Annotated in this window: 42 protein-coding genes and 3 pseudogenes (1 of these 45 running past the window's edge); 20 read left to right on the top strand and 25 right to left on the bottom strand. The window is 65.1% G+C overall.

The window, feature by feature from the left end; translation table 11 throughout:
* Positions 1-587 (top strand): annotated as a pseudogene (locus AB4Y42_RS32745) (urocanate hydratase); the annotation flags it as partial.
* 53 nt (positions 588-640) lie between these two features.
* Here the strand turns inward: AB4Y42_RS32745 and AB4Y42_RS32740 are convergent.
* A complete protein-coding gene (locus tag AB4Y42_RS32740) occupies positions 641-1,318 on the bottom strand; it encodes a helix-turn-helix domain-containing protein (RefSeq protein ID WP_368690032.1) in 678 nt (225 codons plus the stop codon).
* 102 nt (positions 1,319-1,420) lie between these two features.
* On the opposite strand from AB4Y42_RS32740, the gene AB4Y42_RS32735 reads away from it, so the two are divergent.
* From AB4Y42_RS32735 to AB4Y42_RS32720, 4 genes are read left to right on the top strand one after another with little or no spacing between them, the layout of a single operon-like run.
* Complete coding sequence (locus AB4Y42_RS32735; RefSeq protein WP_368696486.1) at positions 1,421-2,707, top strand: MFS transporter; 1,287 nt, start codon at positions 1,421-1,423, stop codon at positions 2,705-2,707.
* A 26-nt stretch (positions 2,708-2,733) separates the two neighbouring features.
* Positions 2,734-4,260, top strand: a complete 1,527-nt coding sequence (locus AB4Y42_RS32730) for an amidase (protein ID WP_368696485.1) — start codon at positions 2,734-2,736, stop codon at positions 4,258-4,260.
* A 2-nt stretch (positions 4,261-4,262) separates the two neighbouring features.
* On the top strand, positions 4,263-4,616 hold the full coding sequence (locus AB4Y42_RS32725) for a RidA family protein (RefSeq protein WP_368690035.1): 354 nt from the start codon (positions 4,263-4,265) through the stop codon (positions 4,614-4,616).
* A 27-nt stretch (positions 4,617-4,643) separates the two neighbouring features.
* Positions 4,644-5,876, top strand: a complete 1,233-nt coding sequence (locus AB4Y42_RS32720) for an NAD(P)/FAD-dependent oxidoreductase (RefSeq protein ID WP_368696484.1) — start codon at positions 4,644-4,646, stop codon at positions 5,874-5,876.
* A 26-nt stretch (positions 5,877-5,902) separates the two neighbouring features.
* Here AB4Y42_RS32720 and AB4Y42_RS32715 read toward each other — a convergent pair whose 3' ends face one another.
* The 5 genes from AB4Y42_RS32715 to AB4Y42_RS32695 all read right to left on the bottom strand — a co-directional run bounded on the left by AB4Y42_RS32715 (position 5,903) and on the right by AB4Y42_RS32695 (position 10,280).
* Positions 5,903-6,694 carry a MipA/OmpV family protein gene (locus AB4Y42_RS32715; protein WP_368696483.1) on the bottom strand — a complete coding sequence of 264 codons (792 nt, stop codon included), beginning with the start codon at positions 6,692-6,694 and terminating at the stop codon, positions 5,903-5,905.
* On the bottom strand, positions 6,691-7,596 hold the full coding sequence (locus AB4Y42_RS32710) for an alpha/beta fold hydrolase (RefSeq protein WP_342923163.1): 906 nt from the start codon (positions 7,594-7,596) through the stop codon (positions 6,691-6,693). Before AB4Y42_RS32710 ends, AB4Y42_RS32715 begins: the two co-directional genes overlap by 4 nt.
* 16 nt (positions 7,597-7,612) lie before the next feature.
* On the bottom strand, positions 7,613-8,389 hold the full coding sequence (locus AB4Y42_RS32705) for a DUF4118 domain-containing protein (protein ID WP_368690038.1): 777 nt from the start codon (positions 8,387-8,389) through the stop codon (positions 7,613-7,615).
* A 245-nt stretch (positions 8,390-8,634) separates the two neighbouring features.
* Entirely contained in the window at positions 8,635-9,969 is a 1,335-nt protein-coding gene (locus tag AB4Y42_RS32700; protein WP_368690039.1) for an AAA-associated domain-containing protein, read from the bottom strand.
* A gap of 170 nt (positions 9,970-10,139) precedes the next feature.
* Complete coding sequence (locus AB4Y42_RS32695; RefSeq protein WP_368690040.1) at positions 10,140-10,280, bottom strand: hypothetical protein; 141 nt, start codon at positions 10,278-10,280, stop codon at positions 10,140-10,142.
* Positions 10,281-11,185: 905 nt separating this feature from the next.
* Here AB4Y42_RS32695 and AB4Y42_RS32690 point away from each other — a divergent pair.
* The 4 genes from AB4Y42_RS32690 (at position 11,186) to AB4Y42_RS32675 (ending at position 14,212) form a co-directional block, all read left to right on the top strand.
* Positions 11,186-11,554 (top strand): hypothetical protein, encoded by a 369-nt coding sequence (locus AB4Y42_RS32690; RefSeq protein ID WP_368696482.1) that lies wholly within the window; start codon positions 11,186-11,188, stop codon positions 11,552-11,554.
* A 98-nt stretch (positions 11,555-11,652) separates the two neighbouring features.
* Positions 11,653-13,134, top strand: coding sequence for a carbohydrate porin (locus AB4Y42_RS32685; protein ID WP_368696481.1), 1,482 nt, complete (start codon positions 11,653-11,655; stop codon positions 13,132-13,134).
* A gap of 202 nt (positions 13,135-13,336) precedes the next feature.
* Positions 13,337-13,852, top strand: a complete 516-nt coding sequence (locus AB4Y42_RS32680) for a hypothetical protein (protein WP_368696480.1) — start codon at positions 13,337-13,339, stop codon at positions 13,850-13,852.
* A 162-nt stretch (positions 13,853-14,014) separates the two neighbouring features.
* On the top strand, positions 14,015-14,212 hold the full coding sequence (locus tag AB4Y42_RS32675) for a hypothetical protein (RefSeq protein WP_368690044.1): 198 nt from the start codon (positions 14,015-14,017) through the stop codon (positions 14,210-14,212).
* A 7-nt stretch (positions 14,213-14,219) separates the two neighbouring features.
* On the opposite strand, the gene AB4Y42_RS32670 is transcribed toward AB4Y42_RS32675, so the two are convergent.
* On the bottom strand, positions 14,220-15,233 hold the full coding sequence (locus AB4Y42_RS32670; protein WP_368696479.1) for a hypothetical protein: 1,014 nt from the start codon (positions 15,231-15,233) through the stop codon (positions 14,220-14,222).
* A 103-nt stretch (positions 15,234-15,336) separates the two neighbouring features.
* Positions 15,337-16,215, bottom strand: a pseudogene (locus AB4Y42_RS32665) (LysR substrate-binding domain-containing protein).
* Between the two features lie 286 nt (positions 16,216-16,501).
* Here AB4Y42_RS32665 and AB4Y42_RS32660 point away from each other — a divergent pair.
* On the top strand, positions 16,502-16,744 hold the full coding sequence (locus AB4Y42_RS32660; protein ID WP_368696478.1) for a hypothetical protein: 243 nt from the start codon (positions 16,502-16,504) through the stop codon (positions 16,742-16,744).
* A gap of 48 nt (positions 16,745-16,792) precedes the next feature.
* On the opposite strand, the gene AB4Y42_RS32655 is transcribed toward AB4Y42_RS32660, so the two are convergent.
* From AB4Y42_RS32655 to AB4Y42_RS32645, 3 genes are all read right to left on the bottom strand, one after another.
* On the bottom strand, positions 16,793-17,611 hold the full coding sequence (locus AB4Y42_RS32655; protein WP_368696477.1) for a sulfotransferase: 819 nt from the start codon (positions 17,609-17,611) through the stop codon (positions 16,793-16,795).
* Positions 17,612-17,754: 143 nt separating this feature from the next.
* The gene (locus AB4Y42_RS32650) at positions 17,755-18,738 is read right to left on the bottom strand and encodes an alpha/beta hydrolase family protein (protein WP_368696476.1); all 984 of its coding nucleotides are present in this window, start codon (positions 18,736-18,738) and stop codon (positions 17,755-17,757) included.
* 199 nt (positions 18,739-18,937) lie between these two features.
* On the bottom strand, positions 18,938-19,327 hold the full coding sequence (locus AB4Y42_RS32645; RefSeq protein WP_368696475.1) for an ester cyclase: 390 nt from the start codon (positions 19,325-19,327) through the stop codon (positions 18,938-18,940).
* 164 nt (positions 19,328-19,491) lie between these two features.
* Between AB4Y42_RS32645 and AB4Y42_RS32640 the strand changes: the two genes are divergently transcribed.
* The 3 genes from AB4Y42_RS32640 to AB4Y42_RS32630 all read left to right on the top strand — a co-directional run bounded on the left by AB4Y42_RS32640 (position 19,492) and on the right by AB4Y42_RS32630 (position 23,890).
* The gene (locus AB4Y42_RS32640; RefSeq protein WP_368696474.1) at positions 19,492-21,846 is read left to right on the top strand and encodes an FdhF/YdeP family oxidoreductase; all 2,355 of its coding nucleotides are present in this window, start codon (positions 19,492-19,494) and stop codon (positions 21,844-21,846) included.
* 98 nt (positions 21,847-21,944) lie between these two features.
* The gene (locus AB4Y42_RS32635) at positions 21,945-22,430 is read left to right on the top strand and encodes a GNAT family N-acetyltransferase (protein WP_368696473.1); all 486 of its coding nucleotides are present in this window, start codon (positions 21,945-21,947) and stop codon (positions 22,428-22,430) included.
* 110 nt (positions 22,431-22,540) lie between these two features.
* Positions 22,541-23,890, top strand: coding sequence for a cation:proton antiporter (locus AB4Y42_RS32630; protein WP_368696472.1), 1,350 nt, complete (start codon positions 22,541-22,543; stop codon positions 23,888-23,890).
* A gap of 56 nt (positions 23,891-23,946) precedes the next feature.
* Here the strand turns inward: AB4Y42_RS32630 and AB4Y42_RS32625 are convergent, their stop codons facing one another.
* The 3 genes from AB4Y42_RS32625 to AB4Y42_RS32615 are packed head-to-tail and all read right to left on the bottom strand — an operon-like array spanning position 23,947 to position 25,047.
* Positions 23,947-24,378, bottom strand: coding sequence for a CBS domain-containing protein (locus AB4Y42_RS32625; protein WP_133183161.1), 432 nt, complete (start codon positions 24,376-24,378; stop codon positions 23,947-23,949).
* 33 nt (positions 24,379-24,411) lie between these two features.
* Positions 24,412-24,594: a hypothetical protein gene (locus AB4Y42_RS32620; protein WP_368696471.1), complete on the bottom strand. Its 183-nt coding sequence runs from the start codon at positions 24,592-24,594 to the stop codon at positions 24,412-24,414.
* A gap of 51 nt (positions 24,595-24,645) precedes the next feature.
* Positions 24,646-25,047 (bottom strand): BON domain-containing protein, encoded by a 402-nt coding sequence (locus AB4Y42_RS32615; protein WP_368696470.1) that lies wholly within the window; start codon positions 25,045-25,047, stop codon positions 24,646-24,648.
* A gap of 173 nt (positions 25,048-25,220) precedes the next feature.
* Here AB4Y42_RS32615 and AB4Y42_RS32610 point away from each other — a divergent pair, with 173 nt between their 5' ends.
* The 3 genes from AB4Y42_RS32610 to AB4Y42_RS32600 all read left to right on the top strand — a co-directional run bounded on the left by AB4Y42_RS32610 (position 25,221) and on the right by AB4Y42_RS32600 (position 26,810).
* Entirely contained in the window at positions 25,221-25,382 is a 162-nt protein-coding gene (locus AB4Y42_RS32610) for a DUF1328 domain-containing protein (protein WP_042267338.1), read from the top strand.
* A 72-nt stretch (positions 25,383-25,454) separates the two neighbouring features.
* A complete protein-coding gene (locus tag AB4Y42_RS32605; protein ID WP_368696469.1) occupies positions 25,455-26,474 on the top strand; it encodes a chemotaxis protein CheB in 1,020 nt (339 codons plus the stop codon).
* A gap of 48 nt (positions 26,475-26,522) precedes the next feature.
* A complete protein-coding gene (locus tag AB4Y42_RS32600) occupies positions 26,523-26,810 on the top strand; it encodes a DUF1488 domain-containing protein (RefSeq protein ID WP_342923133.1) in 288 nt (95 codons plus the stop codon).
* On the opposite strand, the gene tkt is transcribed toward AB4Y42_RS32600, so the two are convergent.
* Entirely contained in the window at positions 26,811-28,928 is a 2,118-nt protein-coding gene (gene tkt, locus AB4Y42_RS32595; RefSeq protein ID WP_368696468.1) for a transketolase, read from the bottom strand. It abuts the gene before it with no gap.
* Positions 28,929-29,089: 161 nt separating this feature from the next.
* On the opposite strand from tkt, the gene AB4Y42_RS32590 reads away from it, so the two are divergent.
* From AB4Y42_RS32590 to treA, 3 genes are all read left to right on the top strand, one after another.
* Entirely contained in the window at positions 29,090-30,118 is a 1,029-nt protein-coding gene (locus AB4Y42_RS32590; protein ID WP_368696467.1) for an SDR family oxidoreductase, read from the top strand.
* 224 nt (positions 30,119-30,342) lie between these two features.
* Positions 30,343-30,645 carry a chemotaxis protein gene (locus AB4Y42_RS32585; protein WP_368696466.1) on the top strand — a complete coding sequence of 101 codons (303 nt, stop codon included), beginning with the start codon at positions 30,343-30,345 and terminating at the stop codon, positions 30,643-30,645.
* Positions 30,646-30,951: 306 nt separating this feature from the next.
* Entirely contained in the window at positions 30,952-32,646 is a 1,695-nt protein-coding gene (gene treA, locus AB4Y42_RS32580) for an alpha,alpha-trehalase TreA (RefSeq protein WP_368696465.1), read from the top strand.
* A 72-nt stretch (positions 32,647-32,718) separates the two neighbouring features.
* Here treA and AB4Y42_RS32575 read toward each other — a convergent pair whose 3' ends face one another.
* Complete coding sequence (locus AB4Y42_RS32575; protein ID WP_368690061.1) at positions 32,719-33,210, bottom strand: methylated-DNA--[protein]-cysteine S-methyltransferase; 492 nt, start codon at positions 33,208-33,210, stop codon at positions 32,719-32,721.
* Positions 33,207-34,655, bottom strand: coding sequence for an AlkA N-terminal domain-containing protein (locus tag AB4Y42_RS32570; RefSeq protein WP_368696464.1), 1,449 nt, complete (start codon positions 34,653-34,655; stop codon positions 33,207-33,209). Before AB4Y42_RS32570 ends, AB4Y42_RS32575 begins: the two co-directional genes overlap by 4 nt.
* A 209-nt stretch (positions 34,656-34,864) precedes the next feature.
* Here AB4Y42_RS32570 and AB4Y42_RS32565 point away from each other — a divergent pair, with 209 nt between their 5' ends.
* On the top strand, positions 34,865-35,770 hold the full coding sequence (locus AB4Y42_RS32565) for a TauD/TfdA dioxygenase family protein (RefSeq protein WP_368696463.1): 906 nt from the start codon (positions 34,865-34,867) through the stop codon (positions 35,768-35,770).
* A 106-nt stretch (positions 35,771-35,876) separates the two neighbouring features.
* Here AB4Y42_RS32565 and AB4Y42_RS32560 read toward each other — a convergent pair whose 3' ends face one another.
* The 8 genes and pseudogenes from AB4Y42_RS32560 to AB4Y42_RS32525 all read right to left on the bottom strand — a co-directional run.
* Entirely contained in the window at positions 35,877-36,158 is a 282-nt protein-coding gene (locus AB4Y42_RS32560; protein ID WP_368696462.1) for an avidin/streptavidin family protein, read from the bottom strand.
* Positions 36,159-38,291, bottom strand: a complete 2,133-nt coding sequence (locus tag AB4Y42_RS32555; protein ID WP_368696461.1) for a phosphocholine-specific phospholipase C — start codon at positions 38,289-38,291, stop codon at positions 36,159-36,161.
* A gap of 149 nt (positions 38,292-38,440) precedes the next feature.
* A complete protein-coding gene (locus AB4Y42_RS32550; RefSeq protein WP_368696460.1) occupies positions 38,441-38,707 on the bottom strand; it encodes a hypothetical protein in 267 nt (88 codons plus the stop codon).
* An 11-nt stretch (positions 38,708-38,718) separates the two neighbouring features.
* A complete protein-coding gene (locus AB4Y42_RS32545; protein ID WP_368690067.1) occupies positions 38,719-40,782 on the bottom strand; it encodes a LamG-like jellyroll fold domain-containing protein in 2,064 nt (687 codons plus the stop codon).
* A 101-nt stretch (positions 40,783-40,883) separates the two neighbouring features.
* Positions 40,884-41,519, bottom strand: coding sequence for a LysR substrate-binding domain-containing protein (locus tag AB4Y42_RS32540; protein WP_368696459.1), 636 nt, complete (start codon positions 41,517-41,519; stop codon positions 40,884-40,886).
* Positions 41,468-41,773, bottom strand: a complete 306-nt coding sequence (locus AB4Y42_RS32535; RefSeq protein ID WP_368696458.1) for a LysR family transcriptional regulator — start codon at positions 41,771-41,773, stop codon at positions 41,468-41,470. The genes AB4Y42_RS32540 and AB4Y42_RS32535 overlap by 52 nt, the downstream gene beginning before the upstream one ends.
* Positions 41,774-42,715: 942 nt before the next feature.
* Positions 42,716-42,967: pseudogene (locus AB4Y42_RS32530) on the bottom strand (hypothetical protein); the annotation flags it as partial.
* A 62-nt stretch (positions 42,968-43,029) separates the two neighbouring features.
* Positions 43,030-43,803 carry the 3' portion of a dihydrolipoyl dehydrogenase gene (locus AB4Y42_RS32525; protein ID WP_368696457.1) on the bottom strand. 624 nt of this gene lie beyond the right edge of the window, so only the last 774 of its 1,398 coding nucleotides appear in the window; the start codon falls outside the window, past its right edge; its stop codon occupies positions 43,030-43,032.

The raw sequence follows: 43,803 nt of genomic DNA, 5'->3' as shown, positions 1-43,803 counted from the left end.
GGGTGGCGCTCTCGGGCGACCCCGAGGACATCTACAAGACCGATGCCAAGCTCAAGGAGCTGATCCCGGACGATCCGCACCTGCACAACTGGCTCGACATGGCGCGCGAGCGCATCGCGTTCCAGGGGTTGCCGGCGCGTATCTGCTGGGTGGGCGTGAAGGATCGCTACCGTCTGGGCCAGGCGTTCAACGAAATGGTCAGGAACGGCGAGCTGAAGGCGCCCATCGTGATCGGCCGCGACCACCTCGACACCGGCTCGGTGGCGAGCCCGAACCGCGAAACGGAATCGATGAAGGACGGCTCGGACGCGGTGAGCGACTGGCCGCTGCTCAATGCGCTGCTGAACACGGCGGGCGGCGCGTCGTGGGTGTCGCTGCACCACGGCGGCGGCGTGGGCATGGGCTTCTCGCAGCACTCGGGCGTGGTGATCGTGGCGGACGGCACGCAGTCGGCGCACGAGCGTCTGGGCCGCGTGCTGCTCAACGACCCGGCCACGGGCGTGATGCGCCACGCGGACGCCGGCTACGAACTCGCGCAGCAGACGGCGCGCGAGGCGGGTCTCAAGCTGCCGATGCTCGGCCGATGAGCGGCGTGACGCCGCCGTTCAAACGCGGCGGCGTCACACTTGCGAGCGCCAGCTCAGAGCGTTTCGGGCAGCCGGTGTGAGTCGTTGTCGACGCAACAAACCAGCACCTCGGCATCCTCGGCACCCGTGCTGAGATAGACGTGCCCCACGGCGCTGTCGAAGTAGAGACTGTCGCCGGGCGACAGCTTGAAGACCGTGCCGTTTTCAAAATGCAGTTCCAGCTCGCCGCGCAGCAGGAACAGAAACTCCTCGCCGCTGTGGCGGATGTAATCGGGAAACGCGTCCATCGTGCGCGCGTGGATGCGTCCGCGCATCGGCACCATGCGCTTGCCCGTGAGATCGTTGGCGATCATGCCGTACTCGTAGTTCGGCGTATCGTAGATCATCTGTTTGCCCGCGCGCGTGAGCGACGGCTTCATCGGGCCGGCCGCCTTGCGCTTCCTGCGCCCGAAGATCGTGTCGAAGTCCACGTTGAGCGCGTGCGCGAGCGCCGCGAACTTGTCATAGGTGAGCGCAATGTCGCCGCGTTCGGCCTTCGAAATCGTCGAGACGGCGATGCCCGACAACTCCGATAGCTGCATCAACGTCAACTCGCGCGCCTTGCGCGCCTCGCGCAGACGCGCGCCAACGGCCGCGTGATCGATTTCCGTTGCCGCCTGCCCGGTTGCTTTCCCGGTTGCATGCTCAGTTGCGTGCTCAGTTGCGTGATTACGTGCTGCGCTTTTTGCCATGGAAGGGAGGGTTCCCGGTTACGGGTTTTGTCGTATACGAGAAATGATTTTTTCTCGTATATGATAACTCGCATCTCGACTCCCTTTTGAAGGAGCAGCGTCGTGGCCTCAATCGCACTGGGAAAAACGGGTCTTTCGAAGGGCCAGGTCATTGCCGCGACGACGCTGGGCACGGCGCTCGAGTACTACGACTTCACGATCTACAGCTTTTTCGCGATCCAGATCGGCAAGCTGTTCTTTCCATCTGCATCGTCGGTCAACCAGTTCCTGCTTTCCATCGGCCTGTTCGGCGTGGGCTTCGTGGTGCGTCCGCTCGGCGGCATCGTCATCGGCGCCTATGCGGACCGCGCCGGGCGCAAGCGCGCCATGGTGCTCACCATCATGCTGATGGCGCTGAGCTGCGCGCTGATCGCCTGTGCGCCGCCGTACGCGGTGGCGGGCATCGCCGCGCCGCTCATCGTGCTTGCGGCGCGCCTGATCCAGGGCTTCGCGGCGGGCGGCGAGTTCGGCCCCGGCACGACGCTGCTCGTGGAATATGCGAGCGACAACACGCGCGCGTTCTTCGCAAGCTGGAACTTCGCTGCGACGGCGCTGGGCCTCGCGCTTGGCGCGACGGTCGCCACGCTCGTGAACGTGCTGCTGCCCAAAGAGGCGGTCGACAGCTGGGGATGGCGCGTTCCGTTTCTCGTCGGCATCGTGGCGGCGCCCGTGGGCATGCTGATCCGCCGCCGCCTCGAAGAGACGCTGAGCGCCGCACCGGCGCACGGCGCACGCCGAAGCGGCGCGTTGAAGTCGGCGCTCACCACGCATCTGAAACTCACGATACTCGGCACTTTCGCCGAACTCGGCGGTTCGGTCTCCATCTACATCACAGCGTTTTTTCTGCCGAATCACGCTGTGCGCGTGTTGCATCTTTCGTCCACGGCGGCCGTCGCGTCGGGCGTGGTCAGCTCGCTGGTGCTGTTCATTGCCGCCCCGCTCGTGGGCAAGCTCGCCGACCGCTACACCCGCAAGCGCGTGCTCGTGATCTCGCGCGTCGTGCTGTTGCTGAGCGTCTACCCGGCGTTCGCCTGGCTTTCCGCTGCGCCTTCCATGGCGCTGCTCTGCGCGGTGTCCGCCTTCCTCTCCGTGTTCGTGGCGGGGCAGGTCGTGCCGGTGCTCGTGATGATCCCCGAGCTGTTCCCGCGCGAAGTGCGGGCCACCGGCATTGCGCTGACCTATGTCGTGAGCGCCTCGATCTTCGGCGGATTTTCGCCACTTGTGGCAAGCTGGATCGTCGCGCGCACCGGCAATCCGCTCGCGCCCGCCTGGTATGTGGCGGCTGCCAGCGCCATTTCGCTGATCCCGCTCGTCTGGCTGCGCGACCGTACCGGCGAGGCCATCGGCTGAACACCTTTTCATCAGGAAACCGAACGATGCTCGACAAGACCGAACTGGTCAGCCTGTCCGCCGTCGAACTGCGCCGCCTGATCGGCGCCAAAGCCATTTCGCCCGTCGAACTGCTCGACGCGTGCATCGAACGCATCGAAGCCGTGAATCCGGCCGTCAACGCGATTACGGCGACCTGTTTCGACGCTGCGCGCGAAGCGGCCAAAGCGGCCGAGCAGGCCGTCATGGACGGCAAGCCGCTCGGCCTGCTGCACGGCCTGCCGCTCGGCGTGAAAGATCTCGAAGACACGGCGGGCCTGCTCACGACCTACGGCTCGCCGATGTCCCGCGGCCACGTGCCTTCGCGCGACGTGGTGCTCGTGGAGCGCCTGCGCGCGGCGGGCGCGATTCTCGTGGCGAAGACCAACGTGCCGGAGCTAGGCGCGGGCGCGAATACGCGCAACCCCGTATGGGGTGCAACGGGCAATCCGTTCAACCCAGCGCTCAATGCCGGAGGCTCGTCGGGCGGCTCGGCGGCGGCGCTCGCGTGCGACATGCTGCCGGTTTGCACGGGTTCCGACACGGGCGGTTCGCTGCGCATTCCCGCCGCGAAGTGCGGGGTGGTGGGCTTCCGTCCGTCGCCGGGGCTCGTGCCGAATTCGCGCCGCCTGCTCGGCTGGACGCCGATCTCGGTGGTCGGGCCGATGGGGCGCGACGTCGCCGAAACGGCGCTGCAACTCGCGGCAACCGCGGGCGAATCGGCTGGCGATCCGCTGAGCTATGCCGTGGATGCCAACGCGTTCGCCTTGCCTGCGCACATGGATCCGTCGACGCTGCGCATCGGCTATACCGAAGACTTCGGCTGCTGCGACGTCGACCCGCAGATTCGCGCCGTGTTCCGCGCGCGCATGGCGGAACTCGAACGCATCGTCCATACGTGCGAGCCGGTGGCGTTCGATCTGGGCGACGTGCATCGCTGCTTCGACGTGATCCGCGCGGAGAGCTTCGTCGCGGGCCTGCATGCCGCCTATACGCGCGACCCGGGCGCGCTCGGTCCGAACACGCGCGCGAACTATGAAATGGGCGCGACGATGTCGCTCTCGGACAGCGCGTGGGCGCAAGCCGAGCAAACGCGCATCTACCAGCGCTTCCAGAGCGCGTTCGCGCGCTACGACGTGATCGTTTCGCCCACCACGCCGGTGACGCCGTTCCCGTGGACCGAGCTTTATGCCGCGCAGATCGACGGCCGCGCGCAGGAGAATTACTACCGCTGGCTCGCCCTCACGTACGTCGTTACGCTCACCACGCATCCGGCGCTCGCGCTGCCGTGCGGCATCGATCACGCGGGCATGCCGTTCGGACTCCAGATCGTGGGCCCGTTTCGCGGAGACATGAAAACGCTCGCCGTCTCGCAGGCGCTGGAAACGGCGTTTTCGGCGTATCCTCATCTGCGTCGTCCGCGCCCCGATCTCGCGCGCCTGACGCAAGCCAATCCGGCGCTGACGTCCATCGTCACGGCCCCTCCCGTATACAACCCGGCCGGCAGCGACGCTGCCGGTCTTTCGGCGGTGTGAACATGAGCAACGACATCCAAAGACTGCAAACCAACGCGCGCATGAGCCAGGTGGTGATCGCCAATGGCGTGGTGTATCTCTCGGGCCAGGTGCCCGATACCGCAGGCGCGACGATCGACGTCCAGGCTACCGAAATCCTCACGCGTATCGACAAGCTGCTCGCATCGGCGGGCGTGGACAAAACGCGCGTGCTGACCGCGAACGTGTGGCTCAGCGACCCGAAGCATTTCGACGCGTTCAATGCCGTATGGGACGCCTGGGTTGCGCAAGGGCACGCGCCCACGCGCGCCTGTGTGCAGGCCTTGCTGATGCGCCCGGGCCTCGACGTCGAAGTGGCCGTCACCGCGCTCGCCTGAGTGCCTTCGAGCCAGGAACATCGCGTGATGAAATTCGATTCGGTCGTGCTTGGCGGCGGTATCGTCGGCGTCTCGGTGGCTTTGCAGTTGCAGCGGCGCGGCCTCTCGGTCGCGCTCGTGGACCGCAGGGCGCCGGGCAATGAAACATCGCACGGCAACGGGGGATTGATCCAGCGCGAGGGCGTCTACCCTTATGCGTTTCCACGCGAGCTTTCAACGCTGCTGCGCTACGCGCGCAACCGCTCGACGGACGTGCGCTATCACCCTGGGGCGATGCCGAAGCTGCTGCCTTTTCTCTATCGCTACTGGCACCATTCGCGCGCCGACCGGCACGCCGAGATCGCGCGCGCGTATTCCACGCTCATCGAGCATTGCGTGATCGAGCATCGCGCGCTGATCGAGGCGGCGGGCGCACAGGCGCTGTTACGCACCAATGGCTGGATGAAGGTGTTTCGCAGCGCCGCCGCCATGGACGCCACGGTGGCCGAGGCACAGCGCTGGCAGCGCGAGTACGGCGTGGGCCACGAGGCGCTGGATGCCGCGGCGCTGCGCGACGCCGAGCCCGCGCTCAGTCACACGCTGGTGGGCGGCGTGCGCTACACCGATTCCGATTCGGTTAGCGATCCGAATGGATTGGTAACGGCCTACTCGAAGCTCTTCGAGCAGCTAGGCGGCCGCGTGATGATCGGCGATGCCGCGACGCTCGAACCGTCGTGGCGCGTCATGACACAGGATGGCCCCGTGCTGGCGAAGTCGGCAGTCATCGCCATGGGGCCGTGGTCGGGCGATCTCACGGCGCGGCTCGGTTACGCGTTGCCGCTCGCCGTGAAACGCGGCTATCACATGCATTACGCAGTTACGAATGGCGCGAAGCTGAATCAACCGGTACTCGACGCCGAAGCGGGTTTCCTGATTACACCGATGGTGCGCGGCACGCGTCTCACGACCGGCGTCGAACTCGGCTTGCGCGATGCGCCAAAGACGCCCGTTCAGCTCGAAGCCGTGGAGCCGCTCGCGCGCGAAATCTTCGCGCTTGGCGCGCGGCTCGATGCCGAGCCGTGGCTGGGCCGTCGCCCCTGCACGCCCGACATGATGCCGATCATCGGGCCTGCGCCGAAGCACGACGACCTCTGGTTCGCTTTCGGCCACGCGCACCACGGTCTCACGCTCGGCCCGGTGACGGGGCGCCTGATCGCGGAAATGATGACGGGCGCGCCGACGGTGGTGGATCCCCGGCCATTTCGCGCCGATCGGTTTTGACGGCGCGCGCACCGGCGCACGCGTGGTCAGAACCGGTAATTGAGCCCCGCGAACGCCGTGATCTCGCGGCGGCTCTCGGTGATCGGGCTGTCGGCGGCGTAATGCTGAAGGCGCCCGAACGTCGCGTTCACCGAACCGACCCAGTGCTTCGAGAAGTCATGCGTCATGTAGAACGTCATGTGCAGGTCGCGAATGCCCGCGCCCGGCGCATAGGCCGGCAAGCCGGATGCCGCACTCTCGTCCGGCGTCACGCCAAATAGCGTGCGCGTGTAGACGCCGTTGGCCCACGTGAGCCCCGGACCCACCGAAAACAGCCACCCCGTCAGCGGCAGCGACACATAGAGGTCCGCCGTTGCCGTCGTACCTTGCCCGTGGCCGCTGATGTCCTGATACATGGCAACGGCGCCCGTGAACGCCCACGCCGTGTAATCGGCGAAAAGGCGCAGCTTGGGGCCGTCATCGACATTGCTCAGGCCGTGCAGATGCGGGTCGTCCGACACGGTACGCGACTGGAAGTCGAAGCTCAGCGAAGCGCCCACATGGTAGTTCTCCGCGGAAATCACGTTCACGCCCAGCACGTCCGGCCCTTGCGAGAAGATGCGGTCGCGGTACGAGATATCGAGCGACGGGAACGGATAGACCTTCATGTGGCGCGCGCCCGGATACTCGGGCGCGAAATAGGCGCCCGGACCGATCGAGACTTTCCACGGCGAGTCGGTTGTCGCGGTGCTGGACGTATCGGTGTCGGCCCACGCGTGCGAGGCGAGGGTCAGCGCGGCGACGCACGCCAGCCCTTTGATTGCTACGGATGGCTTCACGTATTTTTCCTTCCCACTGCCGCCAGTTGGCGCAGGCGCCGGGCGAGCGCCTTGGAGACGACCGGCGCGTCCTTCGCGCCGCGCGCGACTTCGCTCTCGCGCAGGAACAGGGCCGTTTCGCGCGCAACGATCTCGCGTTCGTTGTCCGAGGTGATCATGTGATACGAATCGTCGAGCCAGAGCGTGCGCAGGAAGTTCGAGCCGATGCGGTCGATCACGTGGCGCGGGTTGCGCGGGCTCGACGTTTCGTCGTCGATCGCGTGGATCACGAGTGTGTCGTTCTCGATCGCGGCGACATCCTTGCGGGCCGCGCGCGCGAGGCGCAGCGCCTGATGCAGCGCGGGCAGCGCAATCGTCGAGGGGCCGACCTCGCTGAAGTCGCTGCGCTGCATGGCGCGCGCGATCTTCTTGCGCAGCGCTTCGTTGCGCACGCCGAACGGTTCGGCCTCGCGATAGCGGTAGCGGTGGCGCAGCGGCGTGAAGTATGCCCAGTCGAGCAGGAAGCGATACCACGGGATCGCCCAGCCGTCGTAGGCGAGCGTGAGCGAGAGCAGCACGAGCGACTGCGCGGCGGGCCGCTCGCGAATCAGACGTAGCGCGAGTGCGCCGCCGATCGACAGCCCGCAGATCGAGACGCGCTCGTAGCGCGCCGCCAGGGCGTCGAACTCGCGCGCGGCGTTTTCGACCCATTGTTCCATCGGCAACTGGCCGGTGCCGGCGCTATAACCGTCGATGACGGGCGCGCATACCGTGAACCCTTCGCCTTGCAGATAGCGCGCGAGATAGCGCAGCTCGATCGGCGAGCTGGAGAGTCCGTGAAGCATGAGCACGGCGTGGCCGTCGCCTTCGCAGAAGAAGCGCGTGGATTGCACGGCTGGCGCTTCGGCAGCGGCCAGTTCCATGTCGAGCGTCGCCATGTCAGCTCTCCGTGCGCAGCACGAGAAAATCGCCTGCGTGAGTGGTGAAGCGTTCGCAGTTGCAATTGACGTGCCGGTACTCGCGCTTGTGCTGCTCGCTTCGCAGGCGCACGCGATGATGGCCCGGCGACAGGGCGTGCGTGAGGCGCTGCACGTCGTCGGGGTGCAGGGCGTCGAAGAGCGGGCCAGGTGCGACTTCGGCGGCGGCCGGCAGCGCTTGCGACATGCTCTGTCCCACGCTCGCGCGCTGGGCGGCATTGCGCTCGAGCCCCTTGATGAGGATGAAGCCTTCGTGATGCTGCGCGAGATGCCGCAGCAGGCGGTGCGTTTCGTCGACGGCGCGGCGCGCCAGCGCGCGTTCGTTGTCGTGACGCAGCAGCATTTCGTAGCGGGACTGGGCGACCGACGTAATCAACTGCGCGCGAAACTGCTCGCGCCGCAGACGCTCGATCAGCGTGATCACGATGATCGTGACGAGCGGGTACGACACCATCAGGATCACATCGCGGGTGTCGAGGAACGTAATGTAATTGTAGGGAGGCACGAACATATAGTCCGCAATGGCCAGACCCAGCACCATCACGGTCAGCGCAGGCGCGAGGCCGAGGAAGTATTCGACCAGCGAAGCGGCAATACAGAACGTCGTGCCCGGCATCATCGGGCCGAGCAGGGGGTGCAGTGCGAAGCGGATGGCGCTCGCGAGCACGAGCGCGCCAGCGGCAATGCACCATCGGCGCGGGCCTCTTGGCGCCCAGAGGCGGGCGTTACGGACTTTCATGGTTTCCCGGGTCGCCCGCCGCGTGACGGGCCGTCGCGCGCGTATTGCGCATGGGCAATCGCTGACGCTTTAGTTGTAAGCAGTGAAAGGAATTCGACAGGAACGGCGAGAAGCGGCCGCGGTGACCGACCCGTCACCGTCAGCGCTCTGACGAATTTTTGTGTGTGTCGAATATTACCACTGTTTACAAACGTCGGACCAGGCGAAACGAGGCCGCCGAGGGAAACCGTCGCGGGATTCAGACGTCAGGATTCGACGTCGGCGAGGCTGAATATTCCGGTCTTGTCGTTATACGAAAAGATCTCGGCGTAGCGGCCCCAGGCGATCACGGCGTCGAGCGTTTCCTGCGCGGCGTCGTCGGCCAGCAGGTCCTCCAGTTCCTGCTCGAAGCGCACGCGCGGGGCGCGATGTCCGGGGCGCTCGTTGAGCACCGTGCTGATCCGCGCGGCCAGCGGCACGTTGCGCAGCAGATGTTCGGCGAACATCAGCTTGCGCTCCTGCGTATTGAATTCGTTGAAGGTCTTGCCCGCGTGCGTGAGCACCACGTCGCCTTCGCTGACCTCCGCAAAGCCCAGGTGCTGGAGCATTTCCGCGACCGGGAAGAGCTCGTTGACTTCCAGTTGCAGCGTGCGTGCGATTTCCGGCATATCCGCGCGGCCGTGGTAGGGCGCGGCGGCCAGCGTTTCGATCAGGCCCGCCATCAGGTTGACCGACACGCCCGGCAGCGCGCTGCCCGGCTCGAGTTCGGGTTTGGCCGGCGCGCCCGCCTGGCGCGCGGTCATCTTCGCGTAGATGTCGTCGACGAGCGCGCGGAACGCCGGGTCGAGACGATTGCGCGGGTGCTTGAACGCCACCGGAATTTCGGCCACCACGCGGCCCGGGTTCGACGACAACACGAGAATGCGGTCGCACATGAATACGGCTTCCTCGATATTGTGCGTGACGATCAGCACCGACTTGATCGGCAGGCGGCCTTGCGTCCACAGGTCGAGCAGGTCGGTGCGCAGCGTTTCGGCCGTGAGCACGTCGAGCGCGGAAAAGGGCTCGTCCATCAGCATCAGCGTGGGGTCGACCACGAGCGCGCGCGCAAAGCCCACGCGCTGGCGCATGCCGCCCGAAAGCTCGCGCGGATAGGCGTTTTCGAAGCCGTCCAGACCGATCAGGTCGATGGCGGCGAGCGCGCGCTTGCGCCGCTCGTGCGGGCCGACGCCGATCGCCTCCAGGCCGGCCTCGACATTTTCCAGCACGGTGAGCCACGGGAACAGCGCGAAGGTCTGGAACACCATCGCGACGCCTTCGGCCGGACCGCGCAGCGGCTTGCCGAGATAGTTCACGTCGCCGCTGGTGGGCGGAATCAGGCCCGCGATGATGCGCAGCAGCGTGGACTTGCCGGAGCCCGAGCGGCCCAGCAAGCCGACGATCTCGCCTTCACGCAGCGTGACGTCCACGTCGTCGAGCACCAGCTGCTCGCTCGGGTTCTTGCCGAAGCCGCGGCACACGTGCTGGACGCACATCACTTCCTGGCCGGTGCGGGACCGCGTCTGCAGCACGTCGGGAGTGATCGGTTTGAGGTTTTGCATGGGATTGATACTCAATCAAGGCGAAGACGGAACTCGGCATGCGCGTGCAACAGCCGGTTCAAGGCGAAACGAAAAGCGCGCGAAAGGGAATGGTCAACTCACGGTCACGCTCAGGGAACTCATCGCTTTTCCAACGATGGCGAATCTTCGTGACCGGAGTTTGGCAGAACTTAGGAAAGCCGGGACTTGATGCGGCGCCACAAGTCTTTCCATGGGTGGCGGCGGGCAGGTTCGAGCGACAGCAGCGCTTCATAGTGCGCGCGCGCCTCGTTGACGTGAGGCAGATGCGACAAAAGCAGACCGAAAATCATGATGTTTCTCCGGACGTCTGGCGTGTTTGGGCGAGTGCAAAGCCCGCAGACGTTCGGTCGCCGCGCAGTCGGCGCGGTCGCAGGGGTCTACGTGCTTTCCTCGGACGAGTTCAAAGGCAAGCGGTAAGGGCAACTGTCACTGTCGGGCATTTCGGCTCCTGTTCATGCCGGGCGCAGGCCAGCCGGGGGCAGGCGTACGGCGGCCGCGGGCGCAAGCGCTCGCGAGGTTATGCCAGTGCGTACGCGAGCGAAGGCCGCTTCGGCGTGGCGCATGGTTTGGGGTGCACGAGGGAAGACTGCTACGGCGCGCACCGTCTGCCTGCTGGCAGGACGGCGGCTCGGGAAGGGGAGCGGATGTCCTGCCGGTCAGGCAGCGAAACTGTTCGAAGATCGACTACTGCTACTGTCCAAGGCATCGGCCCCATTGAGAAGACGGGCGAATTCTAGTCTCGGTAAAAACACCAAGTCAACCCAAATTGCTAAGCAGAGCAGAGATTCAATTCTGAAGGTTGGAGAAACGCGATTGAAAGGAATCGGAGTCTGCGGGACTGTTGCTGGCTGATCTCGTCTTTATGCTTTTTTTACTTGCATTTTTGTCTGCGTGCCCAATACAATCCGCCCCGTCATAGCAAAGGAGTCCTCCGTGGACGCATGTTCTAGTAGTGGAAGTCCGATGCCGGCCAGCGCCGGCAGCACCACCGCGAGATAGTCGCCGCAGGTTCACTCCTTCGCCGCTAACTCGCTTACGCCGGGTTAGCGCGCTTCGTTACTGACTGGTCTCAGTCGCTTTGCGACCAGTCTGCCAGCAGCACGCTCCCTCTTGTCGATTGCCATTTGCAAGCTTGCTTGCAGGAATGGCTGCGCATTCGCATTTCGTCCGCTTTTTAAGCGGTCAACGCGGAGGGATGATGTTCGTCTTTCTCTTTCCTGTCTTTCAGCTGCGCGCGTTGCGGGCTATCTGCCGTCGCGCACGAATGCTCGTGGCTGCAGCGGCGCTTGCCTGCCTGCACGGCTTCGCATTCGCGGCTGCGGTTCGCGCCACGCCTGCCGGCGTGCGCCTTCGTATGTTGCACGTTGCACGCCGTGCCGCCCACATGGCGGCGCGCGGCGCGCTGCGCACCGTTCACGCGGGACATCCGCTCACGCCCACGGGTTACGTGCTTCTCGGCGCGACCGTAGCGGCGGCCGCGCTGGTCTCGCTGCTGTGCGCATCCGCGACCGCGTGCACTTCCGAGCCGGAGCGTCCTTTATGGCCGCATTCGCGCTTCGCGTAGAAAACCTGCGCGCCGGACACAGTTTCATCAAGCTTCGCAGGCACGCTCTGCGTTGAATAGCGGACTTGTCCGCAACTTACCAAAGCCCCACAAATACTATGAAAAACATCCTCAAGAGCAGGCTGCTCGGTTCGGGCGCACCCATTACGCTGAGTGCGGTTCTCTCGCTGGGCGTCGTGCCCGCCGCCTTCGCACAGACCAGCGGCGAGAATGCACCCGCTCAACCGGCTTCGCCCGCTGCTCCTGCTTCGTCAACCGGTGCAGCGGATCAGCAACAAGCGCCCGCTGCCGATCAGAATGCAGCCGCGCCCACGGGCCTTTGGGAACGCTCGAACCTCTTTGGCGATATGGGCGGTTTGCGGCCCTGGCTCGCGCAGTACGGCTTGTCGTTCGGCCTGCAGGAAACCAGCGAGTACATGGGCAACGTGAGCGGCGGAACGAGTCGCGGCGGCGCCTATCAAGGTGTGACTGAGTTCAGCCTCGGCATGGACACGCAAAAAGCGTTCGGTTTGCCTGGCGGCATCTTCAATGTGTCCGGCTTCCAGATTCACGGCACGAGCCTGACTGCGCGCAACCTGCAAACGCTGCAGAACGCGAGCGGCATCGAGGCCGATGCCTCGACCCGCCTGTGGGAGTTGTGGTACCAGCAGACGCTGCCCGGCGGCAAGGTCGACGTGAAGGTCGGTCAGCAAAGCCTCGACCAGGAGTTCATGGTCAGCCAGTATGCGAATACGTTCATGAACGCGACGTTCGGCTGGTCGGTCCTGCCGTCCGTCGATCTGCCTGCGGGCGGCCCAGCGTATCCGCTTTCGTCGCTCGGCATGCGTGTGCGCGCCACGCCTACGGACGCGATCACGGTGCTCGGCGGCGTATTCGACGGCAACCCGGCGCCGGGCGATGGCGACCCGCAAAAGCTCAACGCGAGCGGCACGAATTTCAACCTGGGCAATGGCGCGCTGGTGATCGGCGAAATTCAGTATGCAATCAATCAGCCGCCCGCCAATAATTCGGATCCCAAACCAGGTGGGATGCCCGGCACCTACAAGCTTGGCTTCTGGTACAACAGCAACCGTTTCGCCGATCCGGCGACGGGCGTGACGGGCGTGGGTGGCCCGGTTAGCCATCGGGGCAACTACAGCATCTATGCCGTGGCGGACCAGATGGTCTGGCGTCCGAGCGCCGACAGTCCGCAGTCGGTGGGCGTGTTCGCGCGCGTGATGGGTGCGCCCGGCGACCGCAACCTGGTGGACCTAGGGGTCAACGCGGGCGTGACGCTCAAGGCGCCGTTCAAGGGACGCGACAACGACGTGGCCGGCCTGGCCGTCGGCTACGCGCACATCGGCTCGCACGCGCAGGACTATGCGAGCGCCCAGGCGGTCTCGACGCCCGGCTACCCGTCGCGCAGCGCCGAGACGGTTCTGGAAGCGACTTACCAGTATCAGATCGCGCCGTGGTGGCAATTGCAGGCGGACTTTCAGTACTTCTTCCGGCCGGCCGGCGGCATTCCAGATCCGCAGAACGCGTCGCGGCGTATTGGCGACGAGGCGGTGTTCGGCTTGCGCACGACGGTCGCATTCTGACGGGAGAATGCCGCTCCCGCCGCCGGATTGGCGGCGGCAGGAGCATGCAGGATGACGAAGCGTTGCGTGGTCTGCGTGAAGATATGAGCGAAAGGCGAGGGAAGATACCGATTGGTCGGACTTGTGATTGATCTAGACTCCAGGGGCGAGTGCTGCGCAGCTATTCGATGCGGCACCAGTTTCCAGACGCAGATTTCGTTCCATGAAGCATCCGATCCAGGGATGGCTTTTGGGTGTCGCTCTGCTGGCGCTTGCCAGCGTCTCGGCGGCCGAACCCGCCAAGTCGGCGCATACCCAGAAGCCTGTCCAGAAGCACGTTCAAAAGCACGTCCAGAAGGACGCGAGGGGCCACGCCCCGAAGCACGCCGTTGCGGCCGCATCCGCGCCGGCGGCGCCATCCGTCTCTTTGCCCGCCATCGCGAAGCGCTTCGAGTACCAGTCGCCGTTTGAAAGGCAGTACGACGCGCATCTGGCGACAACCACCGCTGCAACGCCTGGTATTCCGGACGATACCGACGCCATGCTCGATCCGGGCGCCAACGGGACGCGCACGCCGGGCGCCCAGGTCGACAGCAACGGGATCCCCAACCAGGCGCTCCACCCGCAAACGCCGCCGCTCGTGACGGTCGGCGACTGGGATCTCTCCGCCGATGCGCATCTTCCGCTATCGCGCTCGCATGACACGGGGGCGGCGATTAGCGCCCGGCATGGGTTCTAACGCGCGAGGCGAACATCCCCCGCCACCCACTTCCTTACCGCCGCGAGGGAATTGGTAAGGCATTGCGGTTGTGACACGTTGCTCCCGGGAATGCGAATGAGGCGAGTCAGTAAGCTGACAAGCTCAACTACCGCAAAAAAATCCTCCCCGGACCCACGCCCCATGTCACAACGACGCCCAACCCGTTCGCGCATCCTGGGTCAGCTCCTGCTCCCCGTGCTGCTCAGCTCGACGCTGATGCTGCAGGGCTGTGCGACGACCGCGGAAAATATTGCCCTGGGTTTTGGTATCGGCTCGGTCGGTACCATTTCGGCCCTGGGTTGCCTGCTCGCCTGCCAGATGAACGACGCGCGCTGGTAAGCGGCGCTCAGTAATACATCCAGCGCCCATACTGCGGCGACCAGTACACCCAGCGCGCCGGCGGTTGCTGGTACTGCGCGCCCCACGGTGCCGGCGGCGGGTAGTAAGCGGGACGGGGCTGAGCGTACACGGGCTGCTGCTGCGGGTATTGCTGCTGGGCGTATTGCTGCGCATACACCGGTTGCTGCTGCTGCGGATAGGCGGGTGGCTGCTGTGCGTAGGCCGGCCGCTGCTGCGCATACGCCGGCTGCTGCGCATAGCCATACGGCTGGGGCGGCGGCGCGTATTGCTGGGCCTGCGGCGGGACCTGTTGCTGGACTCGCGGCTGCGCCGGTTGGTAGTAGGGTTGGGCGTAACCCTGGCCTTGCGTCGAATAGATCTGCGCGGAGCGCGGCGGCTCCGGTTCGGCGACGGTTTCGTCGTTCGCCAGCGACTCCGGCGGCGCGACGTCGTCCTGCGCGGGCGGCGTGGCCGCCACAGCACGATGGTTCGCGCTCGCCTGCGCGTAGGCGTGCGGCTGAGGCTGCGGTTGCCGGGCGGCCGCAGCCGGCGCTGCGTTGGCGGCTTTCGCAACGGTGGCGTGCGCGTTCGCCTGCTCGGGAGCCGGCGCCGCTGCCGCGGCCGGAGCCGCGGCGGTGGCGTCCTGGACGTCTTGCGCCTCTTGAGTCTCTCCCGCGCTTTGTTCGCTTTGCGCGCCTTGCCCCTCCGCGAGCGGTTTGACCACGACCGGCACGGTCATGACCGTCGAGACCTCGCCCGCGTCGCTATACGTGTGTTTGATGTCGAGGATGGGTTTCTGCGCCGCCGCGCCGGCGGCCTTCTTCGCGGGCGCAGCGGCGGGAGCCACCGCCTGCGCCATCTCCTCCCTGGCTGCCTTGTAGCCCCGGTCATAGGCCGCCTGGACTTCGCGGTCCTGCGCCGCGGCGTCTTCTTCCTTGCTATACGCGTGTGACGCTGCCGATACTGCGCAGCCCGTTGCAAGCAATGCGATGGCCGTCGCGTGCCGTGCGGTCGTGTCCATGGAGGGACCTCTAATTCTGTTTTTCGATGACTTCATCGTACTACGCGGCTGATGACATTCAAGCGGCGGGAAACCCCCTGGGTATGCCGCCGAACGCAAACGCTCACCCCGGCGACGCTTGCGCCAGCAACCACTGCCGGAATGCCGCCAGGCGGCTCTGCTTGACGTCGGTCGTGCGGCACGAAGGGAAATGCGTCTCGCGTAAAAAGCGCGCGAAGCGGTCGGCGCCCACTTCCACCAGGTCGCCGCGCGCAAGCTCGCGCTCGGCGAGGCGCGTGCTTTCGAGCACGACGCCCAAGCCGTCGGCCGCCGCCGAAATCGCCAGCGCCGCGCGATCGAACGAGGGGCGCGGCCGGTCGGTCAACGGCAGGCCGTTCGCGGCGAACCAGTCGCGCCAGGTCACGCGGCTCAACGGGCTGTCGATCAGCGTGGCCTCCTGCATCAGCGCTTCCACAGAGCCTGCGATCGCCAGCAACGCGGGCGAGCACATCGGCACGAGCGGTTCGACGCCCAGCGCCACCGTCTCCACGCCCGGCCGCTCCAGCGCGCCGCCTTACGAAATCGCCACGTCGATTTCCTGGGCGCGCGTGAGGTCCAGCGGCTCCGGTCCGGTGGAAAGCCGCAGCGTGATGTTGGGGTGATGGCGCGCGAAGTCGGCGAGCCTGGGCCCGAGCCATTTCACGGCGAAGCTCGGCGCGCTGTACACGGCGAGCACCTGGGCCTGGGGCGCGAGCGAGACTTCGCTGCAGGCCGATTCGATGACGTCGAAGACGCGGCTCAGGCTGTCGAGCAGGCGCAGCGCCTCGGGGGTCGGATCGATTCGGCGATTGCGCCGGATGAAGAGCGGCCGCCCGAAGTACGCCTCGAGCTCCTTGACCTGATGGCTGATCGCCGACGGCGTGAGATGGAGTTCGCGTGCCGCGAGCGCGAAGCATTCGAGCGCACTTGCCAGAAAGGGCTGGGTTTTGGTGAGATATTTCATTTTGCTTTCGATCGTTGCTGCCGACGTTAGCTGCCCGAGTGGCTCGCATGGAGCATGCGGAGCGCGTCCTCCCCACCCCGACGCAACCAGTCGCCCATTTCGCAGATCGTCTTGAACGGTGAAATCAAAAAGCTGCGCCATTCTGCCGTCATTGAGTGCGCAGCTAAGCGTAGCGAGACGATGATCGAACGCGATCGTGGGCCGGATGGCGACTTCATAGGGCGCGTCTGCATCTTTTTTGGCAAACAGCCATGGAGCCGGTCGTCCGTTGTCAGGCATGCGGGTATTGGAGCAACTGGTTGTTGTGGCGACGTCGCTGGATCTCAGAAGCTCACTGAACCCCCTTCTCGCCGCTATCACCCACCACAGCGGCCCCGGCTTTCGCATCCCACTGCCACCCGCCTCCCAGATTCCTGATCAACGCCACGCTGCTCTGCATCAGCGGCGACTGCGTATCCTTCAAGCTCTGCTGCGCTATGGCATCGAGGTGGCCGATGAAAAGAACATCGAGGGCGGCGAAGGCGAGTAGGGGCATGCCACGCGAAACTGCACATGCCAGGCGCCGCTCGTGCGCAAGTTATCTGGATCCCGAAAGAGTTGCCGATGCCGAGTAGCCGAGTTGCGTCGCCGCCCTTTCTGCGAGCGCGAGGAGCGCGTTGTCCGTCGTTGGCGTAGGCGGCACGACGTAGAGATCGGCGATATCGGTCACCGGATCGCTGAACGGCGTCGGCGCACTGCGCTGGGCGTGCAGAAAATCGCGCATCGGCGCAGGGTCCGCGAGGTCCAGAAAGCGGCTGACGCTTGCTATCGTCGTGTCCGCATCCTCGATGAGATTGCGATAGCCGATCGTCAACGTCTGCTCCTTCGGGATTTCAGCGAAGAAGTCGATGATCTCGGTCACATACTGACCCCATACGCGCACGCCGTCGTTGACCGACCCAATCCAGTGCTTGCGCACCAGCGAATTGGCGACCCAGCCGGGATCGCGATGCAGATGGATGAAGCGCGCGTTGGGCAGCAACTCGTGGATGAGCCTCAGGCACGACCCGGAGCGCGGCAAGCGCTCGATTGCGCCGATGCGGCCGGAAAGAATCGTCGGATCGGCGTAAGGGGGATGCTTGTCGCCCCAGATCGGCGCCGACATGTCGAGTTCTTCACGATAGAAGCGCTCGACCCAGGCGCCGAGCGTGCGCCGGCTATAAGCGTTGAAGTGGTCGCGGCAGGCCGCGCCAAGAAGATCGGGGCGCTGGCTGCCCACCTCCAGCATGTCCTTGACCAGCGCGAAAACGCGACATTCGTTGGTCAGCTGGATGTGCGGGTGCGCATTGAGGACCGAGCAGAGAAACGTCGTTCCCGAGCGGGGTGCACCGACAATGAATAGCGGAAAAGAATGCATTCTGCCCTCGCCCCTGTTGCGTCCTGCGCCATGGCTTCGTTTGCACCGATCTTACCTGCCGACGCTGGCGCGAAACTGACGCCGCGATGGCCAGGGTGACAAACCGCTGGTGGCTCGGCTACTGCTACGGGGCAGCGTGAGAGCTAGCGCAGTTTCGCCTGAAAAAACGCGAGCACGCTTGCATCGAACTGCTTATGAAAGGCGACCCGGTCGAAGCCGTGCTCATCCACGCAGATCTCCGGCACTCTCTTTTTCATCGCTGCGGGGCAGGGCGCAAGAAAGGCGAAATGCGCCGAATCGGGCACGAAGTGATAGTCGGGTTTGCGAGGCAGCGTGTTGGCGAGCGCGGGCGCGTTGTGGGGCAATACGCCGTCGCCGCCATACTGCGAAGCCCACACCTGCATGGGCGCCGTCACGTTCTTCAGGTCGCCGGTGGCGGGGAATACGTTGAGCGGATCGGCGAGCACGAACGCCTTGATGCGCGCGTCGACTGCCAGCGGCGTAGGCACCTCGCCACGCGCGATCTCGTCGCAGACCGGCGGCCTCGGGTCCGGGCACGGCACATCGGCGTGCTTGAAGTCCGGCACACCGCCCGCTAAAACCAGACCCGTATAGCCGCCGCGCGAAAAACCAAAGAAACCGATGCGCTGCGGGTCGATTTTCGCGGCGTCAGGCGCGGCGCCCAGCATGTAATCGATCAGGCGTTTGATATCGGTCGGCCGCTCGACGAACACGGAGAGATCGCCCGAGCGGCCCGGGTCGGCGAACGAATCGCCGGGATGGTTGATTGCGGCCACAACGAAGCCAGCATCGGCCAGCACTTCGGCAAGGTCATGGTGGCCCAGAAACGAGCCCGTGTGGCCGTGCGAAATGACGATGAGCGGAAGTTTGTCGCCAACAGTCGGACAGTCGCGCCGGCCGTGCAGGATGTATGGACCGAACGGCACGTCTTCGGCGGGCTCGGCGCATGGCGTCCACACCATGGCGTTCAAGGCCGGGCCGTTGGCGTCGGGGGGAATGTCGAGGCGCTTGAAGCCCGCCGCGTGTGCGACCGCGGTGAACAGGCACAAGAGTACGGTCAATATCGAAGCTGCGGCATGCGCAAGTGTTTTGCGGGTTGTTGTCATGGCGCTGTATGGACCGACGAACTGGGCTTCGGCGGCTTGCCGTTCTGGTCGGGAAGAAAGAACTGCGGATACGAAGAGCCCGAATGCGCGGCACTTTCCGCACTGCAAGGTGACACATCCTGGCTTCCTGCTGCGTGTGCGATCGAGCAACTGGTCACGCAGCCGAAAACCGCAGCAATCGCCGCTGCAAACCGGCTTTTCATGACAGTTGCGCCTCGATCGCCGCCTTGTCGATGACCGACCAGACCTGCGCGATCTTCCCGTCTCGCCAGGCGTAGAAGACATTTTCCGCAAACGCGATGCGCCGCCCGTCGACAGGCAAGCCGAGAAAGACGTGTCGGGGCGTGCAATCAAAACGTAAGCGGCTGGCCACGAGCGGCGGCTCGGCGGCCAGCAGTTCGATGTCGAAGCGCAAGTCGGGTATGTCGCGAACGTCCTGTTCCAGCATGGCGCGATATCCCGCGAGGCCAAGCGGACGGCCGTTGTGGATCGCGTCCTGAGCGACGAAATCCCCGAGGGAGGCCCAATCGCGCCGGTTCAGGCAGTCGACGTAGCGCCGGTAAAGGGTGCTCAGTTGCTGTGCGTCCAATACGGTCTCCTGATCGGATGACGAAGCACTCGCGATGGTAGACGAAAGCGGCGTGAGGGGCCTCGAATGCGCCGCATGGGCATGCGAAGTGCGCGCACTGGGGCATTCCCAGTACGCACGCGAAAGCTTGCGGCGACCCGAAGGACTTCTAGCCGAGGCACGACATGGACAAGGCCCGACGTACCCAGAATCCCCCCCGCAGCGAGAACCCGCAAGGCGGACCCAAGGGGCAAGCCTACCCTTATGCCTCGGGCGGCTGGGGATCGCTGAAGGCGGTCACGCGCATTCTCGTTCAGGAAAAGACCGTCATGCGCGACGCGACGATCCTGCCGCATCAAAACAAGCCCGATGGTTTCATGTGCGTGAGCTGTTCGTGGGCGAAGCCTGCGCATCCGCATCCCTTCGAGTTCTGCGAAAGCGGTGCGAAAGCGACTGCGTGGGACACCACGCCCAAACGCGCCGACCGAGCGTTCTTCGAGCGGCACACCGTGAGCGAACTGCTCGAATGGCACGATCACGATCTCGAAGACGCGGGCCGTTTGACCGAGCCGATGCGCTACGACGCGCAGAGCGACCGCTACGTGCCCGTTGCCTGGGAGGAGGCGTTCGCGGCGATCGGCGCGCAGCTGCGCGGCTTCGATCCAGCCAGCGTCGTGTTCTACACCTCGGGGCGGGCGTCGCTGGAAACGTCGTACATGTTGCAGCTGTTCGCGCGCATGTACGGCACCAACAATATGCCCGATAGCTCGAACATGTGCCACGAGAGCACGAGCGTAGGCTTGAAGCAGGCTATCGGCGTGGGCGTGGGCACGATCGGCCTCGACGACTTCGAACAGGCCGACCTCATGTTCTTCTTCGGCCAGAATGTCGGCACCAACAGTCCGCGCATGCTTCACCAGCTGCAGGATGCGCGCAGGCGCGGCGTGCCCATCATCACGTTCAATCCGCTGCGCGAACCGGGTCTCGTCTCGTTCGCGAATCCGCAGTCGCCGCGCGACATGCTGCTGCCGGGCGACACGAAGATCAGCTCGCAATACCACCAGCTGCGGCCGGGCGGCGACAGCGCCGCGCTCGCGGGCATGTGCAAGGCCGTGATCGCGGCGGACGACGAAGCCAGGACGCACGGTGCGCCGCCGATGCTCGACCTGGATTTCATTCGCGAGCATACGGTGGGATTCGAGGACTTCGCCGCCTATGTGCGAGCGGTTCAATGGGAAGAAATCGAGCGCGAGAGCGGCCTGCAGCGCGCAGCGATCGAAGCGGCCGCGCGCGAGTACATGCAGGCCAACGCCGTGATCGCGCACTACGGCATGGGTCTCACGCAACATCGCCTGGGTGTGCAGAACGTCCGCATGATCTGCAACCTGCTGTTCCTGCGTGGCAATGTCGGCAAGCCGGGCGCGGGGCCTTCGCCTATCCGCGGGCATTCGAACGTGCAGGGTCAACGCACGGTAGGCATTACCGAAAAACCGGAGCTTGCGCCGCTCGATCGACTCGCGCGCCAGTTCGCCTTCGAGCCGCCGCGCGGGAAGGGTTTCAATATCGTCGAAGCGTTCGAGGCAATGCTCGAGGGCAAGGTGAACGCGGTCGTCAACCTGGGCGGCAACCTCGTGCGCTCGGTGCCCGACCGCCTGCGCACCGAGCCTGCCTGGCGCAGCCTGCCCCTCACCGTCAACATTGCGACGAAGCTCAACCGCAGCCACCTCGTGCACGGCGCGAACGCCTACGTGTTGCCGTGCCTGAGCCGCATCGAGATCGACCGGACGGGCGGCCGTGAACAGGTCGTTTCGATGGAAGACAGCACGGCGCGCTTTCACGGCTCGCGTGGCGTGGCAGAGCCGGCTTCGCCCGATATCCGCTCGGAGCCTGCGATTCTCGCGGGCCTCGCGCACGCCACGCTAGGCGCGCGCTCCACCGTGGACTGGCGCGCCTGGAGCGAGGACTATGCGCGCGTGCGTGCGGAAATGGCGAAGACGTGGCCGGAGATGTTCCATGACATCGAAACGCGCATGTGGACGCCGGGCGGCTTCGTGCGGCCGCTGCCCGCGCGTTCGCGCGAATGGAAAACGAAGAGCGGCAAGGCCGAGTTCTACCTGCCCGAGGGCCTGTGCGAAGACCCCGATATGCCCGAGAGCGAACCCGACGCGCTGCGTCTCATGACGCTGCGCGCGGACGGCCAGTTCAATACGACGCTCTACAACCACGACGACCGCTTCCGTGGCGTGCGCGGCTCGCGCATGGTGCTGCTGATGAACGGCGACGACATGGTGGCGCGCGGCATCGACGAAGGCGACCGCGTGACCTTGCGCACGCTCGCGAACGACGGGGTGGTGCGCGAAGTGTCCGGCCTCGCCGCGAAACCCTACGACGTGCCGCGCGGCTGTCTCGCGGGCTACTACCCGGAGTGCAATCCGCTGCTGCCGCTCTGGCACTATGCGAAGGAAAGCATGGTCCCGGGGGCGAAATCGATACCGGTTCGCGTGGTGGATATCGACAAGACTGCGCGCACAGGCGGCTGAGGGAGCCGGCACGCGCCCATGTCGGCCGTGGAAGGTCACCGCGCCCTGGCACCCTCCTTGCGCATCCAGGATGCGACGAGATGGGGAGGGCATGAGCAATGAAAGACTTATCGACACTCGCAGTGGTGCGAAGAGAGAACGCGTGCACGCTCGATGCGCGCATTCTGCTCGACGAGATGAGCGCCATGCTGGCGCTCTACCGTGGGGACAGCATGCAGTCGCAGTTCTACCTGGGCGACCTGGGTTCGGCGCGCAGCGCCTTTGTGATGGCGCGCACCATGGATGGTCTCGCGATCGGCTGCGGCGCGCTGTGCCGCTTCTCGTTCGAGGTGGCCGAATTCCAGTGCCTCTACCGGCGGCCCGAATGGCCGGGAACCGGCACGGCGATTCTTCGTTTTCTCGAGACGGTCGCGGCCGGGGCGGGCTATCGGCGCGTCATTCTTCAGGCGCGCGACACCAACCGGCGCGCGATCGCGTTCTATCAACGGCACGGTTACGAGCGGGCGAAGCCGTTCGCGGACTGTGCCGGTTTGAGCGACGTGCGGTGCTTCGCGAAGGCGCTGCCGCTCCTCGCGGACGAATGATGCTGCCGCGCCGCCCGAGGGGAGGCACAGAGGTTGCTTGAATGCGGGGTTGGTGCGCGGGCAGCGGCCCGCGCGACGCCGCAACCATCGACGAGAAGGGAAGTCTTCCGATGCCGGAGGAAGCACTGTGGTTTTTGCTGATCGGCGTGCTGCTGATGTTCGTGGCGCTCGCGCGGGGCCCGATCGCGCGTCTGCCGTTGACGGGCGCGATGATTTATCTGGCCGTGGGCGTGATCGTCGGGCCGGGTGTGCTCGGTCTCGTGCACGCCGACCTTGCGCAGAACGTGCGTACGCTCACTGTGGTGGCGGAGGCCGGGCTCGTGATTTCGTTGTTTTCCGTGGGCATGCACCTGCGCGTGCGGCTGCGCGACCGGCTCTGGCGCTTGCCGCTGCGCCTGGGGGTGCTGGCCATGGCGCTCAGCGTCGCGCTGATGTACGCGTTCGGGTTGGCGCTGGGCGTGGCCAGCGGCGTTGCCTTGTTTCTTGCCGCGGCGCTCGCGCCGACCGACCCGGTGCTCGCCAACGAGTTGCGCGTTCATGAAGCCGGCGACGCCGAGCCCGTGCGATTCGCGCTCTCGGGCGAGGGCGGCCTCAACGACGGCGCGGCGATGCCGTTCGCGCTGCTCGGTCTCGCGCTGTGCGGCGTGCCCGGCGCCGGCACGCAGAACGCGGCGGCATTCGCCGCGTGGGTGGCCTGGGGCATCGTCGGCGCGCTCCTCGTGGGCGCCGTGCTCGCCACGCTGTGCGTGCGGATCGTGTTCCATCTGCGTACGCGCTATGGCGAAGCGGTGGGTCTCGACGGCTTCATCGCGATCGGCCTGATGTCCGTGACCTACGGCGTGGCGCTGCTGCTGCACGCGTACGCGTTCGTTGCCGTATTCGCCGCGGGCGTGGCGCTGCGCCACGAGGAACTGCGCGCGACGGGCGAGCGCCGCCCGGCCGAGGCGCTTGAAAGCGTGCAGCTCGGCGAGCGCACCGAAGTCGCGAAAGACCCGCAGCGCGCCCACGCCTGGCTTGCCGAAGGCATGACGGGTTTCACGCTGGAAATCGAGCGGCTGGCCGAGTTCTCGGTACTGCTGATCATCGGCTGTGTGATTTCCGCGCATTGGCGCGAGATGCTCGATCTGCGCCCCGTGCTGAGCGCACTCGTGCTGGTGCTCGTTGCGCGTCCCCTGGCCGTGTTCGCGGCAATGACGGGTTCGCACGCGGACGCGCCGCAGCGCGTGCTGATGGCGTGGATGGGCATCCGCGGCGTGGGCGCGTTTTATTACGCGGTGTGGGGTATCGACGAGGCCGGCGATGTGCTGCGGCCCGTGCTGCCCGCGGCACTCGACGCGATCGTGCTGTCCGTCGTGCTGCACGGCGCGACGGCGGGCTACGTGCTCGAACGCTATTACCGGCGCCAGGAAGCGCACGCGGCAGCGGAGCGCCGCGTGCGCGCGAGGCAAGCATTCGACTAGCCGGCGGGTGGAGCGGGAGGCATCGATGCGGACCCGAGCCGCATCCACGCCGATCGTCACGGCACGCGCCGCTGCGAAATGTCTTCGAGCGTATTGGCGATGCGCTCGCGCTGCGCGCCGTCGCAGCGCGTGGCGATGTCGCCGAGCGAGAGCGTGCCCACCAGCTCGCGTTCGTGGTTCACCACCGGCAGCCTGCGCACCTGCGCCTCCGCCATGCGGCGCTGGACGACGTTCACGTCTTCGTCCTCATAGCACCACTGCACGCCCGAGGTCGCCACATGCGAGACCGTTTCCTCGCCCGTGCAACCCTGGGCGAGCCCGCGCATGGCGAGGTCGCGGTCGGTCACCATGCCGACGATCTGCTCGCCGTCGCACACGGGCAGCGCGCCGATGTCGTGGTCGCGCATGAGTTCGGCGGCGTGCCGGATCGTCGTATCGGGCGCGATATGCACGACCTCGCGTGACATCACTTCGCGAACCTGGGTCATTGTCTTCTCCTTTCGTGGTTGTCGTGTCTTTTCTCATGCAAAGCGTGCCGCGTGCAAAACGCGCACCGGCGGCACGTGCGGCGGGGGATCGCCTTCGGGCAGCGGGGGCGGCGGGCGGTCGTCCGGTTGCGGCGGCAGCGGCGGGCGTTGCGGGTCGTCCAGTGGATCGGGCGGCGGCAAATGAAACGACGTCGTGAAGGCGTACAGCATCGGCATGAAGAACTCCTGTGGAGAGGTCATGGCGGTTAGCGGTGAGACTTTGCGGCGTTACTGCGGTTTGGACACTTTCAGGTCGTTCGTCACGTAGACCACGCCGTCGAGGTCGTGGACCACGCTTTCGGCCTTGTCGCGCTGCGCCTCGTCGGGCACCGTGCCCGTGAGCGTGACGGCGCCGCGCTGGGTGGTGACGTGCACGTCGCTGGAGTTCACGCCGTCTGTGGCCATCAGCGCGGCCTTCGCGTGGGCGGTGATGAACGTGTCGCTCGCCTCGCCGCCGTAACCCGGATTGCCTGCCGCGAGATTGTGCGGCGGCAACTGGTTGGGCCGCGCAATGGGAGGTGATTCGGCGCTGGCGGCCCGCGGGCCACTCTGGGAAAGCGCTACCTGCGCGCCGAGCACGACACAGAGGCCGGCGAGGCCCGCGCGCAAGGCGCATTGCAACGGGTACATGACTGCCTCCTTCGCTTTGGGAGCCACAGCCTGCTTCTCCCGCAACAGGCGTGCCGCGGGACTCCATGCTTCCTGGCACCCGGTGCTGCCCGGGACCCGCGTCGCCCTCGCTAAAACCGGCTCGGGCACAGCCGGTGCGCATACGCCGTGAGACCTTTTCAAAGGAGCCGGCAATGCTTTACTACGCGATCGTTTTCTTCGTGATAGCCATCATCGCGGCTGTCTTCGGGTTTGGTGGGATTGCGGCGGGCGCCGCGAGCATCGCCAAGATTCTGTTCGTCATCTTCGTGATTCTCTTTCTGGCGAGCCTGCTGTTTGGCATCACGAGGCGGTAATCCGTCCCCGGCGTCGGTCAAGGCGCCACTTCGCCTGGGCATGTACGATGCACGCGCCGGGGAGAGAGCGGCATGGAACCGTTGAAAATTGTGGTCATCGCCGCTTCGCGCGACGGTTTTTCCGCGCTGCGCACACTCGCGGCCGGGTTCCCGGGCGATTTGCCGGCTGCCGTGTGCGTGGTTTTGCATATTGGCCGCCACAAAAGCACGCTGCCCGAACTGATGTCGCGCAGCGGCCCGCTGCCCGCCGCCCACGCCGCCGACGGCGAAGTGCTGCAGGCGGGCCGGATTTACGTGGCGCCCCCCGACCGGCATCTGATCGTCGAGAAAGGGCGCCTTCGGCTCTCCGATGGCGCACCGGAGAACTTCTCGCGGCCCGCCGCCGATCCCTTGTTTCGCAGCGCCGCCATGGCGTATGGCAGCGAGGTGGTCGGCGTCGTGCTTAGCGGCGATCTCGACGATGGCGCGGCGGGCCTCGCAGCGATCCGTGCGTGCGGTGGTGCGTGTCTCGTGCAGGATCCGCAGGAATGCGAAGCGTCGTCCATGCCTGCCGCGGCCCTGCGCGCGGTAGACGGCGCGGCGACGGTGGCCGGCATTCAGGACATGGCTGCCGCGATCGGCGACGCCTTGCGTGCGGCGCCATTGGCTACCCTGGCTAAGGAGCGTGCCATGAAAGCGGGCTCGCAAACTGAAGAAGAGGCGCGTGTGGCCGCGCGCGGGTTCGTTTCGCCCGAAGAGCTCGACACCGTCGGCGAACGCACGGCCCTCACGTGCCCCGAGTGCGGCGGTACGCTCTGGCAGATCAAGGACGCGCGTCCGCACCGTTACCGTTGCCACACGGGTCACGCGTTTTCGGCGATGTCGCTCGAGGAGGGCATCGTGAGTCAGGTGGAACGCGCACTGTGGACCGCGGCGCGGTCCGTCAGGGAGCACCTGGTGTACGCCCGCGAGCGCAAAGACTGGGCTCAGCGTTCCGGCGACGGCGACAGCCTCGTGATCGAAAGCGCGCGCGTGGCGAGGGCCCAGGAACTCGAAGCCATCATGCTCGAAGCGCTACGCGCGGTGGCGCGTACTTCCGGCGCGAGCGGGTGAGACGCGAGGGGCAGGTTGGTCGGCAAGTATTTCAGGAGTCCATCGGTCATGAAAATCACCTTTCCCGAAGGCCCGGTCGAGTACGACACGGAGGAACTCGCGCTAACGTTTGTTGCGGTGGCGGATTCCGTGCCGGTGGACTGTGCCATTACGGCTGAAGCGCTGGAAGACCGCTTCGGCGCGCGATCGCTGCGCGAACCCGACCTGCGCCAGGCGTTCCACCGCAACCGCGACGCGATCGAAGCGGCAGCCGCCCGCCTCATCGAAGAGACGGACGGCAAGCCCGTGATGCTGCATAGCGGCTATTTGCGCATGTACGGCGCCGGCAGACACTGACTACTCACCCGCGCCTGCCTTGCAGCGCGCAATCTGCTGCTTCGCCTCTTCGACCACGCGTTCCGGCGTGAAGCCGAATTTGGTCTTCAGCGCCTTGAGCGGCGCGGAGGCGCCGAACGTGTGCATCACGATCTGTGAGCCGAAGCGGCCGACGTAGCGGTCCCAGCCGAGCGTCGCCGCCTGCTCCACGGCCACGCGCGCATGGATGTGCGGCGGCAGCACCGACTCGCGGTACGCCTCGTCCTCCAGTTCGAACACGTCCCACGACGGCATCGAGACGACGCGTGCCGCGATGCCCTCCTGTTTCAGCGTCTCATAGGCGGTAATGCATAGCGAAACTTCGCTGCCCGTGGCGAGCAGCAGGACTTCGGGCTCTTTGCCGTCGGGCGCGTCGGCGAGTACGTATGCGCCGCGCCGCACGCCTTCTGCGCTCGCGTATTTTTTGCGGTCGACGGTGGGCAGCGGCTGGCGCGACAACACCAGGCAGGCCGGTTCGCGCGAACGTGCGAGCGCAACGCGCCAGGACTCGGCGACTTCGTTGGCGTCGGCGGGGCGCAGCGTGAGCAGGCCCGGCACAGCGCGAAGCGAGGCGAGCTGTTCGATCGGCTGGTGCGTGGGCCCGTCTTCGCCGAGGCCAATCGAATCGTGCGTGAACACGAAAACTACGGGCAACTCCATGATTGCGGCGAGCCGGATGGGCGGCTTCATGTAGTCGCTGAAAATCAGGAACGTCGATGCGAACGGCCGCAGGCCCGAAAGCGCGAGGCCGTTGGAGACCGCGCCCATGCCGTGCTCGCGAATGCCGAAGTGCAGGTTGCGGCCGTCGTAGTGGTCGCGCTCGAAACTTCCCGCGCCCTCGAACTTGAGATTGGTTTTGGTGGAGGGGGAGAGATCGGCCGCGCCGCCGATCATCCACGGCACGCGTTGCGCAATGGCGTTGAGCACCTTGCCCGACGACTCGCGCGTGGCCATGCCCTTGTCGTCGGCCTCAAAGGTGGGAATATCGGTGTCCCAGCCCTCGGGCAGCTTGCCGTCGAGCATCAGGCCCAGTTCCTTCGCTAGCTCGGGATAGCGCTTCGCGTAGTCGTCGTAGCGTTGCTTCCATGCCTCGTGCGCCGCCTTGCCGCGTGCGCCCATGCCTTGCGCGAAACGTTCGTACACGCCATCGGGTACGAGGAAATGCGCGTCCTCCGGCCAGCCGTACGCGCGCTTGGCAAGGCGCACCTCGTCCTCGCCCAGCGCCTCGCCGTGCGCCGCCGCCGTGTCCTGCCGGTTCGGCGCGCCCCAGCCGATGATGCTCTTCACCACGATGAGCGTCGGCTTGTCGGTCACGGCCTGCGCTTTTTCGATGGCGGCCTCGATGGCTTTGGTGTCGTTGGCGTCGTCCACGTGCAGCGTGTTCCAGTGGTAGCCGCGAAAGCGCGCTTCGACATCGTCGCTATAAGCGAGGTCGGTATGGCCCTCGATCGTGATGCGGTTGCTGTCATAGAACCAGATCAGATTCGACAGGCCCAGATGGCCCGCGAGCGACGCCGCTTCGTGCGAGACGCCTTCCATCATGTCGCCGTCGCCGCACACCGCATAGACGCGGTAGTCGAAGATTCCGGCATCGGCGCGATTGAAGTGCTGCTCCAACCAGCGCCCGGCCATGGCCATGCCCACGCTGTTGCCGAGCCCTTGGCCGAGCGGCCCCGTGGTCGTCTCGACGCCCGTCGTCATGCGGAATTCCGGGTGCCCCGGCGTCACGCTGTCGATCTGGCGAAAGTGTTTGATATCGTCGAGCGAGACCGCGGGCTTGCCCGTGAGCTTGCCTTTCTCGTCGATGGCTTGCACGCCCGTGAGGTGCAGCAACGAATAGAGCAGCATGGAAGCGTGGCCGTTCGAGAGCACGAAGCGGTCGCGATTGGGCCATAGCGGCGCGGCAGGGTCGTAATGCAGATGATGCTGCCAGATCTGGTACGCAAGCGGCGCGAGCGCCATGGGCGTGCCGGGGTGGCCGGAATTGGCCTTTTGCACGGCGTCCATCGACAAGGTGCGGATCGTGTCGATGGCGAGACGGTCGAGATCGGACGGGTCGGCCCGGGTGGGCTTGGCGTTCGGCGTGGCATTCGATGGCATGAGGGGACTCCTCGGCAGGGGCGCGCTGCAAGCGGGCGGCAGTTCGCAAACAGGTCGATGCGCAAATGCGGTGCCGGCCTGGGCACCGCATTTCGATGCCAGACAGGCATAGCCATTGCGGTTCGACACTATCACGTCTGTCCTTTTCGGATACCGAGCCGATGCATCGAAAATCGCACCACAAAATCGTTGTCGTGACCGGCGCGGGCGCCGGCGTGGGCCGCGCCGTTGCCGAAGCCTTCGCGCGCGCGGGCTACGACGTCGCGCTGCTTTCGCGCGAACCCGAACGGCTCGTGCGCGCCGCCGCGCAATTACAGGCCGCTTACCGTGGCGTGCGCGCGCTCGCGGTGCCCACCGACGTGGCCGACGCCCAGGCCGTCGAAGCGGCGGCAGCGCGCGTCGAGCGCGAACTGGGCGACATCGACGTGTGGGTGAACGTGGCCATGGCGACGATCTTCGCGCCGCTCTCGTCGATCTCGCCGCGCGACTTCGAGCGTGCGACCCAGGTCACGTACCTCGGCCAGGTGCACGGCACGATGGCGGCGCTCGCGCGCATGCGCAAGCGCAATCGCGGCGCGATCGTCAATGTGGGATCGGCGCTTGCCTCGCGCGCGATCCCGCTGCAATCCGCATATTGCGGCGCGAAGTTCGCGGTGCGCGGCTTTACCGACGCCGTGCGATCGGAGCTGATTCACGATGGCCTCGACGTGCACATCTCGCTGGTCGATCTCCCCGCCATCAACACGCCGCAGTTCGACTGGGCCGCCAACCGTACCGGGCAGGACGCGCGGCCCGTTGCGCCTGTCTATGAACCCGAAGTCGCCGCGCGCGCCATTCTGTTTGCCGCGCAACATCGGCGGCGCACGCTTTGGCTCGGCTGGTCCACGGTGCGCGCCATCATCGCCGATCTGATCGCGCCGGGGCTGCTCGACCGCTATCTCGCGCGAGCCGGGTATCGCGGGCAATTGACAGGCCACCCGCGCGCGCCCGACGCGCCCGAGAACCTGCATGCGCCCGTGCCGGGCGAGATCGGCGCACATGGCCGCTTCGACCGTGAAGCGCACAATGGCGGCGCGCCGCTCTTCACCGAGCGCCATGTGCATGCGTTGATGGGCGGCGTGGCGATTGGCGTCCTTGGCGTGGCGATGGCGTTTGCACGTCTGCGCAGGCAGGCGCGGTCACGCCCGTGATCGCTTCCCCTTTTGTGCACGCTCGCCGCTTACCGCCGCTTGCGTTCGGCACGTATGGTGCGCATGAATTCCTGTGTGAACCGTCGATTGAACGAACGTGGTGGACAGACCCGAGTCGTTCGCCATGGAACGATTCAGCGACGCGGCGCTCGTCGAAGGGCGCGGTTTGCGGGGCACGCGTTCTGCGCGCTTCGTGAACGCATCGACAATACAAGGAGCCTGCCATGAACAGCACGCTGGACCCCGACAACGACCTTCCCGAATCCTTGCCGCCGGGGCACGACACCGGCTCGCTGGGCCCGGGCGATTCATCCGATTCCGGCAGCGACACCCAGGGCGCGAAGCGCCACGAATTCGACCGCGACACCGAACTCGACAATCACGCGCTCGAAGCGGGCGAGGACGAAACGCAGAGCGACACCGATAGCGCAGGCACGGGTGAACGCGCCGCGGCAGACGGCGACGAATCGCTGGAGCCCGACGGCGACGTGCGTCCGGATCGTATCGACGATCTGGGCGATGTTTAAACGAGTGGGCGCCGACGACAGGGCTGTTGTGACTGGCGCCCGCATTTCTGCCGCATGTGCTGCCCCAGCACGGCCACTGTTACCGATGCGCCGTGTCTTTCCCGCCAGGCCGGCGGCATAAATTTCCGCACAGTCATTCATTGTCACGCCGCAGTTGCTTCGGTGTGCGAAGTCATGCGATGCTCTCGTTGCCCGGGATCCGGCGATGCCATTGCGCATCCAGCCGGACCCGCACGCCGCAAACAAACGGCGTGAACGGGCCGGTGCGAGGAGACCAGCGAAGTGCCCCAACACCACGGAGGCAACATGAGCACGCAGCTGCAATCTCGCATCCACGCCGCATCGCCAAACGATGCGCATCGCATTCAAACAAGCTTACAGTCACTCCCGCCCCGAAAGTCACCGCAGCGTTCGCGCACCGCTATCAGTGCGGCCAGTGTCGCCACGCTTTTGCTCGCCTGTGCAAGCTGTTTCGCCGACACCCAGGTGGGCGCGCCGCTGCCGCCCGCGCCCGATATTCTGTACGGCGATCTTTTCGTGGCGGTGCAGACCGCGCAGATCTTCCCCGACCAGAAGACCTTCGTCGATTCGACGCCGAACACGGACCCCGCAACCATCGTTCAGCTCTACGAAGCGCAGAAGAACCAACCCGGCTTCTCATTGCCGAATTTCGTAAACCAGTACTTCACGCCGCCGCCGGACCAGAGCATCACGCCGCCGGCGGGGCAGACCCTGCGCCAGCATATCGACTGGCTCTGGACCGGGCTCACGCGCACGACCACGTCGGCGCCCGACAACAGCTCGCTCGTGCCGCTGCCGAAGCCCTATGTCGTGCCGGGCGGCCGCTTCAGAGAGGGCTATTACTGGGACACGTACTTCACGATGCTCGGGCTCCAGGAGTCGGGCCATGAAGATCTCGTCGACGACATGCTCGACAACTTCGCCTACATGATCAACACCTTCGGCCATATTCCGAACGGCAATCGGACCTATTATCTGAGCCGCTCGCAACCGCCGTTCTATTCGTACATGGTGGAGCTCGCGGCGCAGAAGGAAGGCAACAGCGTGTATCAGAAGTACCTGCCCGCGCTGCGCAAGGAGTACGCGTACTGGATGCAGGGCGCGAGCAGCACGCCGCGCGGGCAGGCCACGCGCAACGTGGTCGTGCTGCGCGACGGCACCGTGCTCAACCGGTACTGGGACGAACTCGACACGCCGCGCGACGAGTCGTATATCGAAGACGTCCAGACCGCGCAGCAGGCGACGGGCCGCCCCGCCAACGAGGTCTACCGCGACCTGCGCGCCACCGCCGAAAGCGGCTGGGACTTCAGCTCGCGCTGGTTCGGCGACAACCAGAACCTCTGGACCGTGCGCACCACGTCGATCATTCCGGTCGATCTGAACAGCCTGCTGTTCCATTTGGAGACGACGATCGTGCGCGCCTGCACGGTCGCACGCGATTTCGGCTGCGTGGGGCAGTTCGCCGGCTACGCCGCGCGCCGCGCCGAAGGTATCAACCATTACCTCTGGAACAACAAGGGCTACTACGGCGACTACGACTGGCAACTCGGCAAGTCGCGCGACAACCAGACGCCCGCGATGATGTATCCGTTGATGGCGGGCGTGGCGTGGCCCGAGCGCGCGAAGAAGACGGCGCAGACGATGCAAAGCGTACTGCTCCAGCAAGGCGGCCTCGCCACGTCGACCTACAACACCGGCCAGCAATGGGATGCGCCGAACGGCTGGGCGCCGCTGCACTGGATCGCCATCCAGGGCCTCAAGCAATACGGACGCAGCGATCTCGCGCAGCCGGTTGGCACGCGTTTTCTCGCCGACGTCGAGAACGTCTATAACACGCAGCAAAAGCTCGTCGAGAAATATATCGTAGAGGGCGCGGGTGAAGGCGGCGGCGGGGGCGGCGAATACCCGTTGCAGGACGGCTTTGGCTGGACCAACGGCGTGACGCTGATGCTGCTCGATATGTACGGGGGCGGGCAGTAGCGGTGAGAGCGGACCGCTTTCGGACCGGCGGCTAAGGCCTGAACCAGCGTTGCGAAGCGGTCCACTCGAGTTTCATTCCAACGGGGCGGCGTGTTCGAGTTCGAGCAGCGCCGCCTTGCGATCGACGCCGCCTGCGTAGCCGGTCAGCGCGCCGTTCGTCGCGACGACACGGTGGCACGGAACGATCACGGAAACGGGGTTGCGGCCCACCGCGCTTCCCACCGCGCGTGCGTGCCCCGAGTCCAGACGCAAGCGCCTCGCGACCTCCGCATAGGAGATCACCCGCCCATACGGAATCGCTTCTAGCTCTTTCCAGACCCGCCGCTGAAACGGTGTGCCCCGCAATGCAACGGGAAGCCCGAAGTCCCGTCTCTCGCCGGCAAAGAACTGCGTGATTTGGCGCTGTGCGTAAAGCGCGAGTGGCGGCGCTCCGGTGCCGATGCGCATCAGCGACATCTGCGGAAAGTACTTCTGGCCCACGAAAAAGAGGCCGGTCAGGAAATCGTCTTCAACGCGCAGCGCGATATCCCCCAATGGACTCGGAATCAGGTAGCCGGGTGTCATCTGAGTTGTCCCTCGAGTTGGCTCCACATGTGAAGGGTCGCGTAGGCGCGCCACGGTTCCCATTGTTCGGCGTGGCGGCCGAGTGCGGATGCGCGCGCGTAGCCCAGTCGCTTTTTCAGCTTCAGGTCACACGGCGGAAAGGCATTGGGCCACGCCAGGGCGCGCATGGCGATGTATTGCACGGCCCATTCGCCGATGCCATGAATGTTCCGCAGCGCATGGAGCGTTTCCTCCAGCGGCGCGGCGGGCTCGAGCCTGATGCGCCCCGACGACACTTCGCTTGCGAGCGCAACGATCGTCTCTGCGCGCTTGCGCGTCATGCCCGTATCTTCGATTGCGGAAACGGGCTCACATGCGAGCTTTGCAGCGGACGGAAAGACACGGGTCAACGCCTGCGGCGCGCTGACCTGCGCGCCAAAGCGCTCGGCAATGCGTGAGAGGATGCGTTGCGTGCTCGTTGAATGCGGTGATTGCCCGGCCAGGGCGCACACCGCGATCTCGAAGCCGTCCACGGCGCCCGGAACGCGCATACCCGGTTGTCCGTCGGCGAGGTCGCCGAGATGCGGATCGATCAGATCGGGGCGCGAGTCCAGATCGAACAGACGCCTGACGCGCGGCAGAAGCTGCCCCACGACCGGCATCAGCGACATCGGCAAGGTCACTTCGAGCGCGTAGCGTTGTGGCGTGTGCCGTACGCTGAACCACCCGTGGATGTCGCGGCCTTTGTGGCTCAATGCGAGGGTCCGCGTATAGATCTCGTCGCCGATATGCTCGACGCCAGCTATGTGCCGGCGTGCGAGGAACGCGAGAATGCCGGACCAGCAGAACGGCGGCCGATAGCCCAGCGGAAAGGTCACGCTTTCCGCATTCGAAGCATGGGGGGCATCGGTTTCTTTGCGGAACCGCAGTGGGTTCAGGCCGTATTGCTTCAGGAACAGGTCGTTGAACCGCCGTACGCTGCCGAATCCCGCCGTGAGCGCAACGGCGTTCACCGGCAAGCGGGTATCGGTCAGCAGCCGCTTGGCCATCAGCAATCGTTGGGTTTGAGCGAACTCCATCAGCGTCACGCCGAATTGCGCGTCGAAGATCCTGCGCAGATGCCGGTCGGTCACGCCCACGCGTGCGGCCAGGTCAGCCAGGCTGCCGGTATTGAGGAAACCCTCTTCGATCAGCGTCGCGGCGGCGCGCGCGAGCCTGCTCGATACGTCCAGCAGGCCGTTGCCCGGGGCCAGTTCAGGGCGGCACCGCAGACAGGGGCGGAAGCCCGCGCGTTCGGCCGCTGCGGCGTTGGAGAAAAAGTGGCAGTTCTGGCGCTGGGGCGTACGCACCGGGCAGACCGGGCGGCAGTAAATCCCCGTAGACGAAACGCCGACGAAAAACCAGCCGTCGAAACGGCGGTCCCTCGAGAGCATGGTCTGGTAGCAGGTGTCGGGATCGAGGCGCATGTCGAGACTTTAAAACAGATTCAGTGAGGATTCTGGCCAGATTCGGACATGAGTATTCGGACCCGGAGCGCCGATCAGCCACATATGCGGCGTATGCCTCAACAGCGCCTTTATGACTCGAACGGATAAACGTATTGGATTTGCTTCGTTGTCAGCGGGCGGTCAGATCACGTAGATTGAAGCCATTGCTTACTTGAAAGGCTTGCTGCGTGACTACCCCTGCCCCATTCACCGTCTCCGCCTTATCGAGCGCGCAGGCGTCCCAACGCTTCGACATTCTTCTCCTGGATGCGCCGCTCGGCGCGGAAGTGGTCGGCCTCGATCTCACGCAGCCGCTGTCGAGCGAAGACTTCGCGCGCATTCATCGCGCGCACCTCGATCACCATGTGCTGGTGTTTCGCGACCAGCGCATCACGCCGGAGCAGCAGGTCGAATTCAGCCGCCGCTTCGGGCCGTTGCAGATCCACGTGCTGCATCAGTTCGCGCTGGCAGGCCACCCGGAAGTGCTGATCGTCTCGAACATCGTGGAGAACGGCAAGCCCATTGGTCTTGGCGACGCGGGACACTTCTGGCATTCCGATCTTTCATACAAGGAGAAGCCGAGTCTGGGCTCGCTGCTGCATGCGCAGGAGTTGCCCGCGGAGGGCGGCGACACGCTGTTCGCCAACATGCATCTCGCGTGGGAGACGCTGCCTGCGCATTTGCGCAGCGCCGTGGAGGGCCGGCGCGCCGAGCACACCTATCTCGCGCGCTATGCGGAACTCCAGGCGCGCAGCCCGTGGCGGCCGAATCTTACGGCGGAGCAGATCGCGCAGGTGAAGCCCGTCGTGCATCCCGTCGTGCGCACGCATCCGGAAACGGGCCGCAAGGCGCTGTTCGTGAGCGAGCACTTCACGACGCGCATCGTCGATCTACCCGCGGACGAAAGCCGTGCGCTGCTCGACGCCTTGTTCGCGCATAGCGTGCGCGCGGAGCATTGCTACCGCCACGAATGGCGCGAGCACGATCTCGTGTTCTGGGACAATCGTTCGCTGATGCATCTCGCGGCGGGCACGCCCGATCGTCTGCGCCGTAGGCTTTATCGCACCACCATCGAAGGCGACACGCCGTTTTGATGCACCAGGTACAGCGCAAAATAAAAAGGAATCCATAGTATATCGATTTCCGTCGATAGTGCGTTCGCGAAGCGCGCGGATGTATGGCGCCGTGCGGGCGCATTCTTCACGCCCTTGCAAACAGGTCCGCGCCAGTGAGGATCGAATGCTGGAAGTCGTCTTCATCCATCGGCGTGCACGAAAGATTCCAGAGCGTGTACATGCAAGCCTGGTTTCCGTCAGCAAGCAGAAGGCCGCTCCAGCCTCTCACCGAGACGTACGTGGGTCCCCAGTTCACGGTGAATGCGATTGCGTCGCCGGCTACTGTCCCGAAGAGCGGAGCGATGGCCGCCAGTCCGTCGCTGCCCACAGCAGTCTCGTAGGTGCCACTGAAATTCGCGCCGCACATTTAGCTCCCCATTGCGGGATCGCTGACACTGTCCGCCCCCGTTTCGACCCGCCCTGCAAATCGGCGGGTTACGCCGTTCTCGGCGGCGAGCGTAAAGTCATACCAGCCATTCGATGACGTCAACGACCAGTACGGCTCGACCTGCATGCCGGGGGGAACCGCGTAGGTCCAGGGGCCATCGGTCCGGTACGCGTTCGATGTGACAGTCGTATTGGTGGCGACGCTGCCTGTGTTCATGATGGTCAGATAAACGGCGTTGTTGCCCGTGTCGTAGCATACGCGAACCTCAGGATTGGGCCCGCTTGTCGCTTTGGTAATGTTGCCGGTGAACTGGCGGTGCAGGCCGTTCGGGCCGAGCACCCAAAGATCGTAGGCGCCCGCATCCGCAGCGGCTGGTGTCCAGACATCCGAAAGCTCTTTGCCGGCTTCCACCGTGTAGCGGTGAGGCGGTTTGTCGAGATGCAGCTTGTCGTAGACGTGAAAGACAGCGCCCGCGCTGCCGGTGTTGCTGAAGATGAGCCACACGTTGCCGTTCTTCGTGTCAACATTGGCGCTGGTGTGCAACTGATACGGCAGCGCACGCGACGGCCGCGCCATTAGCGACTGCTTTGGCATCGTCTGGCTCGCGACCGAAGGCACCGGCACCGCGCCAAGCGCGCTTTGCTGCGCACTCTGCGCATCGGCGGCGGATTTGGTCGGTGCGGGCAGAGGCGCGACGGCCGTATCATTTGGATTACTGAAGTTGAAGCAGGAGGTCAGGTCGCCGAATACTGTGCGACGCCACGGGCTGATGTTCGTTTCGCGCACGCCGAAGCGCTGTTCGAGGAAGCGCAGCACCGAGGTGTGGTCGAAGACCTGAGAGTTGACGAAGCCGCCCGTGCTCCACGGCGACACGACGAACATCGGCACCCGCGGACCGGGTCCGTATGGCTTGCCGTCCGGTGCGAGCGGTGAAGAGTCGCCCGGCGGATTGGGAAGGGTGAAATATTCGTATTGCGTCGTGACCGTCGACTTGCCGGCATAAGTGCCGTTGCCATTCGGGGAGGGCGGATTGGGCGGAGGCATATGGTCGAAGAAGCAGTCGTTCTCGTCGTAGTTCACGAAGAGCACGGTCTTGCTCCAGACATCGGGGTTAGCCGTGAGCGTGTCGAGCAGTAACTGCAGGTAGTAAGCGCCCTGGCCTGGGGTAGACGATCCAGGGTGCTCGCTATACGCCCCCGGCGAAACGATCCAACTCACCTGCGGCATTTGTCCCGCAGCGATGTCGTTGGCGAGGGCCTGCAGGAATCCGCCATCGGGCATCGTGTTGCCGATGCCTCTATAGAGCGGCGAAAGCGCCTCCATTGCCGGTGTATAGGGTGCGTTCGGCGAACCGGAAATGGTTTCGTTGACCTTGCGAAACACTGCGAAGCCAGCGAGCGGGTTGTCATTATAGTTATCGGGCTGGTTCTCGTAGACCTTCCAGCTCACCCCCGCGGCTTGCAGACGCTCCGCGTAGGTGGTCCAGGTCAGGCCCGTCGCCGACGGGCCGAGGCCGTCCCATCCATTGTTGTTGACGACCGCATAGTTAGAGCCGGTGGGGCCGTTCGTGCCGGTCCACATGAAGATGCGGTTCGAGTTGGTGCCGCCGTGCAGCGAGCAGTGGTACGCGTCGCAGATCGTGAACGCGTTCGCGAGGGCGAAGTGAAAGGGGAGGTCGGCGGACTGCAGATAGCCCATCGATACATCGCCCTTCGATATCGGCCATTGCGTCATGCGGCCGTTATCCCAGGCGCTGTGCGTGTCGGTCCACGAGTGCGCGCCGCCCGCAAGCAGCGCATTGCCCTTGGTGCTGTCCAGATAGAACGGCAGCACGGTGCGGCTGCCGTCGCTCTGCTGCCAGACAGTGGAGCCGCCCGGCTGTGGGATCGTGAAGCGGTCGGCGAAGCCGCGCACGCCGGGTAGCGTGCCGAAATAATGATCGAAAGAGCGGTTCTCCTGCATGAAGATCACGACGTGCTGCACGTCGTTGATCGTGCCGGTCGTGTTATTCGCGGGAATTGCGAGCGCGCGCCGGATGGCGGGCGGGAACATGCTGAACGTCGCGCCGGCCGCTGCGGCGCGCAGGAATTGACGGCGATCCAATGAAGTCATGATGTGGTGGGTTTTCTTCTACGTTGTCTTCGCGCGTAGCCGCGCGATACGAGGGCCGAACCGAGGGGCGCGAACAGGCGCTTTGCGCGGAGCGCGAACCGTGCGTCGGGCCTGCGCTGGGCACGCCTTGCGCGCGGTTCGCGTGACGTTCATGGCGCGCAGTTCAACTGCGTGTTGAGCTGCGGCTGCGAGGCGGCCACGCCAAGGGCCGCGTAGCTGCCCGAGGCGGGTGCCGCCACGATCGCGACCGGCGCGCTTGCGCCACCCGCACCCGTAGCCGCTCGCGCGGAAGACCCGCCGTTCGAACCGGGGCCGCAGGCCGCGAGCAGCGTGCACAGCAACCCGGTGAGCAGCGCACCTGCGCTGCGGCGCAGGTGCTGTGCGCCGTGCATGGCGAGAAAGCTATTCGCATTCATCGAGGAGTCTCTTACGGGAGAAGGGTGGAGAGCGGCTTGCCCGAAGCGAAGACCGTCTTCAGTTCAGCCTCAGTGACGGTGCGGTTCCAGAGCGCGAGGTCGCTGAACGACTGCACATCCGGGGGCGTAGCCGCGCACTTGCCAGGCGTGTAGGGCGGGGTATCCTTGCACGCGTTCATGTAGTACTGGCCTGTGCCGTCCTCGTTGAGGCCGAAAGCGCCGAGGCCCGGCAGCTTCGACGCGGTCACCGTGACCGGGGCCGTGTACTTCTCTTCGCCGAGCACTGGATCAAACACGTAGCCCGTCATGGTCTTGCCGACCGTGTCGATTGTGAATGCTACGTAGGCCCACTTGTTCGCGGTGATGGTCGCAGAGTTCATGTCGTTGCGCGTAGTCCCGTCGCCGATATTGAAGCGCACGTTACAACTCGTGCCAGAACCCGGGAACAGCGCGATCGTGAGACCGGGGTTGCCTCCCGAGTAGTAGTTTTTGTTCGAGAAGATTGGCGTGCCGTTGCCCGTGAGATTCTGGCAAGACGTCATGACCCAGAAGCCCATCGTGAACTGCGGCTGTTTCGTCACGTCGTTGTTCTGCACGAGCTTGTAGCCGTCGTACCCATTCGTGTCGACGATGTTCGTATCCACCTTGAGACCCTGGCCGCCAAACGGATCCGGCGTAAGCGAGCCGCCGTTCGCATCCGCCGCCCAGGGGCCGAGCGTGCTGGCCGCCATCTTGTCGGCGGCTGGCAGCGCGCCGAATGGATAGTATGTCGAGAGGCCGTTGGTCAGCGTCGTCGCGAGAGGGGGGGGCGGGGGCGGAGGCGGAGGGGGCGCCACATACTCGATCTGGATCAGCGACGCGAGCGGCGCATTGCCCGCGGCCACCACGTAGTTGAACGTATAGGCGCCGGTTGTGCTGACGCCGAGCTGGCTGTCCGTGTACGTCGTCGTGCCTGCAGGGAGCGTGGCGATCTGCTGGCCGTTGCGTAGCACCGAGATCGCGCCGCTCGAAGGCGGGGTCCAACTGAGCACCGTACTCGCATTGCCGCTGCCGGTGACACCGATGAGCTGCGACACCGGCTGCTGGCCGACCAGTTCGCCGCCGTCGAGCGCATACGTCACCGCGCTCGGCAGCGCACTCCAATAGGCGAGCAGCGTGGGCGTGATGTCTGCAATGCTGGCGCGGGTATAGAGGTCCGCGAGCGAGGTGGGGGCGGCCGGATTGGTGAGGCGCCCGTTGGGTTGCTGGTTGATGCCGATGAAGCTCGTCGACTCCGGCGCGAGTGGCAGGGCGTCGGTGCCACCCGCGGCATTGAGGCCGTGGCTGGTTGTCACGAGCACGAGCCAATTCTCCCCGCTGCGTTGCGACACGTCGCCGACGAGCGTGCCGATGGCACTGTCGAGTTGGGCGAGCGTGGCCGAATAATTCGACGAGTTGAGGCCCCAGTTGAGAGCGGCGTCTTCGGCGGAGTGATACTGGGCGACGACGAGCGAGTAGCCGTTGTCGATCATGCTCTTGCCTTGAGTCGTCACGCAGCTGTCGACTGAGGCGCAGTTGACCACGGTGTCGATGTAGCCGGCGTTCTGGTCGGGCGTCAGGATCGAGGCGAAACCAGGCGAATCGACGGCTGCACCCAACTTGCCCGCACCCGCGGACTTCAATATTGAGAATACGGTGGGCGCGTGCAGCGCCTGGTTTGGCGCGTCGGATTCGATCTGATGGCGGTCGGCCCAGGAACCGGTCACGATCGTGGCCCAGCCGGGCATATCGAGATTCGGTTGCTGGCTGAGCGTGCTGTTCACGCCGCCGCTATAGGCAGGCGCAATGTTCAGCTTCGCGAGGTTCGGCAGAGTGCCGCCCGAGATGCCCGCAGTGAGGGCGCTATAGGTCACGCCGTCGAGCTCGATTACGAGCATCTTGTTGAGAGTGCTGCTGGCTGACCCCGATGATCCGATCGCCGCGTTGCCTGAAAAGGTCCGGTTTGCCGCCGATTGCGTGCTCCCGCCGCCGCAACCGCTGAGCGCGGTGACGAGTGCGAGACCACATGCGGCATAGACGAATGCCTGTCTTGTCATGGTTATCCCCCTGCAAAGATTCGCCGGTGTATCCAGCGATTGAGGGCGATATTAGGCAGCGGGCAAGACGCCTATATTGCGTTCTGCGAAAGATCCCCGATTCACGTATCGGTTTTTTTTATGGGGAGGTCGATGGTCTCGGCCAACGTCGCCATGAATGTGGTGATGAGACGCGCGCCCGAACGGCTGCGCAGGTGATAAAGATATTCGTATACGGCGGGGCATTCCGGCTCGATGGACACGGAAACGAGCGCTGAGCCGAGGGGCACCTCGCCCGCGGGCATCAGGGCGCAGCCGAGGCCGAGGCGGATCGCTTCGCAGATCGCTTCGCGGCTGCCGATCTCGATGAGCGCCCGAGGCTCCACGCGGCGCTGCCCAAGCGCGGCCTCCGTTGCGTCGCGCGTGCACGAGCCCTGTTCGCGCAGCAGCAGCGTTTCGGCCGCGAGCACGTTCAAGTCGACGCTGCGGTGCCCCGCAAGCGGATGGCGAGGTTCGACGACGAGTACGAGCCGATCACTCGCGATGCGATGCAACTCGAGGCTCTCGTCGTCCACGTGATGCGATGAGACCGCGATATCGACGCGATGCTCCGTGAGCGCGTCGAGCACGGCTTGCGAATTGCCGATCTCGATGCCGATCTGGACGTGAGGATAGCGGCGACGAAATGCGGCGATGGTCGGCAGGACTAGTAGGGGCCAGTGGTCCCGAGCCGGAAGCTGCCCGCGAACAACTCGCACTCGTTGCGCAGTACGAAGTCGATGTCGCTCTCCGCCTGCGTCATACGGTCAATGAACGGCATGAGCGCCGCGCCGGTCTTCGTCACGTCGAGGCGGCTGCCGCGCCGGTGAAAGAGTTGCACGCCGTACCGTTTCTCGAGCTGCTGGATGCGCGCTGTGACAGTAGGCTGACTTATCCCCAACCGTCGCGCGGCAGCCGTGACGCTGCCCTGTCGAACCGTTTCGTAGAATGCAGCAAGCAAAGGAGCGAGCATTTTCTGTTTTCCCAGACAGTATCCGGCGGGAGGGGATGCAGCATGTGGGCCGACCGTACACCACCAGTCCAGTCCCACGTTCGTGAGATACGTAAGGACTGGACGCTTTATCCGGGGCACGCGCTACCGAGTTACGAAGTCATTTCCTTGCGGTAGCGCTTTGCATACGAGATAACCTGTGCTTCGCCGTTGCGAACACGCTGCCATTGAATTTTGGCTTTGCGGCCAGTACGCGTTGCACCGCCTCCGTCGCGAGGAGGTCTTCTGCGAAGGTGTCGTCGTACATTATCGCCCGACGCTTGACCGACTCGTCGCTGGCAAGAGAATTACGGAAGGATTACGGAACGTGTCGAACACGATATGTGTTTCCGTTTGAGATACGGGGCGGGCAGCACCAGCGAACGCCAGTACGTCGTCCATTCCCATGAAGTTGACGGGAAAAACCATCAAAAAAGTCAGACCTTTGGTACCGCCCGGCAGTTCTTCGATCTGCTCGATCGGAGGGCTGTCTTGCGACCATGCGTTCGCGTGGTTTCCTGGCAAGTCGTGTTCATTGTCCGTTTTCAGGCACGCGGAGATGGTGTGCGAGTGCAGGCCGGCGCTGCGATAGCACTCCGCCGTCTTGTCTGCGAAGAGGCGCCAATTGCCGGCGGGGCGTATTCCGTGCGGTCCACATAGATGTAATCTCTCACTCGGTCGCCGACATTCTGAACGATTTCCATGGCGTCGCCAAGATCCCGCAGCTTCGAATATGTGCGTCTGAGGTCGTCGCTGGCGAGTGGCGTGTATGTGCTCGAGGTGAGGTGTTCGCGCGCAGAAGATTTCGTTCGGTCGAATTGCTGCCCAGGCGCTTTAAGCAAAAGCTGTTACATAAGGCCACTCAGCAACCGCTTAGTTCTACGAGTCGAAGGAGTCGAGGGATTCAATGCGCGACTGTCTGCTTCACGCGGCGACAATAGTCAGATTTGATTGAGTCGGCGCTTCGGGGATTGGCCTGGAGTCCAGCGCGCCGGCGGCGCCACGAAGCGGCGATTGATTGACGTCCTCGAGAACCTCGCTGTAGTGTCGCTCGTGAATGAAAAGTCGAGAGTCCGCACCATGATGCAGGCGGTTCTTACCGCTCAAAAGCGGATAAAGCGTAAACACACCCGAATAAGTCGCCTCACGAAACGACAGCGGCGCGAGCGCATGCGAGTGCTTTCATTGTCAGCGTGTGCGCCGTTGCGGGTTGTAAAGGATAACCAGGCGAAATTCGCCTAGCCCTTGAGATTCAGCTGCGAGGCGGCATCGCGCAGCGCCGTGCGCAAGCCTTCCTCCACCACCGGGTGATAGAACGGCATCGCCACCATGTCGTCCACGCTTAGTCCCATCTGCACACTCCACGCGAGCAGGTGCCCGATATGTTCCGCCGCCGGTCCGAACCATTCCGCACCCAAGAAGCGCCGCGTCGCGCGATCCACGTACACGTGGCCGATGCCGTGGTTCCTGAGCATCACGCGGCTGCGGCCCTGGTCCTCGAAGCTCACGGCACCCGTCACGAAGCTGCCTTCCACCAGTTCCCGATGTGACTTGCCAACCATGGCGATCTGCGGATCCGAGAACACGATCGCAAGCGGCGCACGGCGCGCAACGGGTTCGACTGCGGGAAAGCGAGCCGCATTGCGGCCCGCGGCGCGGCCCTCGTCGGCGGCTTCGTGCAGCAACGGCAGCACGTCGTTCGCGTCGCCCGCCAAAAATACCGGCGCGGTGCCAACTTGCAGCGTAGCCGGGTCGAAACGCGGCACGCCGTGCGCGTCGAGTTCGAGCGAGGTGTTTGCGAGGCCCAGGTTCGCCACGTTGGGGTCCCGGCCCGTTGCTGCCAACACGTAATCAGAAGTTGCTTCGGAGTGCGTGCCATCCGCGCGGGCGTACCGCAGCGTCACGCCCGCATCGCTGCGCGTAGCCGATACGACGCGTCCCTGCGTCTCGAACTGCATTTCCGCGCCGAACACGCGGTGCGCTTCGCTGATCAGACGCGGGTCCGTGAGCGG

The sequence above is a fragment of the Paraburkholderia sp. EG286B genome, from assembly GCF_040965655.1.
Classification (GTDB): domain Bacteria; phylum Pseudomonadota; class Gammaproteobacteria; order Burkholderiales; family Burkholderiaceae; genus Paraburkholderia.
Note: the sequence above shows the minus strand (reverse complement) of the source record. Positions and strands in the feature narration are given on the sequence as shown.

Bases quoted from the DNA above. Each gene is read 5' to 3' on its own strand.
- AB4Y42_RS32740 (WP_368690032.1), bottom strand. From the start codon at position 1,318: ATGGCAAAAAGCGCAGCACGTAATCACGCAACTGAGCACGCAACTGAG.
- AB4Y42_RS32730 (WP_368696485.1), top strand. From the start codon at position 2,734: ATGCTCGACAAGACCGAACTGGTCAGCCTGTCCGCCGTCGAACTGCGC.
- AB4Y42_RS32725 (WP_368690035.1), top strand. From the start codon at position 4,263: ATGAGCAACGACATCCAAAGACTGCAAACCAACGCGCGCATGAGCCAG.
- AB4Y42_RS32720 (WP_368696484.1), top strand. From the start codon at position 4,644: ATGAAATTCGATTCGGTCGTGCTTGGCGGCGGTATCGTCGGCGTCTCG.
- AB4Y42_RS32710 (WP_342923163.1), bottom strand. From the start codon at position 7,596: ATGGAACTGGCCGCTGCCGAAGCGCCAGCCGTGCAATCCACGCGCTTC.
- AB4Y42_RS32705 (WP_368690038.1), bottom strand. From the start codon at position 8,389: ATGAAAGTCCGTAACGCCCGCCTCTGGGCGCCAAGAGGCCCGCGCCGA.
- AB4Y42_RS32700 (WP_368690039.1), bottom strand. From the start codon at position 9,969: ATGCAAAACCTCAAACCGATCACTCCCGACGTGCTGCAGACGCGGTCC.
- AB4Y42_RS32695 (WP_368690040.1), bottom strand. From the start codon at position 10,280: ATGATTTTCGGTCTGCTTTTGTCGCATCTGCCTCACGTCAACGAGGCG.
- AB4Y42_RS32690 (WP_368696482.1), top strand. From the start codon at position 11,186: ATGATGTTCGTCTTTCTCTTTCCTGTCTTTCAGCTGCGCGCGTTGCGG.
- AB4Y42_RS32685 (WP_368696481.1), top strand. From the start codon at position 11,653: ATGAAAAACATCCTCAAGAGCAGGCTGCTCGGTTCGGGCGCACCCATT.
- AB4Y42_RS32680 (WP_368696480.1), top strand. From the start codon at position 13,337: ATGAAGCATCCGATCCAGGGATGGCTTTTGGGTGTCGCTCTGCTGGCG.
- AB4Y42_RS32675 (WP_368690044.1), top strand. From the start codon at position 14,015: ATGTCACAACGACGCCCAACCCGTTCGCGCATCCTGGGTCAGCTCCTG.
- AB4Y42_RS32670 (WP_368696479.1), bottom strand. From the start codon at position 15,233: ATGGACACGACCGCACGGCACGCGACGGCCATCGCATTGCTTGCAACG.
- AB4Y42_RS32655 (WP_368696477.1), bottom strand. From the start codon at position 17,611: ATGCATTCTTTTCCGCTATTCATTGTCGGTGCACCCCGCTCGGGAACG.
- AB4Y42_RS32650 (WP_368696476.1), bottom strand. From the start codon at position 18,738: ATGACAACAACCCGCAAAACACTTGCGCATGCCGCAGCTTCGATATTG.
- AB4Y42_RS32640 (WP_368696474.1), top strand. From the start codon at position 19,492: ATGGACAAGGCCCGACGTACCCAGAATCCCCCCCGCAGCGAGAACCCG.
- AB4Y42_RS32635 (WP_368696473.1), top strand. From the start codon at position 21,945: ATGAAAGACTTATCGACACTCGCAGTGGTGCGAAGAGAGAACGCGTGC.
- AB4Y42_RS32630 (WP_368696472.1), top strand. From the start codon at position 22,541: ATGCCGGAGGAAGCACTGTGGTTTTTGCTGATCGGCGTGCTGCTGATG.
- AB4Y42_RS32625 (WP_133183161.1), bottom strand. From the start codon at position 24,378: ATGACCCAGGTTCGCGAAGTGATGTCACGCGAGGTCGTGCATATCGCG.
- AB4Y42_RS32620 (WP_368696471.1), bottom strand. From the start codon at position 24,594: ATGCCGATGCTGTACGCCTTCACGACGTCGTTTCATTTGCCGCCGCCC.
- AB4Y42_RS32615 (WP_368696470.1), bottom strand. From the start codon at position 25,047: ATGTACCCGTTGCAATGCGCCTTGCGCGCGGGCCTCGCCGGCCTCTGT.
- AB4Y42_RS32610 (WP_042267338.1), top strand. From the start codon at position 25,221: ATGCTTTACTACGCGATCGTTTTCTTCGTGATAGCCATCATCGCGGCT.
- AB4Y42_RS32605 (WP_368696469.1), top strand. From the start codon at position 25,455: ATGGAACCGTTGAAAATTGTGGTCATCGCCGCTTCGCGCGACGGTTTT.
- AB4Y42_RS32600 (WP_342923133.1), top strand. From the start codon at position 26,523: ATGAAAATCACCTTTCCCGAAGGCCCGGTCGAGTACGACACGGAGGAA.
- tkt (WP_368696468.1), bottom strand. From the start codon at position 28,928: ATGCCATCGAATGCCACGCCGAACGCCAAGCCCACCCGGGCCGACCCG.
- AB4Y42_RS32590 (WP_368696467.1), top strand. From the start codon at position 29,090: ATGCATCGAAAATCGCACCACAAAATCGTTGTCGTGACCGGCGCGGGC.
- AB4Y42_RS32585 (WP_368696466.1), top strand. From the start codon at position 30,343: ATGAACAGCACGCTGGACCCCGACAACGACCTTCCCGAATCCTTGCCG.
- treA (WP_368696465.1), top strand. From the start codon at position 30,952: ATGAGCACGCAGCTGCAATCTCGCATCCACGCCGCATCGCCAAACGAT.
- AB4Y42_RS32575 (WP_368690061.1), bottom strand. From the start codon at position 33,210: ATGACACCCGGCTACCTGATTCCGAGTCCATTGGGGGATATCGCGCTG.
- AB4Y42_RS32570 (WP_368696464.1), bottom strand. From the start codon at position 34,655: ATGCGCCTCGATCCCGACACCTGCTACCAGACCATGCTCTCGAGGGAC.
- AB4Y42_RS32560 (WP_368696462.1), bottom strand. From the start codon at position 36,158: ATGTGCGGCGCGAATTTCAGTGGCACCTACGAGACTGCTGTGGGCAGC.
- AB4Y42_RS32555 (WP_368696461.1), bottom strand. From the start codon at position 38,291: ATGACTTCATTGGATCGCCGTCAATTCCTGCGCGCCGCAGCGGCCGGC.
- AB4Y42_RS32550 (WP_368696460.1), bottom strand. From the start codon at position 38,707: ATGAATGCGAATAGCTTTCTCGCCATGCACGGCGCACAGCACCTGCGC.
- AB4Y42_RS32545 (WP_368690067.1), bottom strand. From the start codon at position 40,782: ATGACAAGACAGGCATTCGTCTATGCCGCATGTGGTCTCGCACTCGTC.
- AB4Y42_RS32535 (WP_368696458.1), bottom strand. From the start codon at position 41,773: ATGCTCGCTCCTTTGCTTGCTGCATTCTACGAAACGGTTCGACAGGGC.